Raw genomic sequence first — 55,235 nt, forward strand, 5'->3', positions numbered from 1 at the left:
AGGTCAAAAGATATCAACATGAAAGCTTTAAATATCGATGGTCTACAAGTTTACAAAAAGAGGTTTTGGACAAGTTAGAAAAAATTAATCTTTACTAGGAAACCATTTCTTATTTAATAATTCCTCGAATCTATAAGGACATTTTTTAGGAAAGTTAATTGTAAACCCAGTTTTTTCTTGAACATAATCTAAAGCATCATTATAAATATTGTCTAACTCTTCTACTAAGTAATTTTGTAAATTAGTGGTTAAGTATTTTCTTAACTGAGTGCGAAAACTTTGTATTTCGGCACGCCAATGATTATTATTTCTGTCTTTTTCTGCATCCCAGTATTGCAACAATAATAAATGTCTAATAATTTGTTCTAAAAAGCTACTCACTCGGTTTTTGTCTCGTTTACCCAAGCTTTCTAACTCCTCAATCAAATGTTCTATATCTAAGTCATTTAACCGCTTTTCTTTAAGCAATTTTATTGTTTCTTCTAACCATAAATGTTCATCACTTTCGTAGAGATTTTTAAGATTAGTTTCATTTAAAGTTGTCATTTCTAAACCTGGACGATGGGCTTTACTAAAGTCAAGATATTCTCGAATATCTTCTTCTCCTTCATCAAAAATTCTATCTAACTTTTGAGAACTGATAATAGGTTGGTTGCTCATAAAAATAATTATACCCCCCCATTAATAAAAACAGAGAGGTATAACTTTAAACTTGAACTAAGCTAAAACAATTACAGTTGTTTCACTTCAGACACTAATTTAGCAATTACATCTTGTGCGCTACCAAAGAGCATCATGGTTTTATCATCGTAGAATAACTGGTTATCCACACCAGCAAACCCGGCACTCATACCCCGTTTAATAACAATGGTATGATGAGCTTTGTCGACTTCTAATATGGGCATTCCATAGATAGGACTATTTTTATCCGCCCTTGCAGCCGGGTTAACCACATCATTCGCCCCAATAACTAAAGCAACATCAGTCTGTTCAAATTCAGGGTTGATGTCATCCATGTCGTGCAACTGCGTATAAGGAACGTTCGCTTCAGCGAGTAAAACGTTCATGTGGCCTGGCATTCTTCCCGCTACAGGGTGAATCGCATATTTAACGTCTACGCCCATTTTTTCGAGTTGGTTGGCTAATTCTCTAACAGTATGTTGTGCTTGGGCTACCGCCATACCATAACCTGGAACAATCACCACAGAACGAGCATATCCTAACATCATCGCCCCTTCTTCACTGTCAATGGAATGAACCACTTTGTCGGTAGCTTCACCGGAACCACCAGCAACAGTACCACCAGCACTACCAAACGCACCAAATAGAACGCTCAGTAAAGAACGGTTCATGGCTTTACACATGATTTCCGTCAAGATAATACCTGAAGCACCCACCAACGCACCAGCGACGATGAGCATATTATTCATTAAAATGAAACCGGCTGCACTGGCTGCTAACCCTGAGAAAGAGTTTAACAGGGAGATAACCACCGGCATATCACCACCACCGATAGGTAGGACAAATAATACCCCAAATACCAAAGATAATCCCACTAACCCTAAAAATAATGCCGGATTAGCTGGGTTGATGAACAGGTAAACACTGCCGGCGATAAAGGATAAGAACAGAAGAATATTGAACGGTTGTTGTAGGGGAAACGTCACAGGAGAACCACTCACCAACCCTTGTAACTTAGCAAAAGCCAGTAAACTACCGGTTAAGGTAACACCACCGATAAACACCCCTAAAATAGCCACTAATGTGGCATCAAAGGGAACCTTATCTCCAGTATCCAATAACCGCCAAAATTCTCCAACGGCTACTAAGGCACTGGCTGCACCCCCTAAACCGTTGAAAATACCTACCATTTGGGGCATGGCAGTCATGGCTACTTTTTGAGCAGCGATCGCCCCGATGATAGATCCAATGATCACCCCGACAAGAATCATCTCGTAGTTGATCACCGATTGATTAATTAAAGTTGCAATAATAGCAAAAAACATCCCTACCGCAGCAATAATATTGCCTCGGCGAGCGGTAGCGGGTGATCCTAACTGCTTTAACCCAACAATAAAGAGGGCTGCAGCGACTAAGTAGGTCAGTTCTATTCCAGTAGTTAAACCAGAGAGAACGTCAGTACATAAGGTATCGTTCATCTTTAGACTATGCTCCCTTCTTCTTGAACATTTGCAACATTCGGTCAGTCACTAAAAAGCCACCAACCACGTTAACCGTTGCTAAGACAACGGCCACTAATCCTAAAATGACGGTAATATTCCATTCTTTAGGGCCAGCAATGAGTAACGCGCCAACCACAGCAATACCTGAAATGGCATTCGCCCCAGACATTAGAGGAGTGTGTAGGGTGGGAGGCACTTTGTTGATCACCTCAAACCCCACAAAGGAGGCTAAGACGAATACCACTAAACCGATTAATAATCCAGTTGTCATAAATTACTCCATTTCTATGCTTGAACTAAAGTGGCGAGGGCATTTTTAACCCGTTCGTTGCGGACTTCTCCTTCGTAGGTGACACAGGTTCCGTCTACAATGTCGTCTTCAAAGTTGAAGTCAATAGCACCGTCTTTAACCACGTATTTCACTAAGGTTAAAAGGTTTTTTGCATACACTTTACTCGAATCTACGGGTAAAGTAGCAGGCAAGTTTAAGGGTCCAATAATGGTGACACCGTTGTAGTAAACGTCTTTCCCTGCTTCGGTACAAGCACAGTTACCGCCCTGGCCAGCAGCTAAGTCAACGATCACAGCACCAGCGTTCATTTGACCGACCATTTCTTCGGTAACAATCAAAGGAGCGCGTTTGCCTTGGACTTGGGCAGTGGTGATCACGACATCGGATTTTTTAATGTGTTCGGTTAGCACTTGACGAATCTTTTCTTGTGTGCTTTGTCCGACTTCTTTGGCGTAACCTCCGGTGGTGGCGGTGTCTTCTTCGATGGGAATTTCAATAAATTTCGCTCCCACACTCTGCACTTCTTCTTTAACCGCAGGGCGTACATCAAAGGCTTCTACCACTGCCCCTAACCGTCTAGCAGTTGCGATCGCTTGTAACCCGGCTACACCGGCACCAATGACTAACACTTTGGCTGGAGGTATGGTTCCGGCTGCGGTTGTCATCATGGGGAACAGACGAGGTAACGAGGCCGAGGCGATCAAGGCTGCTTTGTACCCGGCAATATTGGCTTGAGATGACAGTGCATCCATACTTTGGGCGCGACTGGTACGGGGGATCATCTCCATGCTAAAGGCGTTAATTTTCCGTTGGGCTAAGGCTTGAACTTGTTCGGGGTTTGCCAAGGGGTTAAGAAAACTAATTAAGGTTGAACCGGGTTTTAACCAGTTCATTTCCTCTTCTCCTTCTTGTTCTCCTGGGGGAGCAACTTTGAGTAGAATATCAGCAGACTCCCACAGTTCTTTAGCTGAGTTGATAATAGTAGCCCCTGCTGCTTCGTATTCACTATCAGTGAAATGAGCGCCTTGGCCGGCCCCGGACTGCACTAACACTTCAAACCCTAGCTTTATAAAGCGGGCGACAATATCAGGAACGAGGGCAACACGCAATTCTCCTAAGTCACTTTCTTTTGGAACTGCGATTTTTAACATATTGAACCTTCCTTGCTTTCGTTTATGGGTTAAAAGTTTGTTGTTAATATTTTCGGGGTTATTAACGGATTCAGAGAAAACCTTAAACTCTTCTTTGTTTTTGCTTCATCATTTGATTAACAATGATTAAGTACAAGGACTTAACTAAATGAAGCGTTGAGTTTGGCTTAGTCATCGGTCTAGTTAAGCAGTTGTTTACAAGCTTATAACCCTTTATTCAGAGCGTTATTAATCCTATACTTTTCAAGATGGACTAATTCCACTTTTTATTCAGTGTAATGTAGGTTTTTGGTTCTGTTTAAAAACTTAATTAATTTTTAACTGTATATTCTGTTACTAATTATTAGTTATCACTTAAAACTACTTTTAACACGAGAAGCGGTTTCTTCTGGTTTCCCTGAAAGGGGAAATACTAAGATGCTATCAATATTTTTATTATTAGCAAGTTCTTTTAAACGGTGTAATTGTTGATCAGTGATGGCAATACCATCATATTTTGCACCATAGTTTAATTCTTCTTTAAAATTATCTTCGTTATAAGCTTGAATAAATGCTCGATCTACTGCCCAATTTTCCCAGTCAGCAGCAAAGTATCTTTTTGACCAATAGGGATTATGATGACTAATATCAAAACTAACTGAATTATTGGCTTTTTTGACTTCTGAAATCATCTTTTGAGTGAATTGAGTTAACTTAGCTGTTCGATCAACTTTTCCAGGTAATTCTGCATGATAGCCTAAATAATCATCCCATTGTATGGCATCAATTTTAGGATATTTTTTGACAAATTCTACGACAATATTAGTGAAAAAATTAGCAATTTCTGGTACTTCTACATCTAATACATAGTGTTCAATATTACTATAGGTTCTATCTACTCCAGGAACTAACCATTTGTTTTCAATTGCTTTATCAAAAATGGGACTATTTTTATCAATTTTTATTCCTTTTTCAAAGTAAGCGTGAACTTCCATGCCCTGTTTATGTGCTTCATCCATTAACCAAGTCAACCATTGAGGATTAAATTCATTGGGACAACTATTATAACCTAATGTTTCCTGCATGACTTCACTATTATACATGGTGCAACCATTCCCCCAAACGCCATGAATAATAGTATTAAATCCTTGATTTTTATAATATCTAACTCGTTCTCGAATGGTTAATTCATTAGCATTATTTGTGACTTGATAACGGCTTAAATAAATGCCTCTAATTTTCTTTTTCTCCCAAGGTGTTATAACTTTTTCAGGAGCATTAGTTATCTGGGGTTTCACTGTTTCAGTAGCCTTGTCATTATTTGTATTAGTTTCAAGTTCTGTTTTATTAGAATCATTAATTGGTTTTGGTGATGAGTTTGATGATGGTAATTCAGTTGTGATAGGTTGATTAGGAGATGTTTGACTCGATGTTATATTATTTTCTTCGGGAGTTTTAATAGCAATTGGTAAATTTGGATATTTTTCTAATAGTTGAATAATTTTGGGATTGTTAGCAATTATATCTGGTAAGGGATAGTTATTTTTAATAAAGAACCACCAATAACCTCCCCCAAAAATTATTGAAGCAATAAAAAGTTCGACTAAACAACCAAAATCGAAAAACCGATATTTTTTATTATTCTTATTTGACATAATCAAAAGTAATAAAGTTACCAAAGAGACTGTGGATACACTACCTTTTAAAACGTTAGAGTGGGCAAATTAGAGACTTTTAAAAACTACCTATAAAATAGAATAGTTCGCCGATCTAACAAAACTGTCTTCTTCTGAATATAGTATTGCTACTTAACCACTATTTTAGTTCATTTTTTTATATTCTAAAAACTTACATCAATAAAAATTGATGAATAATGAGCAATATAATTCTGAGTATTATAAGCATTAAACCAGTTCTAAAAAAGAACCCATTTAGAGATATACTCTTATTAAAAAACTATGTTATACTTATCAAGACTTTTAATTCATTTCGAGAGTTAATCTATGAAAAGTAGTGCGCGTAATACCATTAAAGGAACTGTCAAAAAAGTTGAAATAGGCAGTGTCAATGCCGTTGTAACTTTAGAAGTTGCTCCTGGGGTAGAAATTAGTGGCATGATTACTAAAGAGTCTGCTGAATCCTTAGCATTAAGTGAAGGAAAAGAGGCTTACGCTATTATCAAAGCCAGTGATGTTATGTTAGGGGTTGAATAGCATAATGGATAAAAATTCTATTTTGATGATAGAAACAAGTCAATAATTTAACCTTCTCATAACCTTAGAGTTGCGCTTACTTCTCCACCATTTAATTATTACTAAACTGCCTCCAAATACGAAGATAACGTTGTCCTAACATGACCACTTTTTTCTTATTTAAGAGACGATATAACCACAGTTTGAACCAATCAAAAATTAAAAACCAAACAAAAGCATAACCCCAACTAGCAAACGTCCACCAAAAGCCAACGGGAGTCATTAAAATGCCAAACCACCCTAAAATAGTAGAAATAGCCACTGATAACCCTGTTGCGATTAACATGGTTCTTGCCGGGGAGACTGACCAAAACGGACCTTGAACCCGTGTTACATAAATAGTCATCATTCCCCCAACAGCCAAATGTAAATAAATTAGGGTTTGTACCATTTCATGGGACAACTTGAGATAAATTTCGGTGTAGTAATAGAGTAGAAACGTTTCTACGACCCCTACTAAACCCAAGAAAGTTGCAAAGGTAAGAATAAACGTTAAATTCCAACGTTGGGGTTGTTCAGGAATTTTCGTATTGTCATAAGCAATCGTTACCATTGAACCATCATTAATTAAAGCCAGAAGAACCAACATCACCACTGTCACTGGATAAGACCCATAAACTAAAATAGCGATGGTGACAAAAAACAGAATACGAACCGTTTCTACCACCCGATAAACGCAATAACTGTTCATTCGCAGGAAAATTTGACGACTCAGTTTAATCGCATCAATAATGACCGATAAACCAGGGGTTAATAAAACAATATCCGCAGCTGCCCTCGCTGCATCCGTCGCCCCTGAAACCGCAATCCCTGCGCTAGACTGTTTTAAGGCCGGGGCATCGTTTACCCCATCCCCCGTCATGGCTACAATATACCCCTGTTGCTGTAAGCTTTCGACAATGTGAAACTTATCTTCGGGAAATACTTGACCAAACCCATCTGCATATTTAATTTCTCTGGCTAACTGACTCATTTGAGAAGCCGGCGTTTCTCGAAAAATCTTCGCATCGATGACATTTTGCCCTAACCCTAATTGATGGCAGGTTTCTTTGGCGATCGCGACTTGATCTCCCGTGATCATTTTCAAAGGAACCCCCAGTTTTCGGGCATTTTCGATGGTAATCTGAGAATCAGGACGAGGGGGATCAAATAATGAGAGAATTCCTAAAAATTGCCATTCTCCTTGTTCATTGGTTCGAGAAACCCCCAAGGCGCGATAACCCCGTCGGGCTAAGGACTCAATTTGGGCATTGACTTGAGAGGCGATCGCTGCTTTATTAGGGCAAAGGTCTAAAATGACTTGAGGCGCGCCTTTACTGGTTTTAAAGGTTTTGCCGTCGTGACTAATAATTTCGGCTTCTGTGCGTTTACGAACCGGATCAAACGGGATAAAGTGAGTAATTTGATAATTTTGCACTTGATCGGGATGTTTCAAGCTATTAATAATAGTCATATCGATGGGGTCATGATCTTCACGCCGAGACGCAAGGGCTGCGGATAACAGCATTTCTTCAGAATCAATGTTCCCCAAAGTCCAGGGATCGCCTAAGGAAAGTTGGTTGAGGGTTAGGGTTCCAGTTTTATCGGAACACAACATATTGACCCCGGCTAGTTCATCAATGGCTGCTAAACGAGTAACGAGGGCGTTTTTTTTGGCTAATAGTTGCGCCCCAATGGCCATAGTTACGGCTAATACAGTTGGAGTGGCCAGGGGAATAGAAGCAACGGTTAAAACAAGACAGTATTTAAGAACTTGGATAAAGTGATCCCCATCGTGAACCCTGACTAAAAGGATAATAGCGACGAGGATGATATTGATAATAATTAAATAGTCTGAGAGTTTGAGAACCGCTTCCTGTAAGTGGTCTGTTGACTCTGCTTCGCTCACTAATTTGGCAGTTTTACCGAAAAAGGTGTTAACCCCTGTATGGGTAACGACAGCTTCCGCTTGACCTTTTTTAAGAATGGAACCTGAATATACCAGATCCCCAGTTTTACGGGTAACGGGCAAAGATTCCCCTGTTAAGGCTGCTTGATCGATGGTTAAGGAGTCACATTCAAATAATTTTAGATCGGCGGGTAGCACATCCCCAATTTTGATGCGGATAACATCTCCAGGGACTAACTCTCGCGCAGGAACCGTTTTCCACTCTTCATCCCGCTTGGCGATCGCTTGTTGGGCTAACTGGGCTTTGAGGGCAGCCACTGCATCGCCGGCAGATTTTTCTTCGGTAAAACCGATGGCTGCATTACCGATTAAAAGAAAGCAAATAATCCCAAAATCTACCCAATCACCTACTAAAGCGCAAAGAATAATAGCTGCTTCAATCATCCAAGGCATCGGTCCCCAAAAATAGGATAGCAGCATCATTAATGGGTTAACTTTTTTGTCTTCTAATTCATTGTAACCGTACTGATTAAGACGGTTTTTGGCTTCTTGTTGACTTAACCCATTGACTGAGGTTCCTAACTGTTTAATCACCTCTGATAAGGATGAATTGTCAGATTTTACAGTGCCACTGTTCATTGTTTTAATGACAAATAAATTAAAAAATTGTTAATTTTAGAGACTGAAGTTCGTAATTGTTTTTAGCATACCTCTAGTTAAACCAGGTGGTAATCAATATTTATGAAGAGAAAACAATTTCTTGCCTTAACATTAGCAACTTTTGTAACAGCTTGTACTGGTACCAATTCTAGTCAACAAGATACCCCTAAAGTTACGTTAACCGTATCAGTTGCTGCGAGTGTCCAAGATGCGATGAAAGCAGTACAACCTATTTATCAACAAGAAAATCCTGATGTAGAAATTGTTTATAATTTTGGTTCGTCGGGTTCTTTACAACAGCAAATTGAACAAGGTGCGCCGACAGATATCTTTATTTCTGCTGCACCCAAACAGATGAATGCACTACAAGAAAAAGAGTTGTTGCTGACAGAAACTCGTAAAAATTTACTAGAAAATAACGTTGTTTTAATTACACCAAAAGATAGTACAGAATCAGTTACTTTTGAAACTTTACCTAATGCTAAATTAGATAAAATTGCTTTAGGTGATCCTGAAAGTGTACCGGCTGGACAATACGGAAAAGAAGTGTTGACTTCGTTAAAATCCTATGACAAGTTAACACCAAAATTAGTCTATGGAAAAGATGTGCGTCAAGTTCTTTTTTATGTAGAAACAGGAAACGTTGATGCTGGTATTGTGTATGGTACTGATGCAAAAATTTCTGATAAAGTAACAATAACCGCTACTGCGCCTGAAGGTTCGCATTCTCCTATTGTTTACCCGATTGCTGTAGTGAAAGAAAGCAAAAATTCTGAAGAAGCGAAGAAATTTGTTAACTTTTTATTAGAAGAGAAAGCACAAACAGTTTTTGAAGATTACGGGTTTACAAAACCTAAGAATTGATGTATTTTATGGGGGGTTGAGTTTTTATAGTCAAGCCTGCGTATTACTCCCCCATCATGATCTTAAAGTTAAAAGTTTTAGGCTAAAGATGATATTAAATTACAAAAAGTTCAATAACACCCGCTAAAAACATTGTAAAAATACCTACTTTCAATAAACCAGTCATGTCGTTATTATTAGTAGTAGTCACTTGATTGTCACTACCTTGTAAATGTCCATAGACATTAACTGCTCCCATCATAAAGAATAATAGAGCTAATAAACTCATTCCTTCATCTTGTTTATTTCTTGACACAGTATTTTTAGTGTAGTTGTACTTAGTCATAGCTTATTAATCCTTAAGCGTCAGTCATCAGGGGCTATTGTATCCACCTGTAAATCTATATTAACAAGTGTAAAGTATCTTTGCAAGTATTTGACAATAAGCATTATTTATGGTAGAGATAATTTTCAGTTTCTAACTGATTTTAGAGTTTTACGACTTATATTTAAGGCAAAATTCTTGAAAAAGAGAGAAAATATCCTGCTTACAAAAGATACCGTCAAAATTCCAGTTATTGATCATTATAAAATACGGTAATGCTAAACAGATTTACACTTATCCTGAGAACTAACAACAGCAATGATAACGCCAACTAAAATAATAAAGGCTCCTATTAAAACTAAAATTGAGGGTATTTCTTGAAAGAGAAGAAACCCTAAAAAACTAGAGCCAATGGGTTCAAATAGAATCGCTAAAGTGATCAAAGTCGGAGATACGTAACGTACCGACCAATTAATGCTAGTATGACCAATTAATTGAGAAAAAATAGCCATTAAAAGCACATAAAGATAAACAGGATTAGGATAATTACTATAACCAGAACCAAAAACAAAAGGTAAAGGAAAAAGAAGTATAGCAGCCGTTGTATAAACAATAACACTATAACTGCTAATATTTAACCCTTCTTGTTGGGAAATCTTACCAAAAATTAAATAGAAACTAACAAATAAAGCTCCCATCAAAGCTAAGACATTACCTAACATTGGTTGATTATAAGAGTTATTAAGATCATTACCCCCCAAAGCAATCAAAATTCCCCCTAGTAAAGCAATAAAAATCCCCAAAATAGTTATTTTTTTTATTTTTTCTCCGAACCAGAACCAAGATAAAAGAGCTACCCAAATGGGATTAGTAGTGACTAAAGTAGTGGACGCAGCAATGGAAGTAAATGATAAAGAAGTAATCCAACAAACAAAATGAAAGGCTAAAGAAAAGCCAGCACCAATGGCATAATAATAAGCTTTTACATTAGCTTTATTTTTAACTACAGTTTTCCAAGCAGGAAATAAAACAATTGAAGCAATAATTAAACGAGACGCTGCTAAAAAAAGACTAAATTCTAATCCCAATTTTCCTGAAGCTTCTAAAGCAAGACGGATAAAAATTGCCGTAGAAGAAACAGATAAAATACCAATAGTTAAGATAAAAGTAACTTGCCAAAGTTTAGGCGATCGCATGAATTTTAAACAGGAATGATCAATAGACTTTATATTTTGTAACATACAGACTGATTGAGCCATCTGAAAATGTTACAATGAATACAATAAATAAGTTTTAATCCTAGTCAAACGCTACAAAAAAAAGTTAGGGTAAAATATAATCCAGGGGAAAAAGACCATGAATAGTCGCTTTCATAATCGTACAGAAGCAGGACAACAATTAGCAGAGAAATTAAAAAGCTATAAAAATCAAGATAATACGGTAGTTTTAGCTTTACCCAGAGGAGGGGTTCCTGTTGCTTACGAAATTGCCAAACAATTGAATCTGACCCTAGATATCTGCGTAGTTAGAAAATTAGGAGTTCTTAACCGTCCAGAACTCGCTATGGGTGCGATCGCTTTAGGAGGGGTAAGAATTCTTAATACAGATGTTATTAATTGGTCACATATATCACCCCAAACTATAGAAGAAGTCACCTATAAAGAACAAAAAGAATTACACCGTCGAGAACAAGTTTATCGAGGAGATAAACCCTTTCCCAAAATTTATAATCAGACCGTTATTTTAGTTGATGATGGGATTGCCACCGGTTCAACTATTAAAGCAGCGATCGCTATTATTAAAAAACAGCAAGCAAAAAAGATTATTATTGCTGTTCCCGTCGCACCTCCTTCAGTTTGTAAAGAATTAAGGCAGGAGATTGATGAATTAGTCTGTTTAACCATGCCAGAACGTATGAATTCTATTAGTATTTGGTATGATGATTTTTCCCAAACTACTGACGAAGAAGTTTGTAGTTTGTTATTTCTTGCTCAGGAATATTCATTAACCAATTAATTTAAAATTATCTCACTGAAATCTGAACTTAAGTTTTAGCAATCACTAACATCTCAAGCTCGATTTAAAAGGGATTCTGATAAATCAATACCTACTACCTGATAGCCTCTTTTGGCTAATTCAATAGAATGTCTTCCTGTTCCACAGCCAATATCTAAGATTCGTATATTTTTGTCACAATTGATTTCTTGTTCTATAAAATCACACTCACTAACTGTTCCATGAGTAAACCCTTCTTGGTCGTATTTAATAGCATAATTTTCAAATAATTCTTCGTACCATTGTTTCATTGTTTTGTTTTAATTTAAGTAAGATTTATAATTTTAATCAGTTTTGACACCAGTAACACTGATATGATACCCGATGAGTGATAACTGATAACTGACGACAATTCGATACAATATTGTCAACGAGACTTAATCAAGCTAAACTCTCGAACGAACCAACCACAATTAAATGGAGTAGCTGGAGAAAAGAATAAACATGGGCAAAGTAGTCGGCATTGATCTGGGGACAACTAATTCTGTCGTTGCCGTAATGGAAGGCGGAAAGCCAGTCGTAATCGCCAACTCAGAAGGAATGCGTACTACCCCTTCTGTGGTTGGGTTTAATAAGGATGGAGAATTAGTCGTTGGACAAATGGCCAGACGACAAGCAGTATTAAACCCCCAAAACACCTATTATGGGGTTAAACGTTTCATGGGACGAAAGTATGCAGAATTAACCCCCGAATCAAAACAAGTTCCCTACACCATTCGTCGGGACGAATACGGCAATATAAAAATTAAATGTCCTCGCCTCAAACGAGACTTTGCCCCCGAAGAAATCTCGGCTAAAATTCTCCGTAAATTAGCAGAAGAAGCAGAACGCTACCTAGGAGAACCCGTCACCAGCGCAGTGATCACCGTTCCTGCTTATTTTAATGACTCTCAACGCCAGGCTACTAGAGACGCAGGTAGAATAGCAGGATTAGAAGTTTTACGCATTATTAACGAACCCACTGCAGCCTCCTTAGCCTATGGATTAGATCAACAAATATCCCAAAAAATCTTAGTCTTTGATTTAGGGGGAGGAACCTTTGATGTCTCCGTCTTAGAAGTGGGTGACGGGGTATTTGAAGTAAAATCCACCAGTGGGGATACCCAACTCGGCGGAGGAGACTTTGATAAACGAATTGTAGATTGGTTAGCCGAACAATTTTTAGAACAAGAAAAAGTAGACCTACGCCAAGATAGACAAGCTCTACAACGACTCACAGAAGCAGCAGAAAAGGCGAAAATTGAGCTATCAGGGGTCAGTGTTACCGATATTAATCTCCCCTTCATTACTGCCACCGAAGACGGGCCTAAGCACTTAGAAACCCGTCTCACACGCCCGCAATTTGAAGACCTCTGTGCTGATTTAGTGAGTCGTCTCACTCGTCCTATCAAAAGGGCTTTAAATGATGCCAGATTAAGTCCCGTACAAATTGATGAAGTGGTGTTAGTGGGTGGGGGAACCCGAATGCCCATGATTAAAGCGTTAGTGCGGAGTTTTATCGACAAAGAACCTAACGAAAACGTCAACCCTGACGAAGTGGTAGCAGTGGGGGCAGCCATTCAATCGGGTATTTTAGCAGGGGAAGTCAAAGAAATCTTATTATTAGACGTAACCCCCCTATCCTTGGGCTTAGAAACCATAGGCGGTGTCACCAAAAAATTAATCCCTCGTAACACTACTATTCCCGTGCGTCGTTCCGACATCTTTTCTACTGGAGAAAACAATCAAACGATGGTAGAAATTCATGTGACCCAAGGAGAAAGGGAAATGGCTAAGGATAATAAATCCTTGGGACGGTTTAAACTGACTGGCATACCGCCGGCACCGAGGGGCATTCCGCAGGTACAAGTCGCCTTTGATATTGATGCTAACGGCATTTTACAAGTGACGGCCCGCGATCGCACTACCGGTAGAGAACAAAGTGTGGTCATTCAAGGGGCTTCAACCCTCAGCGAAGGGGAAATTAACCGCATGATCCAAGAAGCCAGCGAATTTGCTGAAGAAGATCGACAACGGAGAGAACGGATCGAAAAACGCAACAAGGCTAAAGCCTTAACAGATCAGGCATTACGGCGTTTAAAAGACGTGACTCTAGACTTTGGCACTCAATTTACCAGTGGGTATCGTCGTCAAATTGAATCCTTGAATGCAGAGATTCTCGACAGTTTGGATAAAGATGACGAAAGACGCTTAGATCGAGCGCAAGCCGACTTACAAGATGTTTTATATGAATTGAACCGAGAAGTCCGCTTACAGTACGACGATGAAGAAGACGAGGGCATTTTTGAGTCCATTCGTAAGACCTTAACAGGGGATGATGACGATGACTATCCCTATACAACCCGTCGAGGAACTTATGGGGATGATTATGGTACGCCTCGTTACCCAGAACGCCGAGACTATGGTTCTCCTCCTCCTCGCTATGATGAGCGTCAAACTTACGGTTCTCCTCCTCCTCGTTATGATCGCTATGAAGACGAATATGACGACTGGGAAAAAGAGCGTCCCAGTCCCCGATCCCGTCGTCCCTCTTCTGAACCGCGCCCTTATCCCCCCAGAGAGTCTGATGCTTACTATACTCGCGATCGCTCCCGTCGTATTCCAGCAGAAAATCAATGGGATGAAGAGGACGATGATTGGTTCTAAAGTCTTAAGACCATTAAAATAAAAATTCTGACCCGATTCTCATTCCCGTTTTATACTGATATATGCAGCAACTTCGTAACTACTATGCCATTTTAGGGGTTTCTAAAGATGCCAGTGCCGAGGAGATCAAAAAATCTTTTCGTAAACTCGCTCGGCAGTATCATCCTGATGTCAACCCAGGAGATACAACAGCAGAGGAAAAATTTAAGAGTATTAACGAAGCCTACGATATTTTATCCGATGAGACAAAACGGGCTGATTATGATCGGGTGCGTTTCGGCAAAACCAAACGCCGTCCCCCTCGTCCCCAACCTCGCCCCTCTCGTAATGGCAATAGCAGCAGTTACAGTCGGGATAGTGAGTTTTGGCGGTTTCAAGACTATAACCCCGGCAGTACCAAACGAGCAAAAGTAGTTAACCCTTCTCGCAGCGCAAGGGATGTCGAAGCCAAGTTAAATATTCCGCTAGAAAAAGCGTATCGAGGGGGACGGGAGCGCATTCGCCTCGAAGACGGGCGATCGCTAGAAGTAGATATGCCATCCGGAATGATCGATGGTCAGAAAATTCGTCTCAAAGGCCAAGGATTACAAGGGGGGATCTTTATCTAAAAATTACCATTACCCCTCACACTTTTTTGAGTTACGAGGCAGTGATATTGCTTGTCGAGTGCCTGTAACCCCCAGTGAAGCTATTTTAGGGGGTTCGGTAGAAGTTCCCACTATTGATGGGTTAGTTAAAATGACTGTACCTAAAGGGGTTCGTCCTGGCCAACGGTTAAGGTTAGCAAATAAAGGGTATCCTGATGCTTCGGGAAAACGGGGGGATCAACTGGTAGAAATACAAATTGCTATTCCTTCAGAAGTTAGTGATGAAGAAATCGCTTTATATCAGCAAATTCGGGAAAAAGAAAAATTTAACCCTCGTCAACATTGGTTATAAACTGATAATAAATATCTAGAAGTCAATGAAGGTAAAAGGGAGAACGTCTTATTTAATTTTTATTTTTAACTTAATTATAGGATTAACTATAGTTAGCTAATCCTTCAAAAACTTTGTTTCGAGTGGCTCTGTTAAGGGAACGCGCACCAAGAAAATTGCTTACTTTTCTACATCCTCTGAATTTTCAAACTGTGACTTCCGAAATTTTATCCTTTTAATTCCGCCTACCTACTTAGAAACTTTTAAAACTATGACCACCATAGAAACCCAACTAAATATAATCATTAATCCTGACAAGTTAGAAAGATTGAAAAACAAAGTCAGGGATGAGGGAAAAACTCTCGATGACGTAATTAACGAGTTAATTGATGCTTATCTCGCTGATACTCACCCAGACAGTTTAAATAATGCGATCGCAAATCATCCCACTATCCAATCAATGAAAAGCGACATTGATAAACTGGGTAGTTATTTGGATGGGTTAACGAGAGTAATTCAGGATATAAAAGTAGAGCAACTTTCATCAATGAATAATGAATAATTACTTCGTTTTACTTAATTGATAATAAATCCCCCAAATAGCCATCGCCCTCAAATAATGACACGCTCTAAAGGTTCCGACGGCGGTTATAGCTTCAGGAGTCCGAAACTGTAAGCCATTTTCATATACTTGTTTAACCACAGCTTCAGTTAATTTTAAGGCTTCATCTTTCATGCCCATTTGTATTAAGAAAGAGGCTAAACCAAAATTAATTCCCGTCCAAACTTCTTGGGGATGGGTTGAGTTCGGATCTTCTGGAGTTCCATCAGGTTTCATGCCATTTGCTGCTCCATATTTTCCGTTTTGAAACTTTAAGAAACAAGCTTCATAAACTTTCTTTAACGCTGATAGCGCATATTGATTTTCAACCACATCAGGCAAACCCAATAAACGAGCATAAAATTGACCCGATAATTGATCTGCCATCACCACATCAGACCCGCTTTCACTATCTAATTTATAGTATTCTCCATTCCATAAAGTGCTATGATAAACCGAGCGAGATTGTTGTAACCAATTCTGATATTTATCCAATTCCTTTTCAATACATTCAGGATAATTTTTGGGTTCTAATTGTGGATTGTTGGGGCGATTTTCTAATAAGATTTCTCCTATCTTTATAGCAGCTTCTAAAGCAGCGATCCATAATGCTCCACAATAAGCGCTCATTCCCCTTAATTCCCAGTCATCAAATGTCTGATCCGGTGCGCCAGAATTTTCGGGAATACCATCATTATCTAAATCAAATTCTTTAAGATAGTTTAATGCTTCTGGAACCGCTTCCCAACATTCCCAAAGGAATTCGATATCATCTGCTCCTGTTAACAAAAAATCCCGATAAACTTGCAAGACAAAATCGCTACCTAAATCCTTCCAAAGATTACAATCTTGATAGCTTGTATAATTTGTTTTTTCCCAAGGATGTTCATTCGGCGCACCTAAATCATGAGGCGTTGCACCCTTAGCTTTTCTGATGCCTTCAGCTTGGTTATAACCAATGATTCTAATGGTATCATCACTACTAGGAATTGCCCGTGCAAATGCTTCTATGACTGCTTTTTCTAAGCGAGGCCATAACATTAGTAACCCAAACGATCCATATAATCTTACATCTAAGCTTTCATACCAACGATAATCCATACATTCTAAGACACCAAATTGTCCGATAGGATCAGTCTCAGATGCTGCTGTCCAAATTGTTCCGCCATCGGTTAATAAGTATAATTCGTTGAAAAGTGCCATCTTAAACCAGTTGGGCAAATCCTTCTGTTTTAAGATAGAATTATGCCATTCTTCTACTTGATCTCGCCACACATCAGAATGTTTTAAAGCGGTTCTTACCATTGCCCAACCATTTTGACCATTGCGACCAAAAAAGTCAGTATAACGCCGATAAGATTGAATCCCTTGAGCAAATTCTGTTACGGGTAAATCCCAGGCTAAAATGAAGGGAATTTTTTTGACTCTTCCTGGCTTAATCGTAAAACGAATTGCCATAGCTGCTGCAATTTGTTCTCCGGGTTCAGCAGGGGTTTCATCTTCTTGATCTGGCAATGATCCATTCATAGCAAAATAGTCCCAAACCTCTGAACCATCACCATTTGGATTCCATTTTCCGAGATAAAAAACCTCTACACTAGGATTAGTAACACTAGCGATACAGATTTGTCCTTCTCCCTCTTGTACTTGTTCATGGGGTTGTAATCTATTGAGAATAAAACCCACCCGAAAATTATCTTGTATCCACTGATTAAAATTGCCGGTACTATGACCCCATCTCGGTTGATATTCATACTCTGGACTACCGTCATCCCTAACAGTAATTTCAGGGGATTTAATCGCATTAGTAAACCAACCGACAATATTTTGCCAAGTCAGCATAATACTGAGGGTTATGGGTTTATCAGTGGGGTTTTTTATCGTCCATTCAAATACTCCAATGGGATAACTGGTTTCTTGATAGTTATTCGGAATAATGGGAGAAAATTGTTCACAATAAATTTCGGTTTGAAACACTCCTTCGTACTGATACCAACTACAGGGATAAAGAGCCGAATAACTTCCTTTTTCTTGGGGATACCAAGACCAACGAGACAGGGTATTATCTTCTGGGGGTTCCGTAGACAAAGCATAAGCTTGTGCTGTCCCATCTTCTAACTGTTCAAAAATACTAAATTGGCAAGATGGGATACTTTTAAAAATGTGTTCCCCCCCATCCAAATGCCAGAGGTTAAAATCACCACGAGGCGATCGCCCAATACAACCGGCTCCAAACCCACCGAGAGGCATTCCGTGCCAGGGGCCGTCATCTAAATTACTAGCATAGCGTACTGTATAGGGATGATCCCATCCTTGACCGATAGGACGTTTCCAAGCGCAAGAAGGGATGTTTGGGAGGGAAAATAAAGTCTTCATGGGATCATATTTTAGAACAGGAAGGTCATTCAGAACAGTAAGCAAAATCAACCTTATTTAAGCAGGGGTGGGTAAACTTTCTAAATAACGAAGAAATTCTAGTAATTCTTCATCGGATAGCACTTGACGAGATCGCTTTCCGTAAGTTTTGATTAAATATTCTCGACCTTGTTCGGTTGTCCATTTTAATCGTTTTAATTCTGCGTTAGAACGGGCAATAATTTCAGAAAAATCAAGCTCTTCTTCTTCCACCATCGGCGGATTTTCTTCTATTTCTGGTTCTTTAATAGGTTCAGGCGTAGGAATATTGTTTTCTTTGATTTCTGTTTCTTCTATTTTTGTTTCTGTGGGAGTGACAGGAATGGGCAAAGGTTTTTCTTCAATTTCTGGTTCAACTGGTGATGTTTTTTTAGCGTTTGATGTAGATTTTACTTGTTTTTTAGGCGATTTGGTTGGGGTTTCAGTGGTTGTTTTAGTTGAGGGTGGTATTTCTTTTTCTATCTCTTTAGGTTCTTCTTTCTTAGTTACTTTAGTAACGGGTTCAATGGGTTTTTCTGGGGGAGGGGATGCAACTTCAATGTTGGGTTTGGGTTGACTGGTTTCTTGAGGTGAAGGGGAAGATTGAGCGATTACTTTTTCTACTTTTTCCGTAGGTTTATGATCTAGTTCAAGACTTTTTAATGCTCTTTCCCTAGCTCGATCTTCTGCTGTTTCAATGTTGTTATCGGCTGCTAATCCTGTCCCTAATGTTACACCATTATTCTGTAATAATACCCTGACAATATATTGACCATGATCAATGGTTACTAACTCACTCACTAAACTTCCTTCAGGATAATGTTTTCGGAATTGGCTTAACATAATCAATGCCTCTTTGTTCCCAGATTTTTATTAAGTTAACTTGTACTATTGTAACAGGAATTTTACTAAATTTTAAGTAACCGAGGCCATAGCCTCGGAAAAAATAACAGAGGGTTGAAATTAGCTACAATTTACCCTTTAACCATTAAGTAATTCTTGTAATGTTTCTGTTGCTAAGCGAGGCCCATAACAAGTGACAATCTTAGAAGAAGCACGGGACGCTAAATCTCCAGCCTGTGTATAACTCATGCCGTGGGTAAGACCATATAAAAAGGCTCCAGCATACATATCTCCTGCGCCAACAGTATCAATAGCTTGAACGGGGTAAGGCGTAATTTCTATCAATTCTTGACCATCAAAAACCACTGATCCCTGAGAACCTCTAGTAATCGCAAAACCTTTAGATAACTTTTTGAAATAGGCGATCGCTTCAGAAAACTCTTCCGTGTCTGCCATTTTTAAAGCTTCTGATTCATTAGCAAAAATGAAATCTATGTTTGAGCCAATTATTTCTAATAATCCCTCTTTAAAAAAGTCGACCATATTGGGATCAGAGAGAGAAAATGTAGTTTTTACTCCCGAACTTTCAGCAACTTCTCTGGCTTTTATAGCAGCAGCTTTAGCAGTTGGAGAGGTAACTAAATAGCCTTCCATATAGAGGTATTCAGAATCAGCGATCGCCTCAGTTACTAATTCTGCTTCTGATAAACTCCCACTAATTCCTAAGAAAGTGTTCATGGTGCGATCAGCATCAGGCGTAACCATAACTAAGCATTTTCCTGTGCTTCCATCTACTTCTTTTTCATCATGAACATTGGTATCTAAACCACAGTTCTGTAAATCTTCTAAATAGAAAAATCCGGCTTCATCTTTAGCCACTTTACAAGAGTAAAAACCCTTAGCTCCAAATTGACTTAAAGCAACCATTGTATTAGCAGCAGATCCCCCACCACTTTGCTTACAAAGATTACCATTAAATTTAGCGATGATCTCCCCTTGACGAACGTCATCGACCAAAGTCATCACCCCTTTATCAATGTTTAAATCTTGTAATAATTCGGGAGTGACTTGAAACTCCATATCAACCAAAGCATTACCGACACCGTAAACGTGATACTTTCTACCCATGAAAATTCTCTAGCTGTGCTTGTGATCCTCACGATAATATAACAATTGTTTAGGTTTAGACAATTTCTAATTGTTTAGAAGTTTCGCTATTGACAGAAAATAAACATTATGCAGTCAAAGAAGTAGAGGGAGATAGTTGTTCTAAAATAAATTCCCGTTCTCTTCGAGATCGCTCTCTATCCTCATGGCTTAATTTTATTTTGGGATAACAGAAGTGGTTTTTTAACTTCGTCGAACTCACGTTCGTTAACTCTACCCCAAAAAGAGAGATTTAAAACACATTAATGGTCAAATTTTAGCTCCTGAAGTTGCGACCAATTGGTAGTTTAACCATAAAGAGACTTCCTTTGTCTACTACACTGTTTACTTGAATTGTACCGTGATGGGCAAGTACGAGTGCTTTGGCAATAGATAATCCTAAACCTGAACCCCCCCTTACTCTTGAACGTGCTTTATCAACTCGGTAAAATCGTTCAAAAATGTAGGGTAATTCCTTATTGTCAATTCCTATTCCTGTGTCTTGAACTTGAATTAGTGCAAAATTATTATGTTGCTTCAAGATGATTGTTACTTGCCCACCCGTAGGAGTATATTGAATACCATTAACAACTAAATTAAATAATAGACGATAAATTTGCTCAGTATTACCGATTATTTCTAGAGGATAACTAACCCTAATGTCAGGGATTAAAATAATTTCTGATGAAATAGCAAAATTAGCAACTTCTTTAACTAAATCACTAATAAGATCGTTGAGACAAATTTTCTCTTTTTTAATAGAAGTAGTCGAGATTGTATTTAATGGGCAATCTAAACGAGATAATATTAATAAATCAGATACTAAACTTGATAATCTTTTTGTTTGTTTTCTTAAAGTTTCTAACGTATTGCGTAACTCATTTTCAGTTAAACTTGATATCATTAGAGTTGATTCTATTGTAGCTAAGGTAGCAGCTAACGGAGTTCTTAATTCATGGGCTGCATCGGCAGTAAATTGTTGAATTTGATGATAAGATTTAGCTATAGGTTTCATGGCTATTCCTGTTAATATCCAAGCAGAAATACCAATTAAAATAATAGCTAAAGGCAATCCTAATAATAAAATTAAAACTACCATTTTTAAGTAATTATCAAAATCTTTAAGACTTCTAGAAACTTGTAAATAGCCCCAGTTTTCTCCTGTATTGGTGTGTAATAAATGAGATTGTTGTAAATAGCGTATTCCTTGATTATCTGTAATAATTATTTTTTTATCTGGTTGTTTTTTTTGGGATAAACCTTTAGGATAGTTTCGACTATAAGCAATTAAATGATGAGAAAGATCAAAAATTTGTAAGTAATATTGTCCGTTGTCAATAGTTCCAATACGGTAATTAGAAATATTATCTAAAGAAGGACAAGAAGAGTCAACAAGACATAAATTAGGAAAGAATTGTTTAACGTCGTCACTCAGTTTTCCAGGAGTGTCAAGAATAATCTCAAAATTATCATGAAGAGTTCCTGCAACGGTCTTTAATTCTTTTTCTACTGTGATTCGATGAGCATGAATAATGGCTTCATATACCCCAAAACCAATAATTGCTAAAACTAGACTAATTCCACTAATATACCAACTGGCTAAACGCCATTTTGTTTTTCTAAATAATTTTAATTTATCAGGTTTTATTATCATAATCTAAGAATTAATTATTAATAATAAAGCGATAACCCAAACCATAAACAGTTTCAATATAATTGTCTCCACAGTGAGGTTCTAATTTACGCCGTAACAAGCGAATTTGTGCAGCAACTACATTACTCATCGGTTCATTTCCCCATTCCCAAAGTTGTGAAAGAAGCTGATCACGGGTAACAATTTGATTAGGATGTTTCATAAAATATTCTAAGAGTTGAAATTCTTTATTGGTTAAAGGAATAGGTTGATGTTTTCCCATTTGATCTCGATAAAAAATTGTATAATTACTGTAGTCTAATGTAATATGTCCTACGGTTAACTTTTGAGGGTTAATAGTGGGAAAACGGCGTTGTAATGCTCGTAATCTTGCTAATAATTCCGCCATTCCAAAAGGTTTAACTAAATAATCATCGGCACCGGCATCTAAACCAATAACTTTATCTTCTTCTCTATCTTTTGCGGTTAACATTAAAATGGGTAAAGAACTGTTTTGTTGTCTAATTTTTTTGATTAAATCAATGCCTGATATTTTCGGTAATAACCAATCAAAAATACCGATAGTATAGAGATTTAATCCCATTTCTATTAAATCATTAGCTTCTTCTCCATCCTTCGCCCAATCTACAATATAATTATGTTGAATTAAAACCCGTTTAATGGCAGTTCCTAAGTCATTTTCGTCTTCAACTAATAAGATACGCATAAGTTTTATTCATGTTTCTGCCTGTGCTGGTTTGATCATCAATATCATAATGAATAATAGTAACAAAAAAAAGAATAATGATATTTCATCCTCATTTCATTTTTCAGCGTAATAATATTAACGTAATCGTTTAAATAGCTAAATTATTAAGTTTTGTTACTTAAGCGAAACTCTCCAGTAGACTAGAGGGTTTACCATGAAAGTAGCAGAAAAGTTAAGTGATTGGAGGCAAAACAATGAAAATCAACTTAGCTAATAAAACCCTTCAAAGTTCAGCTTTAGCAGGAATCACCTTATTAGTATTGAGTTCTATTCCTCTATTAGCAGACAATCCTACTTCACAACCGACATCCAACACGAATACTGTTCCTTGTTGGAATACACCTGGTAATTCTCAAACCTATCAACAACATCGGCAATGGATGGCGCAACAAGGTTCCATGATGGGTCAAGATTGGCAAGGAAGCGGTGGTTGGGGACACCATTCCCAATACGGCAGAATGTATGACCCGAATAATATGGCTACTGTTAGGGGAGAAGTTGTCAGCGTCAATACGTTTACCCCAAGAGAGGGGATGTCCGGCGGTATGCACCTACAGTTGAAAACGGACAATAATCAAACAATGGATGTTCATTTAGGCCCGGCTTGGTATCTTCAAAATCAAGATGTTCAAATTCAACCCAACGATAACATTGAAGTGATCGGTTCAAGAATGAATTTTAATGGTCAATCTGCCATGATGGCTGCCTCTGTTCAGAAAGGAGAGATGACCCTAATGCTAAGAAATGAGAATGGTTTTCCTATGTGGCATGGATGGAGAGGTAATCAATAAAAAATTACTCAGTCTCAAGTCTTGACTCTACAGTTTACTACAGACTCTAGACTATGAAATACCACTAAAGAGACAAATACCGATGAATCAAGACACTTTACTCAGAATAGGAGAATTAGCCAAACAAACAGGGTTATCTGTGGGAAATTTACGATATTACAGCGATTTGGGTGTTTTACATCCCGTTAAAATTGCAGACAATGGCTATCGTTACTATAGCTTAGATGCCAGTCAACAAGTTGCCTTTATCAAAAAAGCCCAGTCCCTGGGTTTTTCCCTAGAAGAAATTAAGCGCATTTTGGATGTCAGAGATCGAGGTGAAATCCCCTGTGAATTAGTGCAAGACTTACTCGACCAGAAAATAGAAGATTTAGAAATAAAAATAAAGCAAATGACCTTATTTAAAGCTGAATTAGAAGAATATAGGAATACGTGGCACAGTAATCCTAACCCACAGCCTAAATCTGATGAGGTTTGTCCTTTAATTTCTAGCGTGTCTCTACATTCTGGGAAAAACTAACTATTTTAGAGGATAATCACATGGAAACTTGCCATTTAAAATTAGAAGGAATGAGTTGCGCTAGTTGTGCCTCTACCATTGAACAAGCGTTAAGCAATGCGAAAGGAGTCAGAAAAAGTAATGTTAATTTTGCTCTGTCTCAAGCCACAGTAACCTATGATCCAAATCTAACTAATCCATCCTTAATTCAAGACGTGGTTAAAGACATCGGTTATAAGGCTTTTTCTCAAGAAGAAAATGAAGGACAAGGAGATGAAGAAAAAGCCACAAGAGAAGCCGAAAAAAAAGAATTAACTTATAAAGTTATTGTCGGTTGTGTCATTAGTATTTTGTTAATTATTGGGATGTTACCCATGATGACAGGGTTAGAAATAGATTGGATTCCAGGTTTTCTCCAAAGTCATTGGGGACAATTTATCTTAGCCACTCCTGTTATTTTTTGGGTAGGAACTGACTTTTTTACTGGGGCTTGGAAAGCTTTTAAGCATCATTCTGCTAACATGGATACTTTAGTCTCATTAGGGACTGGGGTCGCTTATTTGTACTCTTTATTTGCTACTATTTTTCCTCAAATTTTAGAATCCCAAGGTATTTCTGCCGAAGTTTATTATGAAGTTGCTTCAGTAGTGATTACCCTGGTTTTATTAGGAAGATTATTAGAAAATAGAGCCAAAGGACAAACCTCAGAAGCCATCAGAAAATTAATGGGGTTACAAGCAAAAACAGCCAGAATCATTCGAGGTCAACAAGAGCTAGATATTCCCATTGATCAAGTAATGGTAGAAGATATCATCGTGGTTCGTCCAGGGGAAAAAATTCCTGTTGATGGAGAAGTCGTTGAAGGAGAATCTTCTATTGATGAATCAATGGTGACGGGTGAACCTATTCCTATTAAGAAAAAAGCAGGAGATGAAGTAATCGGCGCAACCATTAATAAGACAGGAAGTTTTAAATTTAAAGCGACAAAAGTCGGTAAAGATACGGTTTTAGCACAGATTGTTAAATTAGTTCAAGATGCCCAAGGCAGTAAAGCCCCTATTCAACAATTAGCCGATCAAGTGACGGGATGGTTTGTGCCAGCAGTGATGGCTGTTGCTATTCTGACATTTATTATATGGTTTAATGCGATCGGTAACGTTACCCTGGCCATGATTACAACCGTAGGGGTTTTAATTATTGCTTGTCCTTGTGCCTTGGGTTTAGCAACACCAACATCTATTATGGTAGGAACCGGAAAAGGGGCAGAAAATGGGGTATTAATTAAAGGAGCAGATAGCTTAGAATTAGCCCATAAACTAAATACAATTGTCTGCGATAAAACAGGAACCATTACCCAAGGAAAACCCAGTGTAACTAACTATATTACGGTTAAAGGAGTGGCTAACAATCATGAAATTGAACTCTTAAAAATAGCTGCTGCTTTAGAAAAACAGTCCGAACATCCTCTGGCCGAAGCTGTGGTTAATTATGCCCAATCTCAAGGGGTAAAAATGCCTTTACCTGAAGTGAGGAATTTTGAAGCAGTAGCAGGGATGGGAGTCCAAGGAAAGGTATCAGGAAAATTGGTACAAATTGGCACACAAAGATGGATGGATGCGTTAAATATCAATACCCAATCTTTAGACTCAACTCGTCAACAATGGGAACAAGAAGCCCAAACCACTGCTTTAATCGCTATAGATGGGCAAATTGAGGGCTTAATGGGTATTGCTGATGCCATCAAACCCTCTTCAGTTGAAGCGGTAAAAGCGTTACAAAGAATGGGGTTAGAAGTGGTGATGTTAACAGGAGATAACCAAAAAACCGCCGAAGCGATCGCTTCTCAAGTGGGAATTAAACGAGTTTTTGCCCAAGTTCGTCCCGACCAAAAAGCCAGTACCATTCAACAAATTCAACAAGAAAGATTGAACCGAAAACAAAAACATAAAATCGTTGCAATGGTGGGAGATGGTATTAATGATGCCCCCGCTTTAGCCCAAGCAGACGTAGGAATTGCGATCGGAACGGGAACCGATGTGGCTATGGCAGCAAGTGATTTAACCCTAATTTCTGGGGATTTACGAGGCATTGTCACCGCCATTAAACTCAGTCATGCCACCATGAGAAATATTAAAGAAAATCTCTTTTTTGCCTACATTTACAATACCCTGGGTATTCCCATTGCAGCCGGTATTTTATATCCCTTTTTCGGTTGGTTATTGAATCCCATGATTGCAGGGGCTGCTATGGCGTTTAGTTCGGTTTCTGTGGTAACAAATGCGTTAAGATTGCGTAATTTTAACCCGACTGTTAATCGTTAATTGATGAAAATAAGGAGTAAACAACATGAAATCTAATCAAGTCATTTTCACAGGTTTATTAAGTCTCGGTTTAATCTTAGGAAATGTCCAACTATCTCAAGCTCAAATGGACATGACTCAATCAGGTCAAAAATTTTCTCGCATTGAACAACCTTTATCTTTAAAACTATTAGTCACTTTAGGAGGGTTAGGGTTAATTGGGGCTGAAGTTTGGTGGTTTTTATTCAGTAAAAGTCAATCAAAACAAGCAACCACTAATCAGGGAATTCAAGAAGTTCAAATTACAGTTAATGGAGGCTATAATCCTGACAGAATTAGGGTTAACGTCGGACAACCTGTAAGATTAAATTTTCTACGAAAAGATCCCAGTAGTTGCCTAGAAAAAGTTATTTTACCTGACTTTCATAAAGCTCTCGATTTACCGATGAATCAAGTAAGTTCTCTAGAATTTATCCCAAATCAAGTAGGAGACTATACTTTTCATTGTGGGATGAATATGTTTAGAGGTGTTTTAGAAGTTCAAGACACAAACTCACAAGAAAATCATAATAGTCAAAAATCGGAGTCTGTTGCTTCTGTTTAGAGTATGAAGATTTAGAAATGATTGAGTTAGCAAAATTATCTAAAAAATCATCTAAAGACTACTAAATTAACAAATAAAAATGAAATTAGTATGAAATCAAGTTTCATCAATAGTAAGATATATTTTTCTGTCAAAAAGGAGAAGAATGACTGACTATAAATCGTTATTATTTCAGCATTGCAAACAGATTAAATAATAGTAGTTTTTAATGTTATTAGTTCACGAAGAATATCAATCTAGCTTTGATGTAGCATTAAAATGTGCTGTCGAATGTGAACATTGTGCTGAAGCTTGTATGGGTCAAGCTGAGATGGTTAAATGCGCTCGCACTTGTTTAGACTGTGCTGAAATTTGTCGTACTATTTCCACCTATATGGTACGGGGTTCTCGCTTTATTTCCCACTTAGCTAGAGCCTGTGCTGAAATTTGCCAAGCTTGTGCCGATGAATGCAGTTCTCACGATACCGAACATTGCCAGAAATGCGCTCAAGCTTGTCGCGAAGCAGTTAAAGAATACAACAATATTGCTGCTGTAGCTGCATAGAAAAATTCAACAGAGGCTGAAAAGTTTTTAACCTTTAGCCTCTGCAAGATAAATTTAACCGTCTAATCAAAAAAAATTTGAATAATAATCATAATTATAGAGGGAAAATTATGAATAATAAACCTATCATTTATGGAGTCACTGGTTTCATTTCAGGTGCTGTTGTCGTTATTTTAATTGGCATCTTAGGAATGTCTGGTATGATGTGGGGAATGGGTGGAATGATGAACGGTATGTTTAGAGGAAGATGTGACAATTACTCAACTCCAACAGTTCCGAATAACTGAAAATAAGTAGATTGTAGGGTGAGCCAATCCCATGAATTATTAAATTTACCCAATAGATAACAAAAATATAGAAGAGAAAAGTGATAATTTATTCATTTAAAGTTCCTTGAAGCAATCTTTTTATTTCTATAGAGCTAATCTTGATTTGATCTGATTTTGTATAAATCACTAAAAGTAAAATTATCTCTCTTCTGTCAATCTAGGCAGAAGAATTAAACCAACTGTCAAAGTCAGAGTTGGTGCAGATTATCCTGACGCAAGTTAGAATAGGCATCGGATAGCGTGCATTAGGAGTCGTGAAACCCGATGAAAACAAAATTATCTGGTTTTGGGTAGGTTCTCATGCTGAACTATGAAAAGATTCTAGATAAAAAATAAACTTGCGATCGTCTTTATTAAAAAAACTTTCTATAATTTAAGTTGAAAACTCTAGAAATCAAAAAAATAGAAAGAATATCATGAACAAAATTGTCAATAAAACCTTACGCTTTATTAACCTTTGGGAAAAAATGGAAATAATAGCTGCTTTGATCTTGACTATCATCATTTTAGGCTATGCCGTCTTTCCTAAGAATCATCAAACCATAACCGAGTTTCATGATGAGATTCCTTCTACAACACAGCCATAATATGCTTCGTTGACTACTCCCTGCACAAAAAAATTACTATAACCCTTGCTTTTTATATGCAATTTCATATACAATATTTGATTGTGGCCAAAAGCTAGTCAATTGACATTGGCTGAACTAAAGGGACACAAGTCGCTTCGAGATACTGAAGAAATAAAGCTTTAAGTCTTGGAGAGTCACGGCAACCCAACTTAACCCGTTTTTACAAGCAGGTTAAACCTATCGTTAACTGTTTATATTGATTTGGACTAACTTGCGTTAGAGCCTATTCATAAAAACAAAGCGAGGAAAAACTATCTCGCTTGTTTAGGTGTGAATAAAGCACCTAAATTCTGTTGTCTAGCCTATAGAGGAAAAAACCGTGGCTGTTGGTCTTCTTGGAACCAAACTCGGTATGACCCAAATCTTCGAGGAGGAATCGGGTTTAGCCATTCCTGTCACCGTAGTACAAGCGGGTCCATGTACCATTACACAAATAAAAACCGCCGAAACCGATGGTTATACTGCTATCCAAATCGGTTATTTAGAAGTTAGAGAAAAAAACCTAACTAAACCAGAGTTAGGACATTTAAAAAAAGCAGAAGCCTCTCCTCTACGTCATCTCAAAGAATATCGGGTTGAAGATACCGCTTCATACACATTAGGGGAAGCAGTAAAAGCCGACATTTTCAATGCAGGGGACTTAGTTGATATTGCTGGAACCTCTATGGGAAGAGGATTTGCTGGTTATCAAAAACGCCATAATTTTAAACGGGGTTCGATGACCCACGGGTCAAAAAACCATCGTTTACCAGGATCAACCGGTGCAGGAACCACCCCAGGACGGGTTTATCCAGGAAAGAAAATGGCAGGTCAATATGGTGCAGTGACAACCACCACCCGTCATTTAGAAGTGGTAAAAGTGGATGCAGAACGTAACTTGCTACTTATTAGAGGAGCCGTTCCTGGTAAACCAGGCGGTCTTTTAAACATTACTCCTGCCAAAATTGTTGGTAAATAAGCACGAACTCATAACTAAACGAGAAAAAAGCAAGAAAAATGGTAGATTGTAACGTTAAAAACTGGCAAGGGGAAGAAGTTGGCCAAGCCACCCTAGAGTTAAAAGTAGCCAAAGACGAAACAGCATCACACTTATTACATCGTGCCGTTGTTCGTCATCTAGCCAACGCTCGCCAAGGAACTGCCTCAAGCAAAACTAGAGCAGAAGTTAGAGGCGGTGGCCGTAAACCCTGGCGACAGAAAGGAACCGGTAGAGCGAGAGCCGGATCGATTCGTTCTCCTCTGTGGCGAGGAGGTGGGGTCATTTTTGGACCAAAACCCAGAGATTTTGGCTTGAAAATGAACCGCAAAGAAAGACGGTTAGCCCTAAGAACAGCCATCGGCAGTCGAGCGGAAGACATGATTGTGGTTGAAAACTTTGCCGAGCAACTGCCCCAACCCAAAACCAAAGAATTAGCCTCAGCTTTAGGGCGTTGGGGTGTCGAACCCAATCAAAAAGTGGCTTTGGTGTTAGTAGAAACTGACGAAAATATTTATTTATCAGCCCGAAATATTTGTTACCTCAAGATTATGAGAGCAGATAGTTTGAATGTTTATGATCTACTCGATGCTGATAAAATCGTCATCACCTCCGAAGCCTTAACTAAAATTCAGGAGGTATACAATGACTGATTATAATCCCCGTGATTTGGCTGATTTGGTACTTAAGCCCATTATTACCGAAAAAGCCACCCTATTATTAGAACAAAATAAATATGTGTTTGATGTGTTGCCCAAAGCTACCAAACCAGAAATTAAAGCAGCGATCGAAAGTTTATTTGATGTCAAAGTAACTGGGGTCAATACCATTCGTCCCCCTCGTAAAAAGCGTCGTGTTGGCAGATTTATCGGTCATAAACCCTTATATAAACGAGCGATCGTTACCTTAGAAGAAGGAGATACCATTAACCTCTTCCCTGACGTATAACGTTATCCGTCGAGTAACAGGTAACTTAGTCATTGATAGAATCCTGTCGTTATCAGCAAACGACTCAATTAGTAGACCAAACCTAAAAAATAATCATGGGTATTCGTACTTATCGGCCATACACTCCCGGAACTAGACAAGCATCTGTCTCAGATTTCGCGGACATTACCAAACGGAAGCCGGAAAAATCACTAACCACTTACAAGCACAATAAAAAAGGGCGCAATAACCGAGGTGTTATTACCAGTCGTCACCGTGGCGGTGGTCATAAACGGTTATACCGCATTGTGGACTTTAAACGAGACAAATATGGAGTTCCTGCCAAAGTAGCAGCCATCGAATACGATCCCAATCGTAACGCTCGTATCGCTCTATTATTCTATGCAGACGGCGAAAAACGCTATATTTTAGCCCCTGCTGGTATCACAGTCGGCACAGAAGTGGTTTCAGGGGAAGATTCCCCCTTTGAAGTTGGCAACGCCTTGCCCCTATACAAAATTCCTTTAGGGACAGAAGTCCATAACGTCGAATTAGTGGCTGGGAAAGGAGGTCAAATGGTACGAGCTGCGGGGGCTGCTGCTCAAGTAGTCGCCAAAGAAGGAGACTATGTTACCTTACGACTCCCGTCCAAAGAAGTGCGAATGGTACGTAAAGAATGCTATGCCACTATTGGCCGCGTCGGTAACACCGAAGCTCGTAATATCAAGCTAGGAAAAGCAGGTAGAACCCGCCATTTAGGACGTAGGCCCCATGTTAGAGGAAGCGTCATGAACCCAGTTGATCACCCCCACGGCGGAGGAGAAGGACGCGCTCCTGTTGGTAGAAGTGGACCAATGACCCCTTGGGGTAAACCAGCTTTAGGGGCAAAAACCCGAAATAAGAAAAAAGCCAGTTCTCGCCTGATTGTACGCCGTCGCCGTTAAAACCATAGAGTAGGTTGAAATTATTATGAGTCGCTCCCTAAAAAAAGGCCCTTTTATTGCAGATAGTCTACTAACTAAGATTGAAAAGCTCAATGAAAAAGGAGATAAACAGGTAATTAAAACCTGGTCTAGAGCTTCTACCATCATCCCTGCCATGATTGGTCATACCATTGCTGTCCATAACGGTAAACAGCACGTTCCTATTTTTATTTCCGAACAAATGGTCGGTCATAAACTAGGAGAATTTGCCCCCACCCGTACCTTTAGAGGACACGCTAAGGGTGATAAAAAAGCTCGACGATAAGAAAAAAGCAGGAATCAAAAAACACGAAGCATAACAAGTATGCTCTGTTCCCTGTTCAAATAACAAGTTACAGATAGACACAAACATTATGGCAGTTGATACAACTACAGAAGCCAAAGCCGTAGCCCGTTATATTCGGATGTCCCCCTTTAAGGTAAGACGGGTACTCGATCAAATTAGAGGTCGCTCTTACCGAGAAGCCTTGATTATCCTCGAATTTATGCCCTATCGAGCCTGTGAGCCAATTTTAAAACTATTGCGCTCAGCGGTAGCTAACGCCGAACATAATCAAGGACTTGATCCAGCCACCTTAGTCGTTAGTAAAGCTTACGCTGATGGAGGACCGAGTTTAAGACGGTATCGACCCAGAGCGCAAGGACGGGCCTATCAAATTCGTAAACCCACCTGCCACATTACCATTGCCGTCGCTCCCCAAATAGAAGACAACTAACGACCTTAAGCACTCAAAGAATATGGGACAAAAAATACATCCAATCGGTTTTCGTCTCGGTGTTACCAAAGAACATAAATCCTGTTGGTATGCCGATAAGAGACGCTATCCTGAACTATTACAAGAAGATTTAGCCATCCGGCAGTATGTTGAAAAAAATCTCAGTAATGCTGGTATTGCTGATATTCGTATTCAAAGAAAAGCCGATCAAATCGACCTTGCTATTCATACTGCTAGACCCGGCGTTGTAGTTGGAAGAGGGGGAAGCGGTATTGAACAGTTACGAACTGGTTTACAGCAAACCCTCGGAGAAAATCGTCAAATTCGCATCAACGTCATCGAAGTATCCCGAGTAGATGCTGATGCTGCTTTAATTGCCGAATATATTACCCAACAACTCGAACGACGGGTATCCTTTCGTCGTGTGGTTCGTCAAGCCATTCAACGAGCCCAAAGAGCAGAAGTTAAAGGGATCAAAATTCAAGTCGGTGGTCGCTTAAATGGGGCTGAAATTGCACGGAGTGAATGGGTGAGAGAAGGACGAGTACCTTTACATACCCTTAGAGCCGACATTGATTACGCCTATCGTACCGCCCAAACCATTTACGGTATTTTAGGGGTTAAAGTTTGGGTCTTCAAAGGAGAGATTATTCCAGGACAAGACGAACAAGCCATGGCTGCTCCTGCCCCTACCCCCAGAAAGAAACGGCGACCCCAACAATTTGAAGACCGTTCTAATGAAGAATAATCAAGACGTTTTAAGTTAAACCGTATCATTAACCACCCATGTTAAGTCCTAGAAGAACCAAATTCCGTAAACAACAACGAGGGCGCATGAGAGGACTAGCTCACCGAGGTAGCACCCTCAACTTTGGGGAGTACGCCTTACAAGCCACCGAACCCTCCTGGATTACCGCCCGTCAAATCGAAGCTGCCCGTCGTGCCATGACCCGTTATATCAAACGGGGGGGGAAAATTTGGATTCGGGTGTTCCCTGATAAACCTGTGACTATGCGAGCAGCAGAAACTCGGATGGGGTCAGGTAAGGGATCGCCAGAATACTGGGTGGCTGTGGTTAAACCAGGGCGAATCATGTTTGAATTATCAGGGGTCTCTGAACCTATCGCCCGTGAAGCCATGCGCCTGGCCGCTCAAAAACTTCCCATTAAAACTAAGTTTATTACGCGCCAAGAGGAGTATATCTAAAACATGGCATTACCCAAGATAGACGAAGTTCGACAACTTAACGATGAAGAACTGGCAGAAGAAATTATCGCCACTAAGCGTAAACTCTTTGACTTACGGTTTCAGCAAGCCACTCGCCAGTTAGAAAACACCCACGAGTTTAAACATACTCGTCATCGGATGGCCCAACTATTAACCGTAGAACGGGAAAGACAACTCGATATTAACCAGTCATCATCTACAGAAGTAGAGGAGGCATAAGCTAAATTATGGCCATTAAAGAAAGAGTTGGGGTAGTGGTAAGCACCAAAATGGATAAAACCGCCGTTGTAGCGGTAGAAAACCGTTCACCTCACCCCAAATACGGAAAAATCGTGGTTAAAACCAGAAAGTTTAAAGCCCACGATCCTGAAAATCAATGTCAAGAAGGCGATCGCGTCCGCATTCGTGAAACTCGTCCCCTCAGCAAAACCAAACGCTGGGAAATTAAGACCATTTTAACCGCTCATTAAATGACCCTATTACTACCGTGATTCAACAGCAAACCTATCTTAATGTCGCTGACAATAGCGGAGCCCGCAAACTAATGTGCTTACGGGTCTTGGGAACTGGCAATTGTCGCTATGGAGAAATCGGGGATAAAATTGTCGCCGTCGTCAAAGATGCCCTGCCCAATATGCCTATCAAACGCTCTGATATTGTTACTGCCGTCATTGTGCGAACTCGTCAACCCGTTAATCGCGCTAGTGGCATGAGCATTCGCTTTGACGATAATGCTGCCGTTATTATTAACGCCGACGGCAACCCCAGAGGAACCCGTGTTTTTGGTCCAGTGGCCAGAGAATTACGAGATAAAAGCTACACAAAAATCGTATCCTTAGCACCGGAGGTACTCTAAAAATGAGCAAAAAAAAATCTCCTCAACGTTACAAAATGCACGTTAAAAAAGGGGATACCATTCAAGTTATCTCAGGACGAGATAAAGGAAAAGTAGGGGAAGTTATCAAAACCATGCCCCAAACCAGTCAAATCGTCGTCCAGGGCGTTAACGTCAGAACCAAGCACGTTAAACCCCAACAAGAAGGAGAATCAGGACAAATCGCTACCTTTGAAGCTCCTATTCATAGCTCTAACGTTATGTTGTACTCCACTAAAGAACAAGTGGCCAGCCGTATTAGTTATACCTTCACCGAAGAAGGTAAAAAAGTACGGATGTTGAAAAAAACAGGGGAAGTTATCGATTAACTTCGAGTTATTTAGGTCAAGCAACAGAAATGTTTATTTTTCTACTATTCATAAGCCTTTCTCCCTGCTCCTACACTCCCTGCTCCCATGCTATTTAAACCTAATCCTAATTTTCCACCGATCATTTAATCGCCCCTGACCAAGCCCAGGGATGAGGAAAACTAATCATGGCTCAACCGAGACTTAAAACCTTTTATCAAGACACCATTGTTCCCAAACTGCAACAGCAGTTTAGTTACAGTAACATTCACCAAGTCCCCAAAGTCGCTAAAATCACCATTAATCGAGGACTAGGAGAAGCATCCCAAAATGCCAAAGCCCTAGAATCTTCTATTAGCGAATTAGAGACGATAACAGGACAAAAACCCGTTGTTACTCGTGCTAAAAAAGCGATCGCTGGTTTTAAAATCCGCGAAGGAATGCCCGTAGGGGTAATGGTGACCTTGCGCTCAGAAAAAATGTACGCTTTTCTTGATCGCTTAATTAACCTTGCCCTACCCCGAATTAGAGACTTTCGAGGCATTAGCCCCAAAAGCTTCGACGGACGGGGGAACTACAGTCTTGGCATCCGTGAACAACTGATTTTTCCAGAAATCGATTACGACACCATCGATCAAATTCGGGGCATGGATGTTTCCATCATTACCACAGCCCAGACTGATGAAGAAGGCCGTGCGTTACTCAAAGAAATGGGAATGCCCTTCCGCACCTAGTCAATCCCTTATTTTACAGGAGAAACTTATCAGCAATAATGGCACCTAACGACATCATCTCAGATATGCTTACCCGTATCCGCAACGCCTGTGCGGTACGCCACCCCACCACAGTTGTTCCCACCACCAAAATGACCCGCAGTATTGCTAAAGTGCTTCAAGAAGAAGGCTTTATCGAGGGGTTTGAAGAAGTGGGAGAAGGGGTGAAAAAACATCTTGTACTTTCCCTAAAATATAAATCGCGGGGCCGTCAACCCATTATTAACACCCTACAACGGGTGAGCAAACCAGGGTTACGGGTTTACTCTAATCGTAAAGACTTACCCCGTGTCTTAGGAGGCATTGGCATTGCCATTATTTCTACCTCAAAAGGGATTATGACCGACAGAGAAGCCCGTCGTCAAAACGTCGGAGGCGAAGTTCTTTGCTACGTTTGGTAGCATGAGCAAGCTATTAGAGTGTTTACAGTCTAGTAATAACTCAGTGATCACAGATAACCCATAAAAAAAATGTCTCGTATTGGTAAAAAACCCATTCCCCTGCCCAATAAAGTCACCATCGACATAAAAGGGCAACACATCGCCGTCAAAGGGCCTAAAGGTTCCTTAGAATTAGATTTACCCTCACAAGTAACCGTCAATCAAGACGGAGAAACGATTCTGGTTCAAAGAGTTGATGATTCTCGTGTCGCTCGTGAACGTCATGGACTTTTTCGTACCCTTGTCTCTAATATGATCGAAGGGGTTTCCAAAGGCTTTGAAAAACGTCTCAGCATTCAAGGGGTTGGTTATCGGGCCCAAGCACAGGGTACTAAACTAACTCTCAATGTAGGCTACAGTAAACCCGTTGAAATGACCATGCCTAAAGGCATCAACGTCGCAGTGGAAAACAACACCCAAGTCGTCGTTAGCGGTATCGATAAAGAAATTGTCGGTAACATCGCGGCCAAAATTCGGGGAGTTCGTCCCCCAGAACCCTATAAGGGTAAAGGAATTCGTTATCAAGATGAATACGTTAGACGCAAAGCAGGTAAGGCAGGTAAGAAATAATTATGAAAACCACACGAAAAGAATCTTTAAAACGTCGTCATCGACGCATTCGCAGGAAAGTCAGTGGAACTCCCGACTGTCCTCGTTTAGCGGTTTTTCGCTCCAATCATCATATTTATGCCCAAATTATTGATGATGTAGCCCAACATACCTTAGCGGCCGCTTCTACCCTAGAACCAGACTTAAGGAACAGCCTATCTTCTGGAGCAACCTGTGAAGCCTCAGCACAAGTGGGCAAATTAGTGGCCGAAAGAGGCATGGCTAAAGGCATTGAACAAGTGGTTTTTGATCGTGGAGGTAACTTATATCACGGTCGAGTCAAAGCTTTAGCCGAAGCAGCCCGCGAAGCTGGATTACAGTTTTGAATCAAATCATTAATATTTTTCCTCAGTAATAAGGTAATTATTATGGCAAAAAGTCGCAAAAGTAACCGAGATAAGTCAAAAGACAGCAACTGGCAAGAACGAGTTATCCAAATTCGTCGTGTTAGTAAAGTGGTCAAAGGGGGTAAAAAATTAAGCTTCCGCGCCATTGTTGTGGTTGGCAATGAAAAAGGCCAAGTCGGCGTTGGTGTCGGTAAGGCTGGTGATGTTATTGGTGCCGTCCGTAAAGGGGTTGCTGATGGCAAAAAACAACTTATTGACGTTTCTTTAACTAAGTCCAGTTCCATTACTCACATCGCTAAAGGGGTATCCGGTGGAGCTAAAGTTATTGTTCGTCCTGCTGCTCCTGGTACAGGGGTAATTGCAGGGGGTGCAGTAAGAACCGTTTTAGAACTAGCAGGACTCAAAAATATCCTGGCCAAGCAGTTAGGTTCAAATAATCCCTTAAACAACGCTAGAGCCGTAATTAATGCCCTCGAAGGTTTACGAACTTTCTCAGAAGTCGCCCAAGAAAGAGGAGTACCTCTAGAACATCTTTACACTTAAATTGATATCCAGAAAATCCTATGAGAATACACGAAGTCAACCCCCAAAAAGGGTCAACTAAACGCCGTCGGCGTATTGGCCGAGGCATCTCCGCCGGACAAGGAGCCAGTGGAGGCTTTGGAATGCGAGGACAAAAATCTCGCTCCGGTACTGGTACAAAAGCCGGTTTTGAAGGGGGACAAATGCCTCTCTATCGTCGGGTTCCTAAGTTAAAACACTTTCCCCTAGTTAATCCTAGCCATTACACCATTATTAATGTGGGTAAGCTCAATAGTTTATCCCCTAATACCGAAGTTACCCTTGAAAGTTTAATGGAAGTTGGGTTAATTACTAGTAATGACGGTCCTTTGAAGGTGTTAGGAGATGGTGAATTAACGGTTGCTTTAACGGTTAAAGCAGCAGCCTTTACAAAGTCAGCTAAAGCCAAAATTGAAAGTGCAGGAGGAAATTGTCAAGATTTATCAGATACCTCCGACACCCCTAGGGATAACGAATAATGAATACCAAATTATGACCTCTCCTCTAGAGGAGAGGTTTAGTTTCTCAATTATCTCAATTAAACAATTGGCTTCTTCGACAAATAAAGAAAACCAATTAAACAAAATCATCAACTATCAATTATTAATTATCAATTATTAATTGTTTGGTAAAATGTCACCAATAATAAATAATCGTTGATCACTGAGGTTGCCATTAATGGTTGTCAGTCGAGAGAAAACACCTACAGCACAAGAAACCTTTTTACAAATGGCACAAGCAGCCGGCCTGCGAGGGCGGTTGTTAATTACCATAGGTTTATTAATTTTAATTCGTTTTGGCATTTTTATTCCGATTCCTGGCATTGATCGGGCTAAATTTGTTTCTGCTATTAGCAATAACCAAGTTTTGGGATTTTTGGACATCTTCACCGGGGGTGGGATTTCCACATTAGGCATTTTTGCTCTGGGAATTCTTCCTTTCATTAATGCCTCGATTATTATGCAGTTGCTAACTGCAGCTATTCCTTCTTTAGAAGATTTACAGAAAAATGAAGGAGAAGCGGGAAGACGAAAAATTTCCCAAATTACCCGTTATGTGGCCGCTGGATGGGCTGTAATTCAAAGTACAGCTATTACGGTGGGATTATTACGGGAATATGCCTTAACCGATACCATTTGGTTTGTTCCTGAAACTGTTTTGGCATTAACTGCGGGTTCCATGTTTGTCATGTGGGTATCAGAGTTAATTACAGAGCGAGGGATCGGAAATGGCGCATCTTTATTAATTTTTGTCAACATTGTGGCGAGTTTACCTAGAACCCTCGGACAAACTATTGATTATGCCCAAACGGGAGGCAGACAAGCCGTAGCACAAGTGGTTATCCTCTTGTTAGTGTTTTTGGTCATGATTGTGGGTATCGTTTTCGTCCAAGAAGGAACCCGACGCATTCCAATTATCTCAGCCCGTCGTCAAGTAGGACGGAAGCTTTACCGAGAAAGAACCAGCTACTTACCCCTCAGACTCAATCAAGGGGGTGTCATGCCCATTATTTTTGCCTCTGCAGTGTTAATTTTACCCCAATCTTTAGCGGGATTTTTTGGAGATGAAGGGGCATTTAGTCAAGTTTTGATTCAAGTGGCTAATGCTTTACGTCCAGGAACTTGGGTTTATGTGGGAGTTTATTCTCTGTTAATCCTATTTTTTAGTTATTTCTACGCTTCTTTAATCGTTAACCCTGAAGATGTGTCAAAAAACTTGAAAAAAATGGGGTCTAGTATTCCTGGTATTCGTCCAGGAGAAAAAACAAAAGAGTATCTAGAAGGAGTTCTTAATCGTTTAACCTTCTTGGGAGCTATCTTTTTGAGTTTTGTGGCAACGGTTCCCACTTTAGTCGAAGGAGCAACCGGCGTTACCACCTTTCGAGGGTTAGGAGCAACTTCTCTTCTTATTCTCGTTGGTGTCGCCATTGACACAGCTAAACAAATTCAAACCTATGTCATCTCTCAACGTTATGAGGGCATGATTAAACAGTAAAACATTGGGGAAGAGGAACCACAAGTTCCTTAACCCTACTCTCAAAGAGTAATTAATACAACAATAACAAGATTATGAGTACAGGGAAGGGATTGATTTTTTTGGGTCCGCCCGGTTCAGGGAAAGGAACCCAAGCCCAACAATTATCAGAAGCGCTTAATATTCCCCATATTTCTACAGGAGAAATGTTACGAGAAGCCATTGCCAAACAAACTCCTTTAGGTCAAAAAGCTCAGACTTATGTAGATAAAGGGGAGTTAGTGCCTGATGAGTTATTATTAGGTTTAATTGAAAATCGCTTAAATCAAGAAGATGCTCAACAGGGTTGGATTTTAGATGGATTTCCGCGTAACGTTCCCCAAGCTGAGTTTTTAGATAAATTACTTCACAAATTAAGCAAGTTTTCTCAACAAGCGATCAATTTAGACGTTCCCGATGAAGTGATTATTGATCGTTTGTTACTACGGGGGCGAAAAGACGATAACGAACAGACAATTCGCCGTCGTTTAGAAGTTTACCGAGAAAAAACTCAACCTGTCCTTGATTATTATCGTCAACACGACAGATTATCTTCTATTGATGGTAACCGTCAGTTAGACAAAGTAACTACCACTCTTAAACAAGTAGTGAGTTAAAAGGGCAATGAAATTCGGTAAAAAGCCAAGAACAATAAGGAGGTTTGCTAAGATATGTAAGGGAAAGTTGATGGTGACCCTTCTTTTATGATAAAGAAACGTCCGATTATAAGGATAATTCATCTTTTCCTAATTATACTATTTGAGGCATCAGATTGTGTCAAAACAAGACTTAATTGAAATGGAAGGAACCGTAACCGAGTCTCTTCCCAATGCTATGTTCCGAGTGGATCTCGACAACGGGTTTAATGTATTAGCCCATATTTCCGGAAAGATTCGTCGTAACTACATTAAAATTCTGCCAGGCGATCGGGTTAAAGTAGAATTAACCCCCTACGATCTCACCAAAGGGAGAATTACTTATCGGCTAAAAGGTAGTAAAAAGTAAGATGTTAGGGGGATAAAAATCCCCTCATTAGTCTCTCTTAAATTACTATTATAGCTGACACAAACCAGCAAAATTTGCTATAATAATAAGCTTGCAGTCCTGCTGTAGAAAAATCCATGAAAGTCAGACCATCAGTAAAAAAAATGTGTGAAAAATGTCGCGTCATACGGCGACGGGGGAAAGTCATGGTACTGTGTACTAACCCAAAACACAAGCAACGTCAGGGTTAGGATGACATTTCCTTTCACAACCAGAAAAACATTAGGCAAACAAGAACACGCTAAGAGGGAAAACAAAAGTGGCAAGGATATCTGGTGTTGACCTGCCAAGGGATAAACGAGTCGAAATTGGCTTAACTTATCTATATGGTATTGGTTTATCACGATCTCAAGAAATTTTAGAAGAAACCGGTGTCAACCCTGACACCCGTGTACGAGATTTAAGCGACGAAGATGTAGCCAAATTACGGGCTTGTATCGAAAACAACTATCAAATCGAAGGGGATTTGAGACGTTGGGAAGCCATGAATATCAAGCGATTGGCTGACATCGGTACCTATCGAGGCCGTCGTCATCGTCAGGGGCTTCCCGTCAGAGGACAACGCACAAGAACCAACGGGCGTACCCGTCGAGGTAGACGGGTAACTGTCGCAGGGAAGAAAAAAGCTCCCTCTAAGAAATAATCAGCATTTATTGGCACTTAAATTAGAGAAAAATTTCAGCGAAAGATTATGGCGCGACCAACGAAAAAAGGCGGACCCAAAAAACAAAAGAAAAACGTTCCTAATGGTGTGGCTCATATTCAGTCCACCTTCAACAATACTATTATCACCATTTCTGACACGAGAGGGGATGTAATTTCCTGGTCTTCAGCTGGGGCAAGTGGCTTTAAAGGCGCTAAAAAAGGAACTCCCTTTGCTGCACAAACTGCAGCCGACTCTGCAGCCCGTCGAGCGATCGACCAAGGAATGCGACAAATAGAAGTTATGGTAAGCGGACCCGGTGCCGGCAGAGAAACAGCCATCCGCGCACTACAAGGGGCTGGATTAGAAATTACTCTAATTCGAGATGTTACCCCCATTCCCCATAACGGCTGTCGTCCCCCAAAACGACGCCGAGTTTAGCCAGTGTTACCCATCTTCATCACACTATGAATATTTGGCGTTAGGACAGACACAATCGTTCGTGTCTGGGAGGCATTTGACAATGAAGGGAGGTCACTAAGCGTGGCGCAATTTCAGATTGAGTGTATAGAATCTAAGACTCAAAAAAATCAGAGTCAATATAGTAAATTTGTTCTAGAACCATTGGAACGGGGTCAAGGGACAACTGTTGGCAATGCCCTCAGACGGGTATTATTAGCCAACTTAGAAGGAACAGCAGTTACAGCCATTCGCATTGGCGGGGTAAATCACGAATTTGCCACTATTCCTGGGGTCAGAGAAGATGTCTTAGAAATCATGTTAAACATGAAAGAGATCGTCCTCAAGAGTTATACGGAACAGCCGCAAATCGGTCGGTTGGTAGCCACAGGAGCAGCCCATGTCACCGCAGGTCAGTTCGATTTACCATCAGAAGTAGAAGTCATTAATCCCACTCAACCCATTGCTACTCTGACAGAGGGAGCAAAACTAGAGATGGAATTTCGCATCGAGAAAGGCGTGGGATATGTACCCGTAGAAAGGTCTAGCGACGAACCGACGGCCCTCGACTTTTTGCAGATTGATGCTGTATTTATGCCAGTAACCAAGGTAAATTACAGCGTAGAGAGTATTCGCGGGGAAGAAGGAGAAGCTAAAGATCGTCTGATGTTAGAAATTTGGACAAATGGGAGTTTTAACCCCAAAGAAGCCTTATCTAGAGCAGCAGACATCTTAGTAGACTTATTTAATCCCCTCAAAGATCTTAATCAACTCGAAACAGCCGTTCCCGAATACCCAGACGAAGAAAATCCTCAAAGTCAGATTCCCATCGAAGAACTACAGTTGTCTGTACGGGCTTATAATTGCTTGAAACGGGCGCAAATTAACACGGTGGCAGACTTACTAGATTATAGTCAAGAGGATCTCTTAGAAATTAAAAACTTTGGGCAAAAATCGGCAGAAGAAGTGATTGAAGCCTTACAAAAACGTTTGGGGATTACCTTACCCCAAGAAAAAGCAAAAGCTTAATAGGTGATCAATCATGTCCTTAAAGGGGTGATTGATCATCATGACGGTTCAATTAGTTTAGGGAGGAAAAACAACAATGCGTCATCGGTGTCGTGTCCCTCAAATGGGAAAACCTGCCGACCAACGAAAAGCTCTATTGCGATCACTGACAACAGAGTTAATTCGTCATGGTCAAATTAAAACCACAAAAACCCGTGCTAAAGCAGTGCGTTCTGAAGTAGAACGAATGATCACCTTAGCAAAGGATGGATCATTAGCTGCTCGCCGTAGGGCAATTAGTTATCTCTATGATAAACAGTTGGTTCATGCCTTATTTGCTGAAGCCCCAGAACGTTACAGTAACCGTAACGGAGGATATACTCGTGTTGTACGAACCATGCGTCGTCGGGGAGATAATGCGGAAATGGCCATTATTGAGTTAATGTAAGCAAATTTCTGTATCAAAGCGGTAACAGGGTTGGTCTATGGACAATTTAAAGCAACAACCAAACCGAAAACGAGTGGCTCTGGTAATTCAATATCAGGGAAGTCGGTTTCATGGTTGGCAAAGACAACCTAACCAGCGTACCGTTCAAGAAGTCATCGAAAGCAGCATTGCTGAAGTTTTGGGCTATCACACTCCTATTCACGGAGCAGGCCGAACCGATGCAGGGGTTCATGCAGCTGCTCAAGTTGCTCATTTTGACTACATTAGCCCAATTCCTCCCCAACGGTGGGTAGAGATTCTAAACCAACGTTTACCCGATGATATCTTAATTCGAGGGTGTGCCGAAGTTTCCTTAACTTGGCACGCTCGCTTTTCAGCTTTGTGGCGACGTTACCGTTATAGCTTTTACACGGATAAATGCCCGAATTTGTTCGTTAGACCCTTTAGTTGGCACTATTATTATGAGCCTTTAGATGCGGAATTGATGCAAAAGGCATTAACCCCTTTATTAGGAAGACATCATTTAGCAGCCTTTCGTCGAGCAGGTTCTCACCGTCATCATTCTTGGGTAGAAGTCCAAGAGACTCGATGTTATCGTCAAGGACAATTTATTCATTTAGAAATCCAAGCCAACGGATTTTTATACGGAATGGTACGGTTACTGGTGGGACTATTGGTGGAAGTGGGAAGCGGTAAGCGATCGCTAACTAATTTTACTGAAATTTGGCAAAATCAACGGCGTGAACAAGTTAAATATTCTGCCCCTGCTAAAGGTTTATGTTTACTAAGAGTGGGCTATCCTAATTTTCCTTTCCCTTCTTGGGTTTGGTTTGATACTCAACCTTTATTTGTTTTTACAGGGAACAGGGAAAAATGCAGCGAAGTTATGAAGTAATCTTGACTGTCTAACTCCTGATGTCAACTAAAAAACACTCTAGTTAATTTTTTACTTTCTTATTATCCATGACTAAAACAATTACACCATCACCAGAAATACTTGACCAGAAATGGTATCTTATCGACGCAACAGATCAGCGTCTAGGACGACTCGCTTGTGAAGTCGCCAAAATTTTACGAGGCAAAAATAAGCCGACTTATACCCCTCACATGGATACAGGGGATTTTGTTATCATTATTAATGCTGATAAAGTAGTTGTCACCGGTCGCAAAAGCACTCAAAAATTATATCGCCGTCACTCTGGAAGACCAGGGGGAATGAAAATTGAAACCTTTGATAAGCTACAACAACGAATTCCTGAGAGAATTATAGAAAAAGCGATTAAAGGGATGTTGCCGAAAAATGCTTTAGGCCGTCAACTGTTCACAAAGTTAAAAGTGTATCCAGGGCCAAATCATCCTCATCAAGCTCAAAAACCTGAAGAATTAACCTTAAATACTATTCCCAACGGAGATAAATAATGCAAGCAACCGAAAATAAAGGAAAAGCCGTTTATTGGGGAACCGGTCGTCGGAAGTCCGCAGTGGCTAGGGTTCGCCTGATTCCTGGCAGTGGCGAAATTATTGTCAATAAAAAACCAGGTAATATCTACTTTAATCGTATTCCTGATTACCTTCAAGCCATTAAAGGTCCTCTAGAAACCCTAGGATTAGAAAATGATTATGATATCCTGGTCAATGCTCACGGTGGCGGTTTAACGGGTCAAGCCGATGCCGTAAAATTAGGAGTTGCTAGAGCCTTATGTGAGTTAGCCCCCGAAAACCGTCCTCCTCTCAAAGCAGAAGGTTATTTAACCCGTGATCCTCGCGCTAAGGAACGGAAAAAATACGGCTTACACAAGGCGCGTAAAGCTCCTCAATACTCTAAACGATAAATCAACAATTAGACCTATTTAGTAAGGAGATAAATAGCATGGCAAAACCTGATATTCATCCAACTTGGTATCCAGAAGCTAAGGTTATCTGTAACGGTGAAGTGGTGATGACTGTTGGCTCGACTCAACCCGAAATTAATGTTGAAGTTTGGTCTGGTAATCATCCTTTCTATACTGGAACTCAGAAGATTATTGACACCGAGGGACGGGTAGATCGTTTCCAGAAACGTTACGCTATGATTGGCAAAAAAAGCAAGAAAAAAGCTCCAGATGCAGATGCGTCTGAAAAATAGCGACAAAAACAACGTCGTTGACCCAGCAGAGCTTCTGCTGGGTTGTTGTTTATCAATTTTCAGTGAATAGTAACATTAGGAGACAACTGAGAACTGATAATTAAGCTACTGTTAGATTAAAAAATTGAAGTAGAGAAATATTATGGCTGAATCCTATTTATTAGAAAAATTACAATCCGTTGAACAAACTTATCAAGAATTAACTCGGCGTTTGGCTGATCCTGACATCGCTACTAACCCCGATGAATTACAACGAGTTGCTAAAGCACGATCATCTTTGGAAGAAACAGTTAATACTTATAAAACTTGGCAAGAAACTCAAGAAGAGTTAAAAGGAGCCAAACAAATTGTCAAAGAAGCTGGTGGTGATCCTGAAATGAGAGAAATGGCTGCTATGGAGGTAAGTGAGTTAGAAGAACAGTTACAACAATTAGAAGAACAGTTAAAAATTCTCTTGTTACCCCGTGATCCCAATGATGATAAGAATATCATGTTAGAAATTCGCGCCGGAACCGGTGGAGATGAAGCGAGTATTTGGGCGGGAGATTTAGTGAGAATGTATTCTCGTTATGCTGAGTCTCAAAAGTGGAATGTTAAACTGGTGAGCGAGTCTTTAGCTGATATGGGTGGCTTTAAAGAGGCTATCTTAGAAATTACGGGAGATCAAGTTTACAGTAAACTCAAGTTTGAAGCCGGAGTGCATCGAGTGCAACGGGTTCCTGTGACAGAAGCAGGGGGAAGAGTTCATACGTCTACGGCAACTGTAGCTATTATGCCAGAAGTGGATGAGGTAGAAATTCAAATCGATCCTAAAGATATTGAAATGACCACAGCGCGATCTGGAGGTGCTGGTGGACAAAATGTTAACAAGGTGGAAACGGCAGTCGATTTAATGCACAAACCAACAGGCATTCGTATTTTTTGTACCGAAGAGCGATCGCAACTGCAAAACCGTGAACGGGCGATGCAAATTTTACGAGCCAAATTATATGAAGCCAAGTTACGGGAGCAACAAGAGGCGGTGAGTTCCATGCGACGATCGCAGGTTGGAACGGGATCCCGTTCAGAAAAAATTCGCACTTACAATTACAAAGATAATCGAGTTACAGATCATCGTTTGGGGCAAAACTTCGCCTTAGCAGGAGCGTTAGAAGGTAATATTGATAATATTATTGAAACTTGTATTTCTCAAGATCAACAAGAACGTTTAGCAGAGTTGGCTAATTCTCCTGAAACAGCAGAAGCGATTTAAAATAGTTATCAATGATCAGTTTTTTAGTGATGAAAGGGGATCAAGAATGACTATTATTCAATGTCTTCATACTGCTATTTTGGTGTCTAATTTAGAGAAAGCAGAGCAATTTTATGGCAGCATTTTAGGGTTAGAAAAGGTTGAGCGCAATTTGAAATATCCTGGGGTTTGGTATCAAATTGGAGATTATCAAATTCATTTAATGGTACATCCTGGCTTTAATTTTACCTTATCTAATCCAGAAAAATGGGGCAGAAATCCTCATTTTTCCCTAGGAACTAATAACCTCAGCGATATTATTGCTCGTTTACAAAGTGGTGGTTATCCTGTTCAAATGAGTCAGTCAGGAAGAGCAGCGTGTTTTACAAAAGATTTTGATGGTAATGTGATAGAAATTAGTCAAATTTAAAAAGCTCCTGGCAAGATAAATCTTCCTCCTATCACTAAAAAGCCTAAAACAGTAGCAATTAAAATACCGATTAATGTCCAAGTTAACGCCCAAATTAAGCTCCAAATTCGATCTTGTTGTGAGGTTTGAATTTCTTTTACCTCTTCTTTGAGAGCATTAATTTCTACTTTTAAAATTTCTCTATCTCCTTTTGCTTTTGTTAAATCAATTTTGATATCTTTAACCTCTTTCTGTAAACTATCTAATTTTTTATTAATGTCTGCTAGAAGTGCTACTAAATCTTGTTTAATGGCCATTAATATTTTGTGTTTTTAAATTAATTAACTTAATATTATTATCCTGTTATCATGAAGTAGAAAAAATTGATTGATCGTTACGAAAAGCTTTAAATTCGAGTGCATTACCACTAGGATCTAAAAAAAACATTGTTGCTTGTTCTCCGACTTCTCCCTTAAATCTAATATAAGGTTCAATAACAAAATTAATCTGAGATTCTTTTAATTTTTTAGACAAAACTTGCCAATCTTTCATTTCTAAAATTACGCCCCAATGTTGAACAGGAACTTGTTTTCTATCTACTAAATTTGTCGAAACTTTTTTACTATTTTCAGAACAAAGATGTGCTGTAATTTGATGACCAAATAAATTAAAATCAATCCAATTTTCTGAAGTTCTTCCTACGGTACACCCTAAAATCGTCTCATAAAAATATCTGGTTTCTTCTAGATTAATGACGGGAAAAGCAACATGAAAAGGTCGAATCGTCATCCTTTAAGATGTCCTCTTTTTGGGTTAACTATTTTAATATTCAAAATGATAATAGGGTGAACAAAATAGATAATTGTCTACACTTAATTATCATGTTTCAACTCGCTGCTCACCCTATTAACAAATAATCTCTAATCTCCAACAGTATGACCAGATGCTGTTATTATTTCTTTAATCGTTTCTGTAGAAGCATCAGTATCTACCGTCACCATTTTTGAATCTACATCAACAGAAACTTTTGCTTCTGGTTCGTGTACTTCAATGGCTTTAGTAATAGTATCTGCGCAACCACCACAAGCAATACTAGGAACTTTCAAAGTGATAGTCATAATCAATTAATTGAGGATAATTTTACTCTTCGATTTTAATTTTATAATGCTCTAAGTCAGTATATCTTATGGTATATCTTAACAAACAGTTTGTTAAGATATACGATTATTAATTTCTTGCTTTTAAAGCACTAATTTCTGCTAATGCAGCCTCAGAAGCCGTTTTTTCTCCCATTTCGTCCCAAATTTCGGCCGCCTTTTGAAAATCAGCGATCGCTTTTTTGGTTTCCCCCAAATCAATCAAGGCTAAACCTCGATTATAATAGGCTTCTCCATACATTGGATCAATAGTTACTGCTTGAGTGAAATCAATTTCTGCTAGTTCTGGACTTCCTGCGTTAAGATGAGCAAGTCCTAAGTTATTTTGAGCGAAAGCATCGTTAGGATTAATTTTCAAAGCTTTTTCATAATCAGCGATCGCTTTTTTATCTTCTCCTAATTGTAGATACACATTACCTCGGTTAACATAAGCTTGAACCATTTGAGGATCGAGTTTCAAGACTTTGGTAAAATCAGCTAACGCTTGCTCAAATTGGCCTAAACTACTATAGGCAAATCCTCGATTAAAATAAGCATTAATATCTTGGGGATTTTGAGCAATGACTTGATTAAAGTCGTTGACAGCAGCTTCATAATTACCTTGACGACTTTTTTCAATCCCTTGCTGCACCATTTCTACTGTATCTACTGTCAATACAGAAGATTCAATAGGAACCGACGATGATTGATTATTACAACCTATGATTAAACTCATCACTAACAATGATAATCCTAATGAAAAGAAGTTAGGAAAAGTATTCTTTTTTTGGGGAGTATATGAACTAGAAAATACAGGAAATCTAACGACTCGATGCAAATAATTAAACATTGAACTAAATTATGTTTATTAAAAAGGTTTTAACTGGCCACTGCTGAATATTCCAATGGAACTCTATACTGACTCTATTGATCAATACTCATAGAACGTACTGTTTTGTCAACTAGACAAAACAAGAATAACTAGGTATATTGGCCTAGACGTATATCGTGTGGTGAGGAATAGTACACCGTGAAGAAAGTATCATTATCTATCTTGATGATAGCGTTAGCTGCCATGCCCATACAGGCCCAAACAGCAACTTATTATGCTTCTCATTATCAAGGACAAAAAACAGCATCAGGAGTACGCTTTAATAATAATGCCATGATGGCTGCTCATCCTAGTTTGCCTTTTGGGACAAAAGTTAAAGTGACCAACCGTAAAACGGGAAAAAGTGTTGTTGTCCGCATTGTAGATCGTTGTCGTTGTAGTCTAGATTTATCTCAAAGTGCCTTTAGAACCATTGGCTCGTTAAAATCAGGCAGAATCCCTGTTAGAATTAACGTATTAAATTAATAAAAATTTAAGTATTTCATACTATTGTCGTCAAAAACAAAATTTTATCGTTGAAGAGGTAATCTATTTATTGCCTCTTTATTACTCATAATAAAAGAGCTAGTGACTCACAGCAATCACTAGCTAAATCTAAGTTATATTCAGATTATCAAAAACTTAGTTGCCATTTCCAACAAAAGCAACGGTTAAGCTATCATGGGTTAGGAAATGGTCTAAGTGATAAGCCCGTTCTTCAGTTTCGAGTAAAATCTCTTCCAGTTGATGACGAGTGGCTCTGTCTCCTAAGCTTTCCGCTTGAGCAGCTTGGCTACGTAATACTTTAATAATAGCCTGTTCTGCAGCTAAGTCATTCTCAACCATCTTACGACAGTCAAACATACCATCTTCTTCTGGTTCAAAGCAGCACAGTTCAGCTAACTTACTGAAACTAGCTACAGGAATACCACCTAACCCGTTTAAGCGTTCGGCTAAATCATGAACATGACCGCGAACGTCTTCGTAGCTTTCACTGAAAAATTCGTGTAAAGAGTAAAATTCTGACCCTTCTACCACAAAATGATGTTTTTCATACTGTAAAAACAGTCCTTGGAAACTAGCGATAAGTAGGTTTAATCCTTCGCAAACAGGAGTAGTGACACTTTTATCGAGTAATACGGGGTTTTCTCCTACTTCACCAAAAGCACGGAGTAATCCTTGAGCAGTTGCCATGTCTGTAATTCCCTTTTTAACGACACTTCTATCATTAAAATACCTCATTTTAGCAATAGTTTATCAAGAGCCTGCAAAATCATCTAAAAAAATTTAACTTTTATCTAGCCTAACTACGGGAACTCCCCCGTCCCTTCTAGCCTGAGTTGTGCTAGGATTTTTTTTGAAAAATAATTGAGAATATATTGCATTTGTCTGTTACACTAGGTGAAGAAACAATGACAATTATCTTCATTTGCTTGAGTCCATGAATTTAACCAACCTCCCTCTCGAACCCAGGCAAGTTGTAGAAGTTGATTGGTGCGATCGCTGGATCGTTTATCATCGGCTTCAGGAATTAGATATTCCCTGCTCTTGTGAAACCCACAAACCCCTACAAGCTAACTTATCCAGCCCCACAGCTATGATTCAACTGTGGAGTGTAACGAAACAATATTCAGCTTCCCGTCAAGAATTAATCGACTGGCTCAAAAGTTGCTGGAATCTTAACAAACGTTAAATTATTAGTTAAAGAATTTCTAAATAAAAAATTATGTCAAAAACTACTACAGTATCTCAGTTCCGTCTGGTGGGTCAATTAGAAAGTTTTATCATTAAAAAAGGTGACAAGATTAAATATCTACGAATGAAAGTAGAAGAAAAGGAATATTGGCTAAAAATTCCCAAAAAATTGCGCTCAGAAATAGATATAAATATGATTCCTGGAACTTGGTTAGAAGTGACAGGAAATCAAGAATTTAAGAAGAAAAAGGGTGTCTTTGAATTAGAAGCTAGTCAGGTCAAATTGTTACCACATCCTGACAAACCTTGCGCCGTTATTATATCAGAAACCGAGTCATCCGATACTGGCAAAATTTTAGTTTGTCAAAAATCGAGTTGTTGGAAACGAGGGGGGGAAAGTGTCTGTCAACAGTTAGAACAAAAATTAGAGCAACAAGGATTAAGCGATCGCGTTAAGGTAAAGTTAACGGGATGTTTAAAACAGTGTAAGAAAGGTCCCAACGTGGTTATTATGCCTCATAAAGCTCGTTACTGCCAAGTACAACCCCGTGAAGTAGAACAATTATTAAATAAACATTTTACGACTTGACCAACAAAACTACTGTATAGACAGCAATACCCTCTTGTCGCCCCACTGGCCCCAACTTTTCATTAGTGGTTGCTTTTATGCCTACTTGATCATTATCGATCTTTAAAGTGTTGGCAAGTTTTTCCTGCATAGTCCCTAGGTAGGGTTTCATTTTTGGTTGTTCAGCAATAATCACAGAATCGATATTACCGACTTGCCAACCCTTTGCTTGTATTAACTCATCTACTTGTTGTAATAATAATAAACTGTTAGCCCCTGACCATTTAGGATCAGAAGGTGGAAAATAGTGACCAATATCTCCTAAACTTAATGCTCCTAACATAGCATCCATAATGGCATGGGTAAGCGCGTCAGCATCGCTGTGTCCTAATAACCCTAAGTGATGAGGAATTTTGACACCACCCAAAATTAACGGGCGATCGGGGACTAAACGATGAATATCATAACCGTTACCGATGCGAATGTTCATGATAAAACGTTCTACATTAATTAAACAATGTATAAATTATATGATTTTTTACCATCAGGCAATAGTTATAAAGTGAGATTGTTATTAACTCAATTACAAATCCCTTTTACTCGAATTGAAGTTAATATTTTGAACAACGAAAGTAGAACACCAGAATTTTTAGCTAAAAATCCTAATGGAAAAATTCCAGTATTAGAAATTTCTCCTCATCAATATTTAGCTGAGTCTAACGCTATTTTATTTTATTTAAGTCAAAATACTAGCTATTTTCCTGATAATCATTTTGAGCAAGCACAAGTAATGCAATGGCTTTTTTTTGAACAATATAGTCATGAACCGAATATTGCAACGTCTCGCTATTGGATATCAATTTTAGGAAAAGAAAGAGAATATAAACAAGCTTTAGAACAAAAACAAGTTTTAGGCTATGCTGCACTTAATGTAATGGAAAACCATCTTAAAAAGCAAGATTTTTTCGTAGGGAAAACCTATACGATTGCTGATATTGCACTTTATGCTTACACTCATGTCGCTGAAGAAGGAGGATTTAATTTAACAAAATTTCCTGCCATTCAAGCTTGGTTAAAACGTAATGAAATATTCCTTGATTAATTGTCCAAGAAAATAACCATTTTACTCTCTTAAAATTAGGGCAGAGATTCCAATATTTTCTCACCATTTCTTTCCCTTGTAGCCAAACATCTTCAATGGGATTTTGTTCAGGAGCATGAGGAGCCAAACGAATACATCTTATTAACCATTCCTCTTCACTGTTTCCTTGATTAATCTTGTCTAAATACTCTCTCCATTCTTGACTGCGGTGATAAGTAGCTCCATCCCAAATGAGAACAAGTTTTTTGTTTTTGTTTTCTTTAATTAATTCTGAGACAAATTTGATAGTATTTCCTTGTAAGTATTCTTTAGTAATTACTTTTCCAGTTCAATAGTTCATCGCTCCATAATAAGTTTGTTTTTGTTTCTCATTTTTGATGGGTATCTCAATCCTCATCTCAGTTTTCCCCCAAACATATCCACAAATATCTCCCCAAACTAAATGACATTCATCCAAAAAAAAGACAAGTAATTCCTCTGATTCAATCTTTTTTCTATTGATTTCTAAAAACTGTTCAATTTCTTTTTTCTTGGTGCGCCTTCCCTAGCTGCGGAAACCGCAGCGGGGTCGCACCGCTTTTTTCTAGCTACTGGTTCTGGATCTTTCCTTGGGTTCGTTTTTTGAGACTTTTTCCATGATATTCCCGCTTCATGAAACAAATCGTAGTAACTAGACTTGGCAGAAAATGTTACATTGAATTGTTCAGCTATGTAATATTCTAGTTCATTGAGATTCCAAGTATTCTTCTCTTTTAGCCAAGAGATAACTTGTGTTTTTTCTTCTGAATTTAGATAAGCAAATGAGCCTTGATAACCAAGCTTTATTCCCTCAATTCCATTGATCACAAATGCTTGTTTCCATTTACTAATAAAACCTGAAGAAACTCGTAAAATCTTCATGATTTCCCGATGTGGGTGTCCCCTTAATGTCATCCTAACGGCAATCGCTCGTTTTAACTCTCTTGGATCAGGATTGGAGGAGATAAAGGTATCTAATTCTTTCATTTTAGTCTAGATTTACTTCTTTTTTATTCTCTCACATCTCATTCCTGATTGCTATATAACGATCCTAATCTAAAAAAGCACTCAACCATAACATTTTCCCCTTGTAGCAGTCGTTTTTCTTTCTGAAAACTTAGGGCAACTTCGACTATGCACAGGATAGCCCGATATTTTTAACAACTAAAAAGCTCTAAAATGAAATTAAAATTAAGAAAAATTGGCAATGGCTACTTCTGATTTAATCACCTGGCTAAGAGACAATACTCCCTTAAATGTATTAAGTTCTGAGGTGCTTGAGGCGATCGCACTTTCGATGAAGTTAATAAGGGTTGAAGGTAAACAAACCTTAGTCAGAGGTGGAAGTACCCCTGAAAAACTTTATATTCTCAAATCTGGACAAATTCAAAGTCAAGGAATTCCAGAGGCTAGTTTACTGACAGGAACATTAATCAATTTAAGAGCATTAATTCTAGAGCAACCCGTTTCAAAAACATTAGTGACGTTAAATGAGTGTGAGTTATGGGGGATAGATGCTCAACAATTTAAGTCATTACTCAAACAATATCCCGAAATCACTCAAGCTTTTTCCCAACAACTGGCTTTAGAACTAAAAGAACTCTCTTCTGAGTTGAGTTTTCAACAGGAAAGACAGACCATTCTCCGCCCTTATTTAGTAACAAAAGTAAAACGGGGAGTGATTGGCAAAAGTCGCTACGCTGTTAAATTGCGATCGCAGATCAAAAACTTCTCCGATAATCGTCAACCTGTATTGATTTTTGGAGAACCTGGGTTACAAAAAGACAATTTAGCTGCCCTGCTCCATTTTAGTTCCCCTTTTCGTCGAGAACCTATCATTCAAGTTAATTGTTCTCAATTACAAGCCAGTGGGGCTGAATTATTTGGACGAGTTGGGGGCAAATTGAGCTTACTTGAAGCGTTAGGGAAAGGAACTCTGATACTCAATAATCTTCAAGAACTTTCCCCTGAGTTATTCAAACCTATTGCTCAATTATTAAAAGATGGCACTTATTATCCCATAAGCCGTCAAGGAGAATCTCCTCTAAGTAACAAAACGAGTCACTGTAGAATTATTGTTATTTCTGAAAAAAAGCTCTCTAACATTGATGAGTTGATCAAGAATATTATTAAAGTTCCCCCGTTGCGAGTTCGGAAAACAGATATTGACGATTTAGTGACTTATTACATTAGTTTAATGTGTCGTAAAAGGGGGGTAGACAAAGTAACGATTACTTCTGAAGCTACTAGAAAACTTCAAGCCTACGATTTTCCCAACAATTTACAAGAACTCGAAAATCTTATTGAACGCGCCCTTGTACAGTTGAAAGGTTATCAAGAAATCACCGAAGAAATTATTTGGCCGTCACAAAGTAAAAAACAGCAATTTCGCTTTAATCTTCTCAAAGGATATCCTCGTTTGCGTCAGTTTTTTCGTTCTCAATGGTATCCTGATAAACTTAATTATGGTTTTACTTTAATAGCCTTTGCTGTCATTAATATTATTCTCTGGATTGGGCCTCAAACAAGAAGTGAAAATTTTGCCTTAAATCTCTTTTGGGCTTGGTGGTGGCCACTGGTTTTGCTAGGATTTCTTTTTGTGGGTAGATTATGGTGTGCTGTTTGTCCTTTTATGATTTACGGGGAACTCACTCAAAAAGTTTCCTTGTGGTTATTTCCTAGAAAACTGAAAAAATGGCCGCGCAAAGAGGCTGAAACTTGGGGGGGATGGTTTTTATGGGGTTTATTCGCCTTAATTTTGTTGTGGGAAGAACTCTGGGATTTAAAAAATACGGCTTATCTATCTTCTTGTTTATTATTATTAATCACTGCCGGAGCAATGATTTGTTCAACGATTTTTGAACGTCGCTTTTGGTGTCGTTATTTATGTCCTATTGGTGGCATGAATGGAATGTTTGCTAAACTCTCAATGACAGAGTTGCGAGGGCAACAGGGAACTTGCTCAGCAGAATGTACGACCTACCAATGTTATAAAGGAGGCCCTCAAAAAGGGGAAGGATTAGAAACCAATGGTTGCCCTCTTTATTCCCATCCTGCCCAACTTGAAGATAATCGAGATTGCGTTTTATGTATGACCTGTTTAAAAGCCTGCCCCCATCGTTCTGTAGAGTTTAATTTACGACCCCCTGGCATTGAGTTATGGACGACTCATGTTCCTCGAAATTATGAAGTGGCTTTACTGTTTTTATTATTAGATGCAGTGTTTTTACATCGTTTGCCCCAAGTACAAGCTCAGTTAGGTTTTTCTTGGGATTTAAACCAATTTTGGATACATTCAGGACTAGCTATTCTAACATTAGGTTTGCCTGCTATATTTCCTCTCGTTTTTCATCAAATCATGCGGTTATGGGGAGCGTTTCAATCAAGGGTTAAAATTCGCCCCTTTAAGGAATTAGCTTACGGCTATTTACCCTTAGTTTTGGCAGGAAA

Annotated in this window: 69 protein-coding genes and 2 pseudogenes (1 of these 71 running past the window's edge); 50 read left to right on the forward strand and 21 right to left on the reverse strand. The window is 39.1% G+C overall.

Translation table 11 applies throughout. The features are described from left to right. Positions 1-84 precede the first annotated feature (84 nt). From CY0110_RS10735 to CY0110_RS10755, 5 genes are all read right to left on the reverse strand, one after another. Positions 85-546 (reverse strand): DUF29 domain-containing protein, encoded by a 462-nt coding sequence (locus CY0110_RS10735; RefSeq protein ID WP_035799167.1) that lies wholly within the window; start codon positions 544-546, stop codon positions 85-87. 185 nt (positions 547-731) lie between these two features. Further along, the gene (locus CY0110_RS10740) at positions 732-2,159 is read right to left on the reverse strand and encodes an NAD(P)(+) transhydrogenase (Re/Si-specific) subunit beta (protein WP_008275441.1); all 1,428 of its coding nucleotides are present in this window, start codon (positions 2,157-2,159) and stop codon (positions 732-734) included. Positions 2,160-2,166: 7 nt separating this feature from the next. Further along, positions 2,167-2,454 (reverse strand): NAD(P) transhydrogenase subunit alpha, encoded by a 288-nt coding sequence (locus CY0110_RS10745; RefSeq protein ID WP_008275442.1) that lies wholly within the window; start codon positions 2,452-2,454, stop codon positions 2,167-2,169. A 14-nt stretch (positions 2,455-2,468) separates the two neighbouring features. After that, positions 2,469-3,626, reverse strand: a complete 1,158-nt coding sequence (locus CY0110_RS10750) for a Re/Si-specific NAD(P)(+) transhydrogenase subunit alpha (RefSeq protein ID WP_008275443.1) — start codon at positions 3,624-3,626, stop codon at positions 2,469-2,471. A gap of 350 nt (positions 3,627-3,976) precedes the next feature. Further along, positions 3,977-5,260: a family 10 glycosylhydrolase gene (locus tag CY0110_RS10755; RefSeq protein WP_008275444.1), complete on the reverse strand. Its 1,284-nt coding sequence runs from the start codon at positions 5,258-5,260 to the stop codon at positions 3,977-3,979. A gap of 348 nt (positions 5,261-5,608) precedes the next feature. Between CY0110_RS10755 and CY0110_RS10760 the strand changes: the two genes are divergently transcribed. Then, positions 5,609-5,818 (forward strand): TOBE domain-containing protein, encoded by a 210-nt coding sequence (locus tag CY0110_RS10760; RefSeq protein ID WP_008275445.1) that lies wholly within the window; start codon positions 5,609-5,611, stop codon positions 5,816-5,818. Between the two features lie 91 nt (positions 5,819-5,909). Here the strand turns inward: CY0110_RS10760 and CY0110_RS10765 are convergent, their stop codons facing one another. Further along, positions 5,910-8,384: a plasma-membrane proton-efflux P-type ATPase gene (locus CY0110_RS10765; protein ID WP_008275446.1), complete on the reverse strand. Its 2,475-nt coding sequence runs from the start codon at positions 8,382-8,384 to the stop codon at positions 5,910-5,912. Positions 8,385-8,486: 102 nt separating this feature from the next. Here CY0110_RS10765 and modA point away from each other — a divergent pair, with 102 nt between their 5' ends. Continuing rightward, positions 8,487-9,269 (forward strand): molybdate ABC transporter substrate-binding protein, encoded by a 783-nt coding sequence (gene modA / locus CY0110_RS10770; RefSeq protein ID WP_008275447.1) that lies wholly within the window; start codon positions 8,487-8,489, stop codon positions 9,267-9,269. A gap of 94 nt (positions 9,270-9,363) precedes the next feature. Here modA and CY0110_RS10775 read toward each other — a convergent pair whose 3' ends face one another. After that, the gene (locus tag CY0110_RS10775; RefSeq protein ID WP_008275448.1) at positions 9,364-9,594 is read right to left on the reverse strand and encodes a hypothetical protein; all 231 of its coding nucleotides are present in this window, start codon (positions 9,592-9,594) and stop codon (positions 9,364-9,366) included. A 257-nt stretch (positions 9,595-9,851) separates the two neighbouring features. Next, positions 9,852-10,769, reverse strand: a complete 918-nt coding sequence (locus CY0110_RS10780; RefSeq protein ID WP_035799170.1) for a DMT family transporter — start codon at positions 10,767-10,769, stop codon at positions 9,852-9,854. A 160-nt stretch (positions 10,770-10,929) separates the two neighbouring features. On the opposite strand from CY0110_RS10780, the gene CY0110_RS10785 reads away from it, so the two are divergent. After that, complete coding sequence (locus CY0110_RS10785; RefSeq protein ID WP_008275450.1) at positions 10,930-11,589, forward strand: phosphoribosyltransferase; 660 nt, start codon at positions 10,930-10,932, stop codon at positions 11,587-11,589. 53 nt (positions 11,590-11,642) lie between these two features. Here the strand turns inward: CY0110_RS10785 and CY0110_RS10790 are convergent, their stop codons facing one another. Then, positions 11,643-11,879, reverse strand: a complete 237-nt coding sequence (locus CY0110_RS10790) for a class I SAM-dependent methyltransferase (protein WP_008275451.1) — start codon at positions 11,877-11,879, stop codon at positions 11,643-11,645. Between the two features lie 193 nt (positions 11,880-12,072). Here CY0110_RS10790 and dnaK point away from each other — a divergent pair, with 193 nt between their 5' ends. The 3 genes and pseudogenes from dnaK to CY0110_RS10805 all read left to right on the forward strand — a co-directional run bounded on the left by dnaK (position 12,073) and on the right by CY0110_RS10805 (position 15,754). Then, positions 12,073-14,274, forward strand: a complete 2,202-nt coding sequence (gene dnaK, locus CY0110_RS10795) for a molecular chaperone DnaK (RefSeq protein ID WP_008275452.1) — start codon at positions 12,073-12,075, stop codon at positions 14,272-14,274. Between the two features lie 62 nt (positions 14,275-14,336). Next, positions 14,337-15,213: pseudogene (locus CY0110_RS10800) on the forward strand (DnaJ C-terminal domain-containing protein). A 250-nt stretch (positions 15,214-15,463) separates the two neighbouring features. Beyond that, positions 15,464-15,754 (forward strand): uroporphyrinogen decarboxylase/cobalamine-independent methonine synthase family protein, encoded by a 291-nt coding sequence (locus CY0110_RS10805; protein WP_008275455.1) that lies wholly within the window; start codon positions 15,464-15,466, stop codon positions 15,752-15,754. Here CY0110_RS10805 and CY0110_RS10810 read toward each other — a convergent pair whose 3' ends face one another. From CY0110_RS10810 to rppA, 5 genes are all read right to left on the reverse strand, one after another. Next, complete coding sequence (locus CY0110_RS10810; RefSeq protein WP_008275456.1) at positions 15,755-18,169, reverse strand: GH116 family glycosyl hydrolase; 2,415 nt, start codon at positions 18,167-18,169, stop codon at positions 15,755-15,757. Between the two features lie 57 nt (positions 18,170-18,226). Further along, on the reverse strand, positions 18,227-19,030 hold the full coding sequence (locus tag CY0110_RS10815; RefSeq protein WP_008275457.1) for a hypothetical protein: 804 nt from the start codon (positions 19,028-19,030) through the stop codon (positions 18,227-18,229). Between the two features lie 138 nt (positions 19,031-19,168). Next, entirely contained in the window at positions 19,169-20,158 is a 990-nt protein-coding gene (locus CY0110_RS10820) for an adenosine kinase (RefSeq protein ID WP_008275458.1), read from the reverse strand. Positions 20,159-20,453: 295 nt separating this feature from the next. Further along, the gene (gene rppB / locus CY0110_RS10825; RefSeq protein WP_008275459.1) at positions 20,454-21,830 is read right to left on the reverse strand and encodes a two-component system sensor histidine kinase RppB; all 1,377 of its coding nucleotides are present in this window, start codon (positions 21,828-21,830) and stop codon (positions 20,454-20,456) included. Between the two features lie 10 nt (positions 21,831-21,840). Beyond that, positions 21,841-22,536: a two-component system response regulator RppA gene (gene rppA / locus CY0110_RS10830; RefSeq protein ID WP_008275460.1), complete on the reverse strand. Its 696-nt coding sequence runs from the start codon at positions 22,534-22,536 to the stop codon at positions 21,841-21,843. Between the two features lie 236 nt (positions 22,537-22,772). Here rppA and CY0110_RS10835 point away from each other — a divergent pair, with 236 nt between their 5' ends. The 39 genes from CY0110_RS10835 to CY0110_RS11010 all read left to right on the forward strand — a co-directional run bounded on the left by CY0110_RS10835 (position 22,773) and on the right by CY0110_RS11010 (position 46,416). Continuing rightward, a complete protein-coding gene (locus CY0110_RS10835) occupies positions 22,773-23,369 on the forward strand; it encodes a hypothetical protein (protein ID WP_035799172.1) in 597 nt (198 codons plus the stop codon). Between the two features lie 82 nt (positions 23,370-23,451). Then, entirely contained in the window at positions 23,452-23,889 is a 438-nt protein-coding gene (locus tag CY0110_RS10840) for a heavy metal-responsive transcriptional regulator (protein WP_008275462.1), read from the forward strand. A 20-nt stretch (positions 23,890-23,909) separates the two neighbouring features. Continuing rightward, positions 23,910-26,189 (forward strand): heavy metal translocating P-type ATPase, encoded by a 2,280-nt coding sequence (locus tag CY0110_RS10845; RefSeq protein WP_008275463.1) that lies wholly within the window; start codon positions 23,910-23,912, stop codon positions 26,187-26,189. Positions 26,190-26,214: 25 nt separating this feature from the next. Then, positions 26,215-26,772: a cupredoxin domain-containing protein gene (locus CY0110_RS10850; protein WP_008275464.1), complete on the forward strand. Its 558-nt coding sequence runs from the start codon at positions 26,215-26,217 to the stop codon at positions 26,770-26,772. A 208-nt stretch (positions 26,773-26,980) separates the two neighbouring features. Further along, positions 26,981-27,316: a four-helix bundle copper-binding protein gene (locus CY0110_RS10855; protein WP_008275465.1), complete on the forward strand. Its 336-nt coding sequence runs from the start codon at positions 26,981-26,983 to the stop codon at positions 27,314-27,316. Between the two features lie 110 nt (positions 27,317-27,426). Beyond that, a complete protein-coding gene (locus CY0110_RS29940) occupies positions 27,427-27,603 on the forward strand; it encodes a hypothetical protein (protein WP_008275466.1) in 177 nt (58 codons plus the stop codon). Positions 27,604-28,061: 458 nt separating this feature from the next. Beyond that, positions 28,062-28,232, forward strand: a complete 171-nt coding sequence (locus tag CY0110_RS30400; RefSeq protein ID WP_008275467.1) for a hypothetical protein — start codon at positions 28,062-28,064, stop codon at positions 28,230-28,232. 361 nt (positions 28,233-28,593) lie between these two features. After that, positions 28,594-29,232 (forward strand): 50S ribosomal protein L3, encoded by a 639-nt coding sequence (rplC, locus tag CY0110_RS10860; protein ID WP_008275468.1) that lies wholly within the window; start codon positions 28,594-28,596, stop codon positions 29,230-29,232. A 38-nt stretch (positions 29,233-29,270) separates the two neighbouring features. Then, a complete protein-coding gene (gene rplD / locus CY0110_RS10865; protein ID WP_008275469.1) occupies positions 29,271-29,903 on the forward strand; it encodes a 50S ribosomal protein L4 in 633 nt (210 codons plus the stop codon). After that, positions 29,896-30,198, forward strand: coding sequence for a 50S ribosomal protein L23 (locus CY0110_RS10870; RefSeq protein WP_008275470.1), 303 nt, complete (start codon positions 29,896-29,898; stop codon positions 30,196-30,198). Before rplD ends, CY0110_RS10870 begins: the two co-directional genes overlap by 8 nt. A gap of 95 nt (positions 30,199-30,293) precedes the next feature. Continuing rightward, complete coding sequence (rplB, locus tag CY0110_RS10875; RefSeq protein ID WP_008275471.1) at positions 30,294-31,121, forward strand: 50S ribosomal protein L2; 828 nt, start codon at positions 30,294-30,296, stop codon at positions 31,119-31,121. Between the two features lie 25 nt (positions 31,122-31,146). Beyond that, positions 31,147-31,425: a 30S ribosomal protein S19 gene (gene rpsS, locus CY0110_RS10880; protein WP_008275473.1), complete on the forward strand. Its 279-nt coding sequence runs from the start codon at positions 31,147-31,149 to the stop codon at positions 31,423-31,425. 88 nt (positions 31,426-31,513) lie between these two features. Next, positions 31,514-31,876 (forward strand): 50S ribosomal protein L22, encoded by a 363-nt coding sequence (gene rplV / locus CY0110_RS10885; RefSeq protein WP_008275474.1) that lies wholly within the window; start codon positions 31,514-31,516, stop codon positions 31,874-31,876. A 22-nt stretch (positions 31,877-31,898) separates the two neighbouring features. Next, positions 31,899-32,624, forward strand: a complete 726-nt coding sequence (gene rpsC / locus CY0110_RS10890; RefSeq protein WP_008275475.1) for a 30S ribosomal protein S3 — start codon at positions 31,899-31,901, stop codon at positions 32,622-32,624. 38 nt (positions 32,625-32,662) lie between these two features. Further along, a complete protein-coding gene (rplP, locus tag CY0110_RS10895) occupies positions 32,663-33,082 on the forward strand; it encodes a 50S ribosomal protein L16 (protein WP_008275476.1) in 420 nt (139 codons plus the stop codon). A gap of 3 nt (positions 33,083-33,085) precedes the next feature. Next, entirely contained in the window at positions 33,086-33,322 is a 237-nt protein-coding gene (gene rpmC, locus CY0110_RS10900) for a 50S ribosomal protein L29 (RefSeq protein ID WP_008275477.1), read from the forward strand. An 8-nt stretch (positions 33,323-33,330) separates the two neighbouring features. Beyond that, positions 33,331-33,573: a 30S ribosomal protein S17 gene (gene rpsQ / locus CY0110_RS10905; protein ID WP_008275478.1), complete on the forward strand. Its 243-nt coding sequence runs from the start codon at positions 33,331-33,333 to the stop codon at positions 33,571-33,573. 17 nt (positions 33,574-33,590) lie between these two features. Continuing rightward, positions 33,591-33,959 carry a 50S ribosomal protein L14 gene (rplN, locus tag CY0110_RS10910; RefSeq protein WP_008275479.1) on the forward strand — a complete coding sequence of 123 codons (369 nt, stop codon included), beginning with the start codon at positions 33,591-33,593 and terminating at the stop codon, positions 33,957-33,959. A 2-nt stretch (positions 33,960-33,961) separates the two neighbouring features. After that, positions 33,962-34,306, forward strand: coding sequence for a 50S ribosomal protein L24 (gene rplX, locus CY0110_RS10915; protein WP_008275480.1), 345 nt, complete (start codon positions 33,962-33,964; stop codon positions 34,304-34,306). Between the two features lie 167 nt (positions 34,307-34,473). Further along, on the forward strand, positions 34,474-35,019 hold the full coding sequence (gene rplE / locus CY0110_RS10920; RefSeq protein ID WP_008275482.1) for a 50S ribosomal protein L5: 546 nt from the start codon (positions 34,474-34,476) through the stop codon (positions 35,017-35,019). A 38-nt stretch (positions 35,020-35,057) separates the two neighbouring features. Continuing rightward, on the forward strand, positions 35,058-35,459 hold the full coding sequence (gene rpsH / locus CY0110_RS10925) for a 30S ribosomal protein S8 (protein WP_008275483.1): 402 nt from the start codon (positions 35,058-35,060) through the stop codon (positions 35,457-35,459). Between the two features lie 69 nt (positions 35,460-35,528). Further along, positions 35,529-36,068: a 50S ribosomal protein L6 gene (gene rplF, locus CY0110_RS10930; protein WP_008275484.1), complete on the forward strand. Its 540-nt coding sequence runs from the start codon at positions 35,529-35,531 to the stop codon at positions 36,066-36,068. Between the two features lie 2 nt (positions 36,069-36,070). After that, positions 36,071-36,433: a 50S ribosomal protein L18 gene (rplR, locus tag CY0110_RS10935; RefSeq protein ID WP_008275485.1), complete on the forward strand. Its 363-nt coding sequence runs from the start codon at positions 36,071-36,073 to the stop codon at positions 36,431-36,433. A gap of 42 nt (positions 36,434-36,475) precedes the next feature. Beyond that, the gene (gene rpsE / locus CY0110_RS10940; RefSeq protein ID WP_008275486.1) at positions 36,476-36,997 is read left to right on the forward strand and encodes a 30S ribosomal protein S5; all 522 of its coding nucleotides are present in this window, start codon (positions 36,476-36,478) and stop codon (positions 36,995-36,997) included. A 20-nt stretch (positions 36,998-37,017) separates the two neighbouring features. Continuing rightward, positions 37,018-37,494 carry a 50S ribosomal protein L15 gene (gene rplO, locus CY0110_RS10945; protein WP_008275487.1) on the forward strand — a complete coding sequence of 159 codons (477 nt, stop codon included), beginning with the start codon at positions 37,018-37,020 and terminating at the stop codon, positions 37,492-37,494. Positions 37,495-37,693: 199 nt separating this feature from the next. Then, the gene (gene secY, locus CY0110_RS10950; RefSeq protein ID WP_008275488.1) at positions 37,694-39,010 is read left to right on the forward strand and encodes a preprotein translocase subunit SecY; all 1,317 of its coding nucleotides are present in this window, start codon (positions 37,694-37,696) and stop codon (positions 39,008-39,010) included. Positions 39,011-39,084: 74 nt separating this feature from the next. Then, positions 39,085-39,645 (forward strand): adenylate kinase, encoded by a 561-nt coding sequence (locus CY0110_RS10955; RefSeq protein WP_008275489.1) that lies wholly within the window; start codon positions 39,085-39,087, stop codon positions 39,643-39,645. A gap of 157 nt (positions 39,646-39,802) precedes the next feature. Next, on the forward strand, positions 39,803-40,033 hold the full coding sequence (gene infA, locus CY0110_RS10960) for a translation initiation factor IF-1 (RefSeq protein WP_007306424.1): 231 nt from the start codon (positions 39,803-39,805) through the stop codon (positions 40,031-40,033). Between the two features lie 116 nt (positions 40,034-40,149). Next, positions 40,150-40,263, forward strand: a complete 114-nt coding sequence (gene rpmJ, locus CY0110_RS28555; protein WP_008275490.1) for a 50S ribosomal protein L36 — start codon at positions 40,150-40,152, stop codon at positions 40,261-40,263. 68 nt (positions 40,264-40,331) lie between these two features. Continuing rightward, entirely contained in the window at positions 40,332-40,715 is a 384-nt protein-coding gene (gene rpsM, locus CY0110_RS10965) for a 30S ribosomal protein S13 (RefSeq protein ID WP_008275491.1), read from the forward strand. 48 nt (positions 40,716-40,763) lie between these two features. Further along, positions 40,764-41,156 carry a 30S ribosomal protein S11 gene (rpsK, locus tag CY0110_RS10970; protein ID WP_008275492.1) on the forward strand — a complete coding sequence of 131 codons (393 nt, stop codon included), beginning with the start codon at positions 40,764-40,766 and terminating at the stop codon, positions 41,154-41,156. A 102-nt stretch (positions 41,157-41,258) separates the two neighbouring features. Next, complete coding sequence (locus CY0110_RS10975; RefSeq protein WP_008275493.1) at positions 41,259-42,203, forward strand: DNA-directed RNA polymerase subunit alpha; 945 nt, start codon at positions 41,259-41,261, stop codon at positions 42,201-42,203. A gap of 76 nt (positions 42,204-42,279) precedes the next feature. Next, the gene (gene rplQ / locus CY0110_RS10980; protein WP_008275494.1) at positions 42,280-42,630 is read left to right on the forward strand and encodes a 50S ribosomal protein L17; all 351 of its coding nucleotides are present in this window, start codon (positions 42,280-42,282) and stop codon (positions 42,628-42,630) included. A 37-nt stretch (positions 42,631-42,667) separates the two neighbouring features. Then, on the forward strand, positions 42,668-43,525 hold the full coding sequence (gene truA, locus CY0110_RS10985; RefSeq protein WP_008275495.1) for a tRNA pseudouridine(38-40) synthase TruA: 858 nt from the start codon (positions 42,668-42,670) through the stop codon (positions 43,523-43,525). A gap of 68 nt (positions 43,526-43,593) precedes the next feature. Beyond that, positions 43,594-44,049, forward strand: a complete 456-nt coding sequence (gene rplM / locus CY0110_RS10990; protein ID WP_008275496.1) for a 50S ribosomal protein L13 — start codon at positions 43,594-43,596, stop codon at positions 44,047-44,049. After that, positions 44,049-44,462, forward strand: coding sequence for a 30S ribosomal protein S9 (gene rpsI, locus CY0110_RS10995; protein ID WP_008275497.1), 414 nt, complete (start codon positions 44,049-44,051; stop codon positions 44,460-44,462). Before rplM ends, rpsI begins: the two co-directional genes overlap by 1 nt. Positions 44,463-44,500: 38 nt before the next feature. After that, a complete protein-coding gene (rpmE, locus tag CY0110_RS11000) occupies positions 44,501-44,755 on the forward strand; it encodes a 50S ribosomal protein L31 (protein ID WP_008275498.1) in 255 nt (84 codons plus the stop codon). Positions 44,756-44,897: 142 nt separating this feature from the next. After that, the gene (gene prfA / locus CY0110_RS11005; RefSeq protein ID WP_008275499.1) at positions 44,898-46,007 is read left to right on the forward strand and encodes a peptide chain release factor 1; all 1,110 of its coding nucleotides are present in this window, start codon (positions 44,898-44,900) and stop codon (positions 46,005-46,007) included. A gap of 46 nt (positions 46,008-46,053) precedes the next feature. Next, the gene (locus CY0110_RS11010) at positions 46,054-46,416 is read left to right on the forward strand and encodes a VOC family protein (RefSeq protein WP_008275500.1); all 363 of its coding nucleotides are present in this window, start codon (positions 46,054-46,056) and stop codon (positions 46,414-46,416) included. Here the strand turns inward: CY0110_RS11010 and CY0110_RS11015 are convergent. The 4 genes from CY0110_RS11015 to CY0110_RS11030 form a co-directional block, all read right to left on the reverse strand. Then, on the reverse strand, positions 46,413-46,712 hold the full coding sequence (locus CY0110_RS11015; RefSeq protein ID WP_008275501.1) for a hypothetical protein: 300 nt from the start codon (positions 46,710-46,712) through the stop codon (positions 46,413-46,415). The genes CY0110_RS11010 and CY0110_RS11015 overlap by 4 nt on opposite strands. 49 nt (positions 46,713-46,761) lie before the next feature. Then, a complete protein-coding gene (locus CY0110_RS11020) occupies positions 46,762-47,184 on the reverse strand; it encodes a VOC family protein (protein ID WP_008275502.1) in 423 nt (140 codons plus the stop codon). A 131-nt stretch (positions 47,185-47,315) separates the two neighbouring features. Continuing rightward, positions 47,316-47,513 (reverse strand): heavy-metal-associated domain-containing protein, encoded by a 198-nt coding sequence (locus CY0110_RS11025; RefSeq protein ID WP_008275503.1) that lies wholly within the window; start codon positions 47,511-47,513, stop codon positions 47,316-47,318. 109 nt (positions 47,514-47,622) lie between these two features. Beyond that, positions 47,623-48,381, reverse strand: coding sequence for a tetratricopeptide repeat protein (locus CY0110_RS11030; RefSeq protein WP_035799140.1), 759 nt, complete (start codon positions 48,379-48,381; stop codon positions 47,623-47,625). Between the two features lie 180 nt (positions 48,382-48,561). Here CY0110_RS11030 and CY0110_RS11035 point away from each other — a divergent pair, with 180 nt between their 5' ends. Next, positions 48,562-48,888, forward strand: a complete 327-nt coding sequence (locus CY0110_RS11035) for a septal ring lytic transglycosylase RlpA family protein (RefSeq protein WP_035799143.1) — start codon at positions 48,562-48,564, stop codon at positions 48,886-48,888. Between the two features lie 156 nt (positions 48,889-49,044). On the opposite strand, the gene dpsA is transcribed toward CY0110_RS11035, so the two are convergent. Further along, the gene (gene dpsA, locus CY0110_RS11040) at positions 49,045-49,596 is read right to left on the reverse strand and encodes a DNA starvation/stress protection protein DpsA (protein WP_008275507.1); all 552 of its coding nucleotides are present in this window, start codon (positions 49,594-49,596) and stop codon (positions 49,045-49,047) included. Positions 49,597-49,843: 247 nt separating this feature from the next. On the opposite strand from dpsA, the gene CY0110_RS11045 reads away from it, so the two are divergent. Both CY0110_RS11045 and CY0110_RS11050 read left to right on the forward strand, forming a co-directional pair. After that, complete coding sequence (locus CY0110_RS11045) at positions 49,844-50,095, forward strand: Asr1405/Asl0597 family protein (protein WP_008275508.1); 252 nt, start codon at positions 49,844-49,846, stop codon at positions 50,093-50,095. Between the two features lie 33 nt (positions 50,096-50,128). Beyond that, positions 50,129-50,686 carry a (2Fe-2S) ferredoxin domain-containing protein gene (locus tag CY0110_RS11050; protein WP_008275509.1) on the forward strand — a complete coding sequence of 186 codons (558 nt, stop codon included), beginning with the start codon at positions 50,129-50,131 and terminating at the stop codon, positions 50,684-50,686. Here the strand turns inward: CY0110_RS11050 and ispF are convergent. After that, positions 50,676-51,155, reverse strand: coding sequence for a 2-C-methyl-D-erythritol 2,4-cyclodiphosphate synthase (gene ispF, locus CY0110_RS11055; protein WP_008275510.1), 480 nt, complete (start codon positions 51,153-51,155; stop codon positions 50,676-50,678). The two genes, CY0110_RS11050 and ispF, sit on opposite strands and share 11 nt — an antisense overlap. A 27-nt stretch (positions 51,156-51,182) precedes the next feature. On the opposite strand from ispF, the gene CY0110_RS11060 reads away from it, so the two are divergent. Continuing rightward, on the forward strand, positions 51,183-51,767 hold the full coding sequence (locus CY0110_RS11060; protein ID WP_008275511.1) for a glutathione S-transferase family protein: 585 nt from the start codon (positions 51,183-51,185) through the stop codon (positions 51,765-51,767). Here the strand turns inward: CY0110_RS11060 and CY0110_RS29605 are convergent. After that, positions 51,703-52,772, reverse strand: a pseudogene (locus CY0110_RS29605) (IS630 family transposase). The gene CY0110_RS11060 and the pseudogene CY0110_RS29605 overlap by 65 nt on opposite strands. A 220-nt stretch (positions 52,773-52,992) precedes the next feature. Here CY0110_RS29605 and CY0110_RS11075 point away from each other — a divergent pair. Continuing rightward, positions 52,993-55,235 carry the 5' portion of an AAA-type ATPase lid domain-containing protein gene (locus CY0110_RS11075; protein ID WP_008275514.1) on the forward strand. 274 nt of this gene lie beyond the right edge of the window, so the window shows 2,243 of its 2,517 coding nt (coding positions 1-2,243); the start codon lies at positions 52,993-52,995; its stop codon lies beyond the right edge, outside the window.

The sequence above is a fragment of the Crocosphaera chwakensis CCY0110 genome, assembly GCF_000169335.1.
Classification (GTDB): Bacteria; Cyanobacteriota; Cyanobacteriia; order Cyanobacteriales; family Microcystaceae; genus Crocosphaera; species Crocosphaera chwakensis.

Coding starts and splice junctions, on each gene's coding strand:
- CY0110_RS10735 (WP_035799167.1), bottom strand. CDS start 546: ATGACAACTTTAAATGAAACTAATCTTAAAAATCTCTACGAAAGTGAT.
- CY0110_RS10740 (WP_008275441.1), bottom strand. CDS start 2,159: ATGAACGATACCTTATGTACTGACGTTCTCTCTGGTTTAACTACTGGA.
- CY0110_RS10745 (WP_008275442.1), bottom strand. CDS start 2,454: ATGACAACTGGATTATTAATCGGTTTAGTGGTATTCGTCTTAGCCTCC.
- CY0110_RS10750 (WP_008275443.1), bottom strand. CDS start 3,626: ATGTTAAAAATCGCAGTTCCAAAAGAAAGTGACTTAGGAGAATTGCGT.
- CY0110_RS10755 (WP_008275444.1), bottom strand. CDS start 5,260: ATGTCAAATAAGAATAATAAAAAATATCGGTTTTTCGATTTTGGTTGT.
- CY0110_RS10760 (WP_008275445.1), top strand. CDS start 5,609: ATGAAAAGTAGTGCGCGTAATACCATTAAAGGAACTGTCAAAAAAGTT.
- CY0110_RS10765 (WP_008275446.1), bottom strand. CDS start 8,384: ATGAACAGTGGCACTGTAAAATCTGACAATTCATCCTTATCAGAGGTG.
- modA (WP_008275447.1), top strand. CDS start 8,487: ATGAAGAGAAAACAATTTCTTGCCTTAACATTAGCAACTTTTGTAACA.
- CY0110_RS10775 (WP_008275448.1), bottom strand. CDS start 9,594: ATGACTAAGTACAACTACACTAAAAATACTGTGTCAAGAAATAAACAA.
- CY0110_RS10780 (WP_035799170.1), bottom strand. CDS start 10,769: ATGCGATCGCCTAAACTTTGGCAAGTTACTTTTATCTTAACTATTGGT.
- CY0110_RS10785 (WP_008275450.1), top strand. CDS start 10,930: ATGAATAGTCGCTTTCATAATCGTACAGAAGCAGGACAACAATTAGCA.
- CY0110_RS10790 (WP_008275451.1), bottom strand. CDS start 11,879: ATGAAACAATGGTACGAAGAATTATTTGAAAATTATGCTATTAAATAC.
- dnaK (WP_008275452.1), top strand. CDS start 12,073: ATGGGCAAAGTAGTCGGCATTGATCTGGGGACAACTAATTCTGTCGTT.
- CY0110_RS10805 (WP_008275455.1), top strand. CDS start 15,464: ATGACCACCATAGAAACCCAACTAAATATAATCATTAATCCTGACAAG.
- CY0110_RS10810 (WP_008275456.1), bottom strand. CDS start 18,169: ATGAAGACTTTATTTTCCCTCCCAAACATCCCTTCTTGCGCTTGGAAA.
- CY0110_RS10815 (WP_008275457.1), bottom strand. CDS start 19,030: ATGTTAAGCCAATTCCGAAAACATTATCCTGAAGGAAGTTTAGTGAGT.
- CY0110_RS10820 (WP_008275458.1), bottom strand. CDS start 20,158: ATGGGTAGAAAGTATCACGTTTACGGTGTCGGTAATGCTTTGGTTGAT.
- rppB (WP_008275459.1), bottom strand. CDS start 21,830: ATGATAATAAAACCTGATAAATTAAAATTATTTAGAAAAACAAAATGG.
- rppA (WP_008275460.1), bottom strand. CDS start 22,536: ATGCGTATCTTATTAGTTGAAGACGAAAATGACTTAGGAACTGCCATT.
- CY0110_RS10835 (WP_035799172.1), top strand. CDS start 22,773: ATGAAAATCAACTTAGCTAATAAAACCCTTCAAAGTTCAGCTTTAGCA.
- CY0110_RS10840 (WP_008275462.1), top strand. CDS start 23,452: ATGAATCAAGACACTTTACTCAGAATAGGAGAATTAGCCAAACAAACA.
- CY0110_RS10845 (WP_008275463.1), top strand. CDS start 23,910: ATGGAAACTTGCCATTTAAAATTAGAAGGAATGAGTTGCGCTAGTTGT.
- CY0110_RS10850 (WP_008275464.1), top strand. CDS start 26,215: ATGAAATCTAATCAAGTCATTTTCACAGGTTTATTAAGTCTCGGTTTA.
- CY0110_RS10855 (WP_008275465.1), top strand. CDS start 26,981: ATGTTATTAGTTCACGAAGAATATCAATCTAGCTTTGATGTAGCATTA.
- CY0110_RS29940 (WP_008275466.1), top strand. CDS start 27,427: ATGAATAATAAACCTATCATTTATGGAGTCACTGGTTTCATTTCAGGT.
- CY0110_RS30400 (WP_008275467.1), top strand. CDS start 28,062: ATGAACAAAATTGTCAATAAAACCTTACGCTTTATTAACCTTTGGGAA.
- rplD (WP_008275469.1), top strand. CDS start 29,271: ATGGTAGATTGTAACGTTAAAAACTGGCAAGGGGAAGAAGTTGGCCAA.
- CY0110_RS10870 (WP_008275470.1), top strand. CDS start 29,896: ATGACTGATTATAATCCCCGTGATTTGGCTGATTTGGTACTTAAGCCC.
- rplB (WP_008275471.1), top strand. CDS start 30,294: ATGGGTATTCGTACTTATCGGCCATACACTCCCGGAACTAGACAAGCA.
- rpsS (WP_008275473.1), top strand. CDS start 31,147: ATGAGTCGCTCCCTAAAAAAAGGCCCTTTTATTGCAGATAGTCTACTA.
- rplV (WP_008275474.1), top strand. CDS start 31,514: ATGGCAGTTGATACAACTACAGAAGCCAAAGCCGTAGCCCGTTATATT.
- rpsC (WP_008275475.1), top strand. CDS start 31,899: ATGGGACAAAAAATACATCCAATCGGTTTTCGTCTCGGTGTTACCAAA.
- rplP (WP_008275476.1), top strand. CDS start 32,663: ATGTTAAGTCCTAGAAGAACCAAATTCCGTAAACAACAACGAGGGCGC.
- rpmC (WP_008275477.1), top strand. CDS start 33,086: ATGGCATTACCCAAGATAGACGAAGTTCGACAACTTAACGATGAAGAA.
- rpsQ (WP_008275478.1), top strand. CDS start 33,331: ATGGCCATTAAAGAAAGAGTTGGGGTAGTGGTAAGCACCAAAATGGAT.
- rplX (WP_008275480.1), top strand. CDS start 33,962: ATGAGCAAAAAAAAATCTCCTCAACGTTACAAAATGCACGTTAAAAAA.
- rplE (WP_008275482.1), top strand. CDS start 34,474: ATGGCTCAACCGAGACTTAAAACCTTTTATCAAGACACCATTGTTCCC.
- rpsH (WP_008275483.1), top strand. CDS start 35,058: ATGGCACCTAACGACATCATCTCAGATATGCTTACCCGTATCCGCAAC.
- rplF (WP_008275484.1), top strand. CDS start 35,529: ATGTCTCGTATTGGTAAAAAACCCATTCCCCTGCCCAATAAAGTCACC.
- rplR (WP_008275485.1), top strand. CDS start 36,071: ATGAAAACCACACGAAAAGAATCTTTAAAACGTCGTCATCGACGCATT.
- rpsE (WP_008275486.1), top strand. CDS start 36,476: ATGGCAAAAAGTCGCAAAAGTAACCGAGATAAGTCAAAAGACAGCAAC.
- rplO (WP_008275487.1), top strand. CDS start 37,018: ATGAGAATACACGAAGTCAACCCCCAAAAAGGGTCAACTAAACGCCGT.
- secY (WP_008275488.1), top strand. CDS start 37,694: ATGGTTGTCAGTCGAGAGAAAACACCTACAGCACAAGAAACCTTTTTA.
- CY0110_RS10955 (WP_008275489.1), top strand. CDS start 39,085: ATGAGTACAGGGAAGGGATTGATTTTTTTGGGTCCGCCCGGTTCAGGG.
- rpmJ (WP_008275490.1), top strand. CDS start 40,150: ATGAAAGTCAGACCATCAGTAAAAAAAATGTGTGAAAAATGTCGCGTC.
- rpsK (WP_008275492.1), top strand. CDS start 40,764: ATGGCGCGACCAACGAAAAAAGGCGGACCCAAAAAACAAAAGAAAAAC.
- rplQ (WP_008275494.1), top strand. CDS start 42,280: ATGCGTCATCGGTGTCGTGTCCCTCAAATGGGAAAACCTGCCGACCAA.
- truA (WP_008275495.1), top strand. CDS start 42,668: ATGGACAATTTAAAGCAACAACCAAACCGAAAACGAGTGGCTCTGGTA.
- rplM (WP_008275496.1), top strand. CDS start 43,594: ATGACTAAAACAATTACACCATCACCAGAAATACTTGACCAGAAATGG.
- rpsI (WP_008275497.1), top strand. CDS start 44,049: ATGCAAGCAACCGAAAATAAAGGAAAAGCCGTTTATTGGGGAACCGGT.
- rpmE (WP_008275498.1), top strand. CDS start 44,501: ATGGCAAAACCTGATATTCATCCAACTTGGTATCCAGAAGCTAAGGTT.
- prfA (WP_008275499.1), top strand. CDS start 44,898: ATGGCTGAATCCTATTTATTAGAAAAATTACAATCCGTTGAACAAACT.
- CY0110_RS11010 (WP_008275500.1), top strand. CDS start 46,054: ATGACTATTATTCAATGTCTTCATACTGCTATTTTGGTGTCTAATTTA.
- CY0110_RS11015 (WP_008275501.1), bottom strand. CDS start 46,712: ATGGCCATTAAACAAGATTTAGTAGCACTTCTAGCAGACATTAATAAA.
- CY0110_RS11020 (WP_008275502.1), bottom strand. CDS start 47,184: ATGACGATTCGACCTTTTCATGTTGCTTTTCCCGTCATTAATCTAGAA.
- CY0110_RS11025 (WP_008275503.1), bottom strand. CDS start 47,513: ATGACTATCACTTTGAAAGTTCCTAGTATTGCTTGTGGTGGTTGCGCA.
- CY0110_RS11030 (WP_035799140.1), bottom strand. CDS start 48,381: ATGTTTAATTATTTGCATCGAGTCGTTAGATTTCCTGTATTTTCTAGT.
- dpsA (WP_008275507.1), bottom strand. CDS start 49,596: ATGGCAACTGCTCAAGGATTACTCCGTGCTTTTGGTGAAGTAGGAGAA.
- CY0110_RS11045 (WP_008275508.1), top strand. CDS start 49,844: ATGAATTTAACCAACCTCCCTCTCGAACCCAGGCAAGTTGTAGAAGTT.
- CY0110_RS11050 (WP_008275509.1), top strand. CDS start 50,129: ATGTCAAAAACTACTACAGTATCTCAGTTCCGTCTGGTGGGTCAATTA.
- ispF (WP_008275510.1), bottom strand. CDS start 51,155: ATGAACATTCGCATCGGTAACGGTTATGATATTCATCGTTTAGTCCCC.
- CY0110_RS11060 (WP_008275511.1), top strand. CDS start 51,183: ATGTATAAATTATATGATTTTTTACCATCAGGCAATAGTTATAAAGTG.